The sequence below is a fragment of the Mesorhizobium sp. M0923 genome, assembly GCF_040319365.1.
Taxonomy (GTDB): domain Bacteria; phylum Pseudomonadota; class Alphaproteobacteria; order Rhizobiales; family Rhizobiaceae; genus Mesorhizobium.
Window position 1 is genome coordinate 564,008 of record NZ_JAMYNW010000001.1, and the last position, 54,759, is coordinate 618,766.

At 62.8% G+C, this 54,759-nt stretch carries 54 protein-coding genes, 1 tRNA gene and 3 pseudogenes (2 of these 58 only partly in view); 28 read left to right on the plus strand and 30 right to left on the minus strand.

Features of this window, described 5'->3' with window-relative positions:
• From NKH89_RS02680 to NKH89_RS02700, 5 genes are all read left to right on the plus strand, one after another.
• On the plus strand, positions 1 to 814 hold the 3' portion of the coding sequence (locus NKH89_RS02680) for an acyl-CoA dehydrogenase family protein (RefSeq protein ID WP_352790214.1). It extends 368 nt beyond the left edge of the window; the window shows 814 of its 1,182 coding nt (coding positions 369-1,182); its start codon lies off the left edge, out of view; its stop codon occupies positions 812 to 814.
• A complete protein-coding gene (locus NKH89_RS02685) occupies positions 811 to 2,166 on the plus strand; it encodes an LLM class flavin-dependent oxidoreductase (RefSeq protein ID WP_352790216.1) in 1,356 nt (451 codons plus the stop codon). The genes NKH89_RS02680 and NKH89_RS02685 overlap by 4 nt, the downstream gene beginning before the upstream one ends.
• Before the next feature lie 74 nt (positions 2,167 to 2,240).
• The gene (locus NKH89_RS02690) at positions 2,241 to 3,353 is read left to right on the plus strand and encodes an LLM class flavin-dependent oxidoreductase (RefSeq protein ID WP_023717668.1); all 1,113 of its coding nucleotides are present in this window, start codon (positions 2,241 to 2,243) and stop codon (positions 3,351 to 3,353) included.
• A gap of 23 nt (positions 3,354 to 3,376) precedes the next feature.
• Complete coding sequence (locus NKH89_RS02695) at positions 3,377 to 4,420, plus strand: aldo/keto reductase (protein ID WP_023717667.1); 1,044 nt, start codon at positions 3,377 to 3,379, stop codon at positions 4,418 to 4,420.
• A gap of 80 nt (positions 4,421 to 4,500) precedes the next feature.
• Complete coding sequence (locus NKH89_RS02700; RefSeq protein WP_023717666.1) at positions 4,501 to 5,361, plus strand: NADPH-dependent oxidoreductase; 861 nt, start codon at positions 4,501 to 4,503, stop codon at positions 5,359 to 5,361.
• 33 nt (positions 5,362 to 5,394) lie between these two features.
• Here the strand turns inward: NKH89_RS02700 and gcvA are convergent, their stop codons facing one another.
• Positions 5,395 to 6,405: a transcriptional regulator GcvA gene (gene gcvA, locus NKH89_RS02705; protein WP_352482616.1), complete on the minus strand. Its 1,011-nt coding sequence runs from the start codon at positions 6,403 to 6,405 to the stop codon at positions 5,395 to 5,397.
• A gap of 348 nt (positions 6,406 to 6,753) precedes the next feature.
• Between gcvA and NKH89_RS02710 the strand changes: the two genes are divergently transcribed.
• A complete protein-coding gene (locus tag NKH89_RS02710; RefSeq protein WP_352908378.1) occupies positions 6,754 to 8,349 on the plus strand; it encodes an ABC transporter substrate-binding protein in 1,596 nt (531 codons plus the stop codon).
• 95 nt (positions 8,350 to 8,444) lie between these two features.
• Positions 8,445 to 10,040: an ABC transporter substrate-binding protein gene (locus tag NKH89_RS02715; protein ID WP_352494628.1), complete on the plus strand. Its 1,596-nt coding sequence runs from the start codon at positions 8,445 to 8,447 to the stop codon at positions 10,038 to 10,040.
• A gap of 79 nt (positions 10,041 to 10,119) precedes the next feature.
• On the opposite strand, the gene NKH89_RS02720 is transcribed toward NKH89_RS02715, so the two are convergent.
• Positions 10,120 to 11,556 carry an FAD/NAD(P)-binding protein gene (locus tag NKH89_RS02720; RefSeq protein WP_352587211.1) on the minus strand — a complete coding sequence of 479 codons (1,437 nt, stop codon included), beginning with the start codon at positions 11,554 to 11,556 and terminating at the stop codon, positions 10,120 to 10,122.
• 198 nt (positions 11,557 to 11,754) lie between these two features.
• Between NKH89_RS02720 and NKH89_RS02725 the strand changes: the two are divergent.
• Positions 11,755 to 13,112 (plus strand): annotated as a pseudogene (locus NKH89_RS02725) (LLM class flavin-dependent oxidoreductase).
• A pseudogene (locus NKH89_RS02730) lies at positions 13,109 to 14,199 on the plus strand (rhodanese-like domain-containing protein). Before NKH89_RS02725 ends, NKH89_RS02730 begins: the two co-directional pseudogenes overlap by 4 nt.
• Positions 14,200 to 14,231: 32 nt before the next feature.
• Here NKH89_RS02730 and NKH89_RS02735 read toward each other — a convergent pair.
• The 5 genes from NKH89_RS02735 to NKH89_RS02755 form a co-directional block, all read right to left on the minus strand.
• On the minus strand, positions 14,232 to 15,494 hold the full coding sequence (locus NKH89_RS02735; protein ID WP_023717661.1) for an FAD-dependent oxidoreductase: 1,263 nt from the start codon (positions 15,492 to 15,494) through the stop codon (positions 14,232 to 14,234).
• Between the two features lie 8 nt (positions 15,495 to 15,502).
• Entirely contained in the window at positions 15,503 to 16,723 is a 1,221-nt protein-coding gene (locus tag NKH89_RS02740) for an acyl-CoA dehydrogenase family protein (protein ID WP_352587214.1), read from the minus strand.
• A 14-nt stretch (positions 16,724 to 16,737) separates the two neighbouring features.
• A complete protein-coding gene (locus NKH89_RS02745) occupies positions 16,738 to 17,775 on the minus strand; it encodes an ABC transporter substrate-binding protein (protein WP_352482609.1) in 1,038 nt (345 codons plus the stop codon).
• 9 nt (positions 17,776 to 17,784) lie between these two features.
• Positions 17,785 to 18,969, minus strand: coding sequence for an LLM class flavin-dependent oxidoreductase (locus tag NKH89_RS02750; protein WP_023717658.1), 1,185 nt, complete (start codon positions 18,967 to 18,969; stop codon positions 17,785 to 17,787).
• 65 nt (positions 18,970 to 19,034) lie between these two features.
• A complete protein-coding gene (locus NKH89_RS02755) occupies positions 19,035 to 20,645 on the minus strand; it encodes an ABC transporter substrate-binding protein (RefSeq protein WP_023717657.1) in 1,611 nt (536 codons plus the stop codon).
• Positions 20,646 to 20,959: 314 nt separating this feature from the next.
• On the opposite strand from NKH89_RS02755, the gene NKH89_RS02760 reads away from it, so the two are divergent.
• The 7 genes from NKH89_RS02760 (at position 20,960) to dusA (ending at position 27,974) form a co-directional block, all read left to right on the plus strand.
• A complete protein-coding gene (locus NKH89_RS02760; protein WP_023717656.1) occupies positions 20,960 to 21,946 on the plus strand; it encodes an ABC transporter permease in 987 nt (328 codons plus the stop codon).
• The gene (locus NKH89_RS02765) at positions 21,946 to 22,944 is read left to right on the plus strand and encodes an ABC transporter permease (protein ID WP_352482608.1); all 999 of its coding nucleotides are present in this window, start codon (positions 21,946 to 21,948) and stop codon (positions 22,942 to 22,944) included. The genes NKH89_RS02760 and NKH89_RS02765 overlap by 1 nt, the downstream gene beginning before the upstream one ends.
• Positions 22,945 to 22,946: 2 nt before the next feature.
• Positions 22,947 to 23,945, plus strand: coding sequence for an ABC transporter ATP-binding protein (locus tag NKH89_RS02770; protein ID WP_352908379.1), 999 nt, complete (start codon positions 22,947 to 22,949; stop codon positions 23,943 to 23,945).
• Positions 23,923 to 24,870, plus strand: a complete 948-nt coding sequence (locus tag NKH89_RS02775; protein ID WP_352482606.1) for an ABC transporter ATP-binding protein — start codon at positions 23,923 to 23,925, stop codon at positions 24,868 to 24,870. Before NKH89_RS02770 ends, NKH89_RS02775 begins: the two co-directional genes overlap by 23 nt.
• Positions 24,871 to 24,890: 20 nt before the next feature.
• A complete protein-coding gene (locus NKH89_RS02780; RefSeq protein WP_352908380.1) occupies positions 24,891 to 25,946 on the plus strand; it encodes an aldo/keto reductase in 1,056 nt (351 codons plus the stop codon).
• Between the two features lie 72 nt (positions 25,947 to 26,018).
• The gene (gene msuE, locus NKH89_RS02785) at positions 26,019 to 26,609 is read left to right on the plus strand and encodes an FMN reductase (RefSeq protein WP_031193577.1); all 591 of its coding nucleotides are present in this window, start codon (positions 26,019 to 26,021) and stop codon (positions 26,607 to 26,609) included.
• Positions 26,610 to 26,987: 378 nt separating this feature from the next.
• Positions 26,988 to 27,974 carry a tRNA dihydrouridine(20/20a) synthase DusA gene (dusA, locus tag NKH89_RS02790; RefSeq protein WP_352908381.1) on the plus strand — a complete coding sequence of 329 codons (987 nt, stop codon included), beginning with the start codon at positions 26,988 to 26,990 and terminating at the stop codon, positions 27,972 to 27,974.
• Between the two features lie 9 nt (positions 27,975 to 27,983).
• Here the strand turns inward: dusA and NKH89_RS02795 are convergent, their stop codons facing one another.
• Positions 27,984 to 28,688, minus strand: coding sequence for a TIGR02281 family clan AA aspartic protease (locus tag NKH89_RS02795; protein ID WP_352482604.1), 705 nt, complete (start codon positions 28,686 to 28,688; stop codon positions 27,984 to 27,986).
• Between the two features lie 13 nt (positions 28,689 to 28,701).
• Positions 28,702 to 28,935 (minus strand): DUF1289 domain-containing protein, encoded by a 234-nt coding sequence (locus NKH89_RS02800; protein ID WP_031193575.1) that lies wholly within the window; start codon positions 28,933 to 28,935, stop codon positions 28,702 to 28,704.
• 174 nt (positions 28,936 to 29,109) lie between these two features.
• Between NKH89_RS02800 and NKH89_RS02805 the strand changes: the two genes are divergently transcribed.
• Entirely contained in the window at positions 29,110 to 30,108 is a 999-nt protein-coding gene (locus NKH89_RS02805) for a nicotinate-nucleotide--dimethylbenzimidazole phosphoribosyltransferase (protein WP_352494671.1), read from the plus strand.
• A gap of 4 nt (positions 30,109 to 30,112) precedes the next feature.
• Here the strand turns inward: NKH89_RS02805 and NKH89_RS02810 are convergent, their stop codons facing one another.
• Positions 30,113 to 31,627, minus strand: coding sequence for a sensor histidine kinase (locus NKH89_RS02810; protein ID WP_023717647.1), 1,515 nt, complete (start codon positions 31,625 to 31,627; stop codon positions 30,113 to 30,115).
• A 75-nt stretch (positions 31,628 to 31,702) separates the two neighbouring features.
• Between NKH89_RS02810 and NKH89_RS02815 the strand changes: the two genes are divergently transcribed.
• The 4 genes and pseudogenes from NKH89_RS02815 to NKH89_RS02830 all read left to right on the plus strand — a co-directional run bounded on the left by NKH89_RS02815 (position 31,703) and on the right by NKH89_RS02830 (position 34,304).
• Positions 31,703 to 32,326: a thermonuclease family protein gene (locus NKH89_RS02815; protein WP_352847905.1), complete on the plus strand. Its 624-nt coding sequence runs from the start codon at positions 31,703 to 31,705 to the stop codon at positions 32,324 to 32,326.
• 40 nt (positions 32,327 to 32,366) lie between these two features.
• On the plus strand, positions 32,367 to 32,978 hold the full coding sequence (locus tag NKH89_RS02820) for a glutathione S-transferase (protein WP_023717645.1): 612 nt from the start codon (positions 32,367 to 32,369) through the stop codon (positions 32,976 to 32,978).
• Positions 32,918 to 33,609 (plus strand): annotated as a pseudogene (locus NKH89_RS02825) (uracil-DNA glycosylase family protein). Before NKH89_RS02820 ends, NKH89_RS02825 begins: the two are co-directional and overlap by 61 nt.
• 203 nt (positions 33,610 to 33,812) lie before the next feature.
• Positions 33,813 to 34,304: an Lrp/AsnC family transcriptional regulator gene (locus NKH89_RS02830; RefSeq protein ID WP_006333679.1), complete on the plus strand. Its 492-nt coding sequence runs from the start codon at positions 33,813 to 33,815 to the stop codon at positions 34,302 to 34,304.
• A gap of 11 nt (positions 34,305 to 34,315) precedes the next feature.
• Here NKH89_RS02830 and NKH89_RS02835 read toward each other — a convergent pair whose 3' ends face one another.
• From NKH89_RS02835 to NKH89_RS02885, 11 genes are all read right to left on the minus strand, one after another.
• The gene (locus NKH89_RS02835) at positions 34,316 to 34,888 is read right to left on the minus strand and encodes a DUF3299 domain-containing protein (protein ID WP_352908382.1); all 573 of its coding nucleotides are present in this window, start codon (positions 34,886 to 34,888) and stop codon (positions 34,316 to 34,318) included.
• A 61-nt stretch (positions 34,889 to 34,949) separates the two neighbouring features.
• Positions 34,950 to 35,531, minus strand: a complete 582-nt coding sequence (locus NKH89_RS02840) for a GNAT family N-acetyltransferase (RefSeq protein ID WP_352858483.1) — start codon at positions 35,529 to 35,531, stop codon at positions 34,950 to 34,952.
• On the minus strand, positions 35,491 to 36,195 hold the full coding sequence (locus tag NKH89_RS02845) for a DNA alkylation repair protein (protein WP_352858486.1): 705 nt from the start codon (positions 36,193 to 36,195) through the stop codon (positions 35,491 to 35,493). The genes NKH89_RS02840 and NKH89_RS02845 overlap by 41 nt, the downstream gene beginning before the upstream one ends.
• A 9-nt stretch (positions 36,196 to 36,204) precedes the next feature.
• Entirely contained in the window at positions 36,205 to 37,074 is an 870-nt protein-coding gene (locus NKH89_RS02850) for an NAD(P)-dependent oxidoreductase (RefSeq protein WP_023717640.1), read from the minus strand.
• A gap of 64 nt (positions 37,075 to 37,138) precedes the next feature.
• On the minus strand, positions 37,139 to 37,966 hold the full coding sequence (locus tag NKH89_RS02855; protein ID WP_023717639.1) for an ABC transporter permease: 828 nt from the start codon (positions 37,964 to 37,966) through the stop codon (positions 37,139 to 37,141).
• Positions 37,963 to 38,676 carry an ABC transporter permease gene (locus NKH89_RS02860; RefSeq protein WP_023675013.1) on the minus strand — a complete coding sequence of 238 codons (714 nt, stop codon included), beginning with the start codon at positions 38,674 to 38,676 and terminating at the stop codon, positions 37,963 to 37,965. Before NKH89_RS02860 ends, NKH89_RS02855 begins: the two co-directional genes overlap by 4 nt.
• Before the next feature lie 118 nt (positions 38,677 to 38,794).
• The gene (locus NKH89_RS02865) at positions 38,795 to 39,577 is read right to left on the minus strand and encodes an ABC transporter substrate-binding protein (protein WP_023717637.1); all 783 of its coding nucleotides are present in this window, start codon (positions 39,575 to 39,577) and stop codon (positions 38,795 to 38,797) included.
• A 212-nt stretch (positions 39,578 to 39,789) separates the two neighbouring features.
• A complete protein-coding gene (gene mobB / locus NKH89_RS02870) occupies positions 39,790 to 40,299 on the minus strand; it encodes a molybdopterin-guanine dinucleotide biosynthesis protein B (protein WP_023717636.1) in 510 nt (169 codons plus the stop codon).
• A complete protein-coding gene (mobA, locus tag NKH89_RS02875) occupies positions 40,296 to 40,925 on the minus strand; it encodes a molybdenum cofactor guanylyltransferase MobA (RefSeq protein WP_352482600.1) in 630 nt (209 codons plus the stop codon). The genes mobB and mobA overlap by 4 nt, the downstream gene beginning before the upstream one ends.
• A 65-nt stretch (positions 40,926 to 40,990) precedes the next feature.
• Positions 40,991 to 41,911 carry a DMT family transporter gene (locus NKH89_RS02880; RefSeq protein WP_023717634.1) on the minus strand — a complete coding sequence of 307 codons (921 nt, stop codon included), beginning with the start codon at positions 41,909 to 41,911 and terminating at the stop codon, positions 40,991 to 40,993.
• 121 nt (positions 41,912 to 42,032) lie between these two features.
• Positions 42,033 to 42,389, minus strand: coding sequence for a hypothetical protein (locus tag NKH89_RS02885; RefSeq protein WP_023717633.1), 357 nt, complete (start codon positions 42,387 to 42,389; stop codon positions 42,033 to 42,035).
• Between the two features lie 260 nt (positions 42,390 to 42,649).
• Between NKH89_RS02885 and NKH89_RS02890 the strand changes: the two genes are divergently transcribed.
• The gene (locus tag NKH89_RS02890) at positions 42,650 to 43,312 is read left to right on the plus strand and encodes a DUF1579 family protein (protein WP_031193573.1); all 663 of its coding nucleotides are present in this window, start codon (positions 42,650 to 42,652) and stop codon (positions 43,310 to 43,312) included.
• Positions 43,313 to 43,363: 51 nt separating this feature from the next.
• On the opposite strand, the gene NKH89_RS02895 is transcribed toward NKH89_RS02890, so the two are convergent.
• Together NKH89_RS02895 and moaA are read right to left on the minus strand one after the other, a co-directional pair.
• Positions 43,364 to 43,837, minus strand: coding sequence for a hypothetical protein (locus NKH89_RS02895; protein ID WP_023717630.1), 474 nt, complete (start codon positions 43,835 to 43,837; stop codon positions 43,364 to 43,366).
• A gap of 58 nt (positions 43,838 to 43,895) precedes the next feature.
• A complete protein-coding gene (gene moaA / locus NKH89_RS02900; protein ID WP_352494639.1) occupies positions 43,896 to 44,891 on the minus strand; it encodes a GTP 3',8-cyclase MoaA in 996 nt (331 codons plus the stop codon).
• 198 nt (positions 44,892 to 45,089) lie between these two features.
• Here moaA and NKH89_RS02905 point away from each other — a divergent pair, with 198 nt between their 5' ends.
• Positions 45,090 to 45,443, plus strand: coding sequence for a gamma-butyrobetaine hydroxylase family protein (locus tag NKH89_RS02905; protein WP_023717628.1), 354 nt, complete (start codon positions 45,090 to 45,092; stop codon positions 45,441 to 45,443).
• A gap of 22 nt (positions 45,444 to 45,465) precedes the next feature.
• Here NKH89_RS02905 and NKH89_RS02910 read toward each other — a convergent pair whose 3' ends face one another.
• Positions 45,466 to 45,894 (minus strand): nuclear transport factor 2 family protein, encoded by a 429-nt coding sequence (locus NKH89_RS02910; RefSeq protein WP_352494640.1) that lies wholly within the window; start codon positions 45,892 to 45,894, stop codon positions 45,466 to 45,468.
• A 149-nt stretch (positions 45,895 to 46,043) separates the two neighbouring features.
• Between NKH89_RS02910 and NKH89_RS02915 the strand changes: the two genes are divergently transcribed.
• Positions 46,044 to 46,655 carry a pyridoxamine 5'-phosphate oxidase family protein gene (locus tag NKH89_RS02915; protein WP_352858493.1) on the plus strand — a complete coding sequence of 204 codons (612 nt, stop codon included), beginning with the start codon at positions 46,044 to 46,046 and terminating at the stop codon, positions 46,653 to 46,655.
• Between the two features lie 44 nt (positions 46,656 to 46,699).
• Here NKH89_RS02915 and NKH89_RS02920 read toward each other — a convergent pair whose 3' ends face one another.
• Positions 46,700 to 47,152: a MarR family winged helix-turn-helix transcriptional regulator gene (locus NKH89_RS02920; protein ID WP_352494642.1), complete on the minus strand. Its 453-nt coding sequence runs from the start codon at positions 47,150 to 47,152 to the stop codon at positions 46,700 to 46,702.
• A 47-nt stretch (positions 47,153 to 47,199) separates the two neighbouring features.
• On the opposite strand from NKH89_RS02920, the gene NKH89_RS02925 reads away from it, so the two are divergent.
• The gene (locus NKH89_RS02925; protein ID WP_352482593.1) at positions 47,200 to 48,108 is read left to right on the plus strand and encodes an alpha/beta hydrolase; all 909 of its coding nucleotides are present in this window, start codon (positions 47,200 to 47,202) and stop codon (positions 48,106 to 48,108) included.
• Positions 48,109 to 48,143: 35 nt separating this feature from the next.
• On the opposite strand, the gene NKH89_RS02930 is transcribed toward NKH89_RS02925, so the two are convergent.
• Positions 48,144 to 48,758: a TetR/AcrR family transcriptional regulator gene (locus NKH89_RS02930; RefSeq protein ID WP_352494644.1), complete on the minus strand. Its 615-nt coding sequence runs from the start codon at positions 48,756 to 48,758 to the stop codon at positions 48,144 to 48,146.
• Positions 48,759 to 48,856: 98 nt separating this feature from the next.
• Between NKH89_RS02930 and NKH89_RS02935 the strand changes: the two genes are divergently transcribed.
• Both NKH89_RS02935 and NKH89_RS02940 read left to right on the plus strand, forming a co-directional pair.
• Complete coding sequence (locus NKH89_RS02935; protein WP_352908383.1) at positions 48,857 to 49,603, plus strand: 3-oxoacyl-ACP reductase family protein; 747 nt, start codon at positions 48,857 to 48,859, stop codon at positions 49,601 to 49,603.
• Positions 49,604 to 49,824: 221 nt separating this feature from the next.
• Positions 49,825 to 51,726, plus strand: a complete 1,902-nt coding sequence (locus tag NKH89_RS02940; protein WP_023717621.1) for a L,D-transpeptidase family protein — start codon at positions 49,825 to 49,827, stop codon at positions 51,724 to 51,726.
• A gap of 11 nt (positions 51,727 to 51,737) precedes the next feature.
• On the opposite strand, the gene NKH89_RS02945 is transcribed toward NKH89_RS02940, so the two are convergent.
• A complete protein-coding gene (locus NKH89_RS02945; RefSeq protein WP_352908384.1) occupies positions 51,738 to 52,214 on the minus strand; it encodes a hypothetical protein in 477 nt (158 codons plus the stop codon).
• A 128-nt stretch (positions 52,215 to 52,342) separates the two neighbouring features.
• Positions 52,343 to 52,594 (minus strand): PepSY domain-containing protein, encoded by a 252-nt coding sequence (locus NKH89_RS02950; RefSeq protein ID WP_352494647.1) that lies wholly within the window; start codon positions 52,592 to 52,594, stop codon positions 52,343 to 52,345.
• A 195-nt stretch (positions 52,595 to 52,789) separates the two neighbouring features.
• Here NKH89_RS02950 and NKH89_RS02955 point away from each other — a divergent pair, with 195 nt between their 5' ends.
• Positions 52,790 to 53,911 carry a hypothetical protein gene (locus tag NKH89_RS02955; RefSeq protein ID WP_352908385.1) on the plus strand — a complete coding sequence of 374 codons (1,122 nt, stop codon included), beginning with the start codon at positions 52,790 to 52,792 and terminating at the stop codon, positions 53,909 to 53,911.
• A 278-nt stretch (positions 53,912 to 54,189) separates the two neighbouring features.
• Here NKH89_RS02955 and NKH89_RS02960 read toward each other — a convergent pair.
• Together NKH89_RS02960 and NKH89_RS02965 are read right to left on the minus strand one after the other, a co-directional pair.
• Positions 54,190 to 54,264, minus strand: a tRNA-Val gene (locus NKH89_RS02960).
• A 102-nt stretch (positions 54,265 to 54,366) separates the two neighbouring features.
• A protein-coding gene (locus tag NKH89_RS02965; RefSeq protein WP_352482587.1) for a phosphoglycolate phosphatase crosses the window boundary here: on the minus strand, positions 54,367 to 54,759 show its 3' portion. The gene runs 291 nt beyond the window's last position; 393 of the gene's 684 nt are visible here — the last part of the coding sequence; its start codon lies off the right edge, out of view — the gene reads right to left on this strand; the stop codon is at positions 54,367 to 54,369.

The window sequence follows — 54,759 nt, forward strand, 5'->3', positions numbered from 1 at the left end:
CAGCTTTTCCAAAACGCTGTTCGGTCGCAAGGATGGCGAGTGGACGATCGTCAATGGTTTCAAACCCTTCGCCTCCGGCTCGCATGTGGCCGATTATCTTTCGACCTCGTGGGAAGACGAGATCAGCGGCGAGAGGAAATTCGCGGCAATCCCCGCGGATCGCGACGGCATCAGCATTCTCGACGACTGGGACGGCATCGGCCAGACGCAGACCGGCAGCGGCAAGGTCGCCTACAAGGATGTCAGGATCCACGACAGCGAACTGGTGCGCGGCTGGGTCGACGCCTCGCTGCCGATCCGCACCATCGGCCCGCTGCAGCAGCAAAGCGTGTTGCTCAATGTCTTCATCGGCACGGCCCAGGGCGCGCTGCTGGCGGCGCGGGACTACACGCTCAACAGTTCGCGGCCGTGGATGTATTCCGGCGTCGAGCGCCATATCGACGATCCGTGGATCAAGCGGCAATATGGCGAGCTCTGGGTCAAGACGCGAGCGGCAACGGTGCTGGCCGATCGCGCGGCGGCGGCGATCGATCATGCGATCGCCCGCGGCAAGGCGCTGACCGAGCAAGAACGCGGCGAGGCGGCGGTTGCCGTCGCCGCGGCCAATGTGCTGGCAGGCGATGTCGCGCTCGAAGTCACGACCGAGATATTCGAGGTGATGGGTGCCCGCTCCGCAGTGCGCAAATACGGCTTCGACCGCTTCTGGCGCAACGCACGCATTCACACCTTGCACAACCCTGCCGAATACAAGACCCGCACCGTCGGCACCTGGTATCTGACCGGCGCTTATCCCGAGCCCGGCGTCTTTCGATGAGCGGCCGGCAGCTCCATCTCAACGTCAACATCCTGCATGCCGGCTTCTCGCCGGCGGCCTGGCGGATGGACGGCGTCGCCCCCTATGCCGCCTTCACCGTCGACCACTATGTGCAGGTGGCGAAGATCGCAGAGCGCGCCAAGCTCGACGCCGTATTCCTTGCCGACCAGGCGGCGATATCGGACCGCATCGACTATCGTCCGATCACGTCGCTGGAGCCGACCATCGTGCTGGCGACGGTAGCCGCCGCAACCGAGCGCATCGGGCTGATCGCCACCGCTTCAACCAGCTTCAACGAGCCGTATAACATCGCCAGACGCTTCGCGACCCTCGACCATGTCAGCGGCGGGCGCATCGGCTGGAACATCGTCACCACGGCCGATCCCGCCTCGGCCCGCAATTTCGGCCTCAGCGGTGCCATCGATCATGGCCGGCGCTACGAGCGGGCGGCGGAATTCGCTGACATCGTCAAGGCATTGTGGGACAGCTGGGAGGACGATGCCTTCATCGGCGACGTCGCCAGCGGGCGCTTCGTCGATGCCGCCAAGGTTCACGCCATCGACCACAAGGGCGCGCATTTTTCGGTGCATGGGCCGCACAATGTGCCGCGTTCGCCGCAAGGACATCCGGTGGTCGTCCAGGCCGGCGGTTCCGATGACGGCAAGGACCTCGCCGCACGCCACGCCGAAGCCGTCTTCTCGGCCTCTCAATCCCTCGAAGAAGCGCTTTCCTATGCACAAGAGCTGAAGACACGCGCCCAGATTTACGGCCGCACCGGCGGCGTGCCGCTCAACCTTGCCGGCCTGGCCACCATCATCGGCAGCACCGAGGGGGAAGCGGAGCGGCGGCAAGAAGAGCTGTGGGATCGCATCCCGCTCGACTACAGCCTTGGGCGGCTGTCCGGCGTGCTCGGCATCGATCGCGAGCGGCTGAAGCTCGACGAGAAGCTGCCAGAAGGGATTCAACTGCCCCCCAATGGCGGCCACACCTTCTTCAAGGCCACACTCGCGCTCGCGCGCAGCAACGATTTCACGGTTCGCCAGCTGATCCGGGCGCTGAACGGCAGCACCGGCCACCGCACCATCGTCGGCACGCCGGAGCAGATCGCCGACGATATCGAAAGATGGTTTGTCGCCGGCGCCGTCGACGGCTTCAACCTGATGCCGGACGTGCTGCCGACCGGACTGGAGGTCTTTGTCGATACGGTGGTGCCGATCCTGCGCCGGCGAGGCCTGTTCCGCACGGACTATGAAGGGCGCACGCTGCGAGACCATCTCGGCCTTGTCCGGCCCGAAAGTCGTTTTGCGCCGCAGCCGCACAAGGCGCCAGGGTTGCTCGGGGCCACCCATTGAACGATCATCAAACGACAACGGAGCTGAAAGTCCTGTCATCGACCTCCATGCCCGACAAAAATACAGGCCTGACAATGAGCGCTGATCCCGAATTTCTCTGGTACATACCGAACCAGGTCGATCCCGGTCACCGTGGCGAGCCGGCCGCCGTGGACCACAACAGCCTGGACACACTGACCAGCCACGCGAAGGCGCTTGAGGACCACGGCTGGAAGGGCGCGCTGATCGGTACCGGCTGGGGTCGGCCCGACACGTTTACCGTCGCGGCCGCACTCGCCGCCCGAACCACCTCCTTCGAGCCGCTCATCGCGATCCGCCCGGGTTACTGGCGGCCGGCGCACTTCGCATCAGCCGTAGCCACGCTCGATCAGCTGACTGCCGGTCGCGTGCGTATCAACATAGTGTCGGGCAAGGACAACCTCGCTGCGTATGGCGACAGCGAAGGCGACCAGATACATCGCTATGCCCGCACCAGAGAGTTCATGCGGCTGGTTCGCAAACTTTGGTCCGGAGAGAACGTGACCTTTGCCGGCGAGCACTTCCAGGTCACAGGGTCTACCGTCATGCCCCGCATCCCTGTCCGTTGCGATCGTCGCCATCCCAAGCTCTACTTCGGCGGTGCGTCGGAGGCGGCCGAGCGGGTGTCGGCCAGGGAGGCGGATGTGCAGCTCTTCTGGGGAGAGCCGCTCGACGGCGTCCGGGAGCGGATCGAGCGGCTCAAAGCCTTGAGCAGGGAACTCGACCGAGACCTCCCGCCTCTGGAATTCGGGTTGCGGGTTACCACGCTGGTCCGCGACACCACTGAGCAGGCCTGGGCGGACGCCGAGGCGAAGGTTGACGAGATGGCCAAGGGCAAGGGCGCCGGCTGGAACGATCACGGTCGGGCGGTAGCGGTGGGCCAGCGGCGTCTGCTCGATCTGCACGCGCGCGGCGAGGTCCTGGACGACAACCTCTACACTGCGCCGGGCAAATACGGCGGCGGCGGCGCCGGCACCACCTGGCTGGTCGGCTCGGCCGCCGACGTCGCCCGCGCGCTCGGCAGGTACCGGGATCTGGGCATCACGCACTTCGTGCTCTCGGACACACCGTATCTTTCCGAGATCAAGCGGCAGGGCGATCAGTTGCTTCCGCTTTTGCGCAATGGGGCCCAAGCCGCGCTTCTTGAACCGGCAAGTGCCGGCGAGTGAAGCGTGTGCAGGGAACGGTTTGGATGAAGAGAACGATTTTGGGTCCGGAAGGCCCGCATGTGAGTTCGATCTGCCTGGGATCAATGACCTGGGGTCGTCAGAACACCGAGGCCGAGGCGCACGCACAGCTTGATCGTGCGGTCGAGCGTGGCGTGAATTTCATCGACACAGCAGAGGTCTATCCTGTCAATCCGGTTCGAGAAGACTCGGTCGGTCGAACCGAAAGCTACATTGGAAGCTGGCTCGCGCCGAAAAGCCGCCGTGACGATTTGGTAATTGCCACCAAAGTGTCGGGTCTCGGCCAGGACGTCGTGCGCGGCGGCGCGAAGATCAACGCCGAGACGCTGCGGACCGCGGTTGAAAATTCACTGCGCCGGTTGAGGACGGACTACATCGATCTGTACCAACTCCACGTACCCAACCGAAGTCACTACCATTTTCGCCGGGTCTGGAGCTTCGATCCGTCCGGACAGGTGAAGGCTGAGACTGTGGCCGGCATGGCCGAATGCCTGGAAACGCTCGCCGCGCTTCGCAATGAAGGCAAGATCAGGCATTTCGGGCTGTCGAACGAAACGACATGGGGCATCGCGCAGTGGCTGCGCTTGGCCGATGACGATGTCGGTCCTCGCCCGCTGACGATCCAGAACGAATATTCGCTGCTCTGCCGCTACTACGATACGGACCTCGCGGAGCTTGCCGTGAACGAGGGGGTAACGCTGCTTGCCTATTCGCCTGCGGGAGCGGGTCTGCTCAGCGGCAAATACCGGCCCGACTACTCGCCCGAAGGATCGCGTCGCGCGCTCAATGGCGATCTCGGCGGCCGTTGCACGCCGAGGGTGTGGCCGGCGGTCGACGCCTATATTTCGATCGCCCGGGAGGCCGGCATCCACCCTGTGACGATGGCAGTCGCTTTCGTCCGGTCTCGCCCATTTCCCGTTGTCCCCATCGTCGGGGCGACCAGCGTGGAACAACTGGACCATGCGCTCGATGCAGCCTCGGTCGCACTGTCGCCGGACATACTGGCACGGATCGGCGAGGCGTACAGGGCGCATCCAATGCCATTCTGATGTGACCGGTGCCGCTTCAATCAATCGGCATGCCACGTGCCGGGTAGCCGAATAAGCCAGATTGGCAAATAGGGAAGACGATGTCACAGCCGGCCGCCTTCAGCATCCGCCCTTCCGACGCTGACCTACGCGGTGAAGCGGCGCTACGGCGGCGTTATCGAGCGCCGCAAAGCGCGCATACCGGAAACTGGAACGAAGCCCTCGAGGCGATCCTTTCGCATCGCTCGGTCCGCAACTATCTGGCCAGGCCGCTGCCTGAAGGCACGCTGGAACTGATCGTCGCTGCCGCCCAGTCGGCGCCAACTTCTTCCAATCTCCAGGCGTGGAGTGTCGTCGCCGTCGAGGATCCGGCGCGCAAGGCGCGGCTTGCCGGACTGGCGGCGATCAATCGCCATATCGAGCAGGCGCCGCTGCTGCTGGTCTGGCTGGCCGATCTGTCGCGGCTGCGTACCATTGCCAAGGCAAATGGCCGGGCGGGCGAGGGGCTCGACTATCAGGAGAGTTTTCTGCTGGCCGTGATAGACGCCGCACTTGCAGCACAAAATGCCGTGGTGGCGATCGATGCGCTCGGGCTCGGCTCCTGCTACATCGGCGCCATGCGCAATCATCCGCAGGAGGTGGCGCGCGAACTCGGCCTGCCGCCGGAAACCGTCGCGATGTTCGGCTTGACCGTCGGCTGTCCCGATCTCCTGGCCGCGACTGACATCAAGCCCAGACTGCCACAGACAGTGGTTCTGCACCGTGAGCGCTACCAGTCAGCTCCGCATCCGGACGATCTCGCAGCCTACAACCAGACGCTTCGCACCTTCCAGCAGGAGCAGTCGATGCCTGAGGTCGACTGGACCGAGCTGATGTCGAACCGCATCGGCAGCACGGCGGCGCTGAAAGGCCGTGATCGCCTGGGCGAAGTGCTCAAAGCGCTGGGCTTCAAGCTAAAATAGGCGCGCGCGCCTGCTCGCGAGACCGAGGTGAGACTATTCCGCAGCGACGATGGCGATGCGGGCCGGCAGCGGCACTGGCGGCGTGAAGTCGAGAGCCCCAAGCCGCCGCGCCTCGGCCTTCAGCCAACCATGGAAGCGCTCGACCGTCGCCAGCTTCGCCTTGTGCGGCGTGGTCGCGAAATAATAGGAAAACTCGACCGGCTGCGGCGAGCCGAACGGACTGACCAGCCGCCCTGCGGCAAGGTCAGGCTCGGCCAGTCGGAATTTGCCGAGACCGATGCCCTTGCCGGCCACAGCGGCATCGAGCACCAGCGACGACTGGCTAAGCCGTATGCCACCTTCGACAAGCCGGCCAGACAGGCCATTGGATCGCAGCCAGCCCTTCCAGTCCGGGCAGCTAGGATCGCGTTCTGGTCCTTCCTCATGCAGGATCGGCGCGTTACGCAGCCCCTCCGGCCCGCGGTAGAGGCCGTGCGTACGGGCAAATTCCGGGCTGCAGACAGGCAGCACCGCTTCCGAAAACAGCCGTTCGGTGACGAGGCCGCTATAGGCGCCCGAGCCGTAGCGGATGACACAGTCGACGTCTTCGCTGGCAAAATCGGCAAGCCTGGTCGATGCATCGACCAGCACTTCGAGGCCGGGCACCGCATCGCGCAGCGCGTCGAGGCGCGGGATCAGCCATTTGCTGGCAAAAGAGGGCGCGACCGACACCTTGATCGGTGCATCTTCCTCGTCGCCGGAAATGCGTGCGACCGATTCGACAACGACGTCGAAAGCCTCGGTGAGACCAGGCATCAGCGCCTGGCCGGCCGAAGTCAGCAGAAGCTCGCCGCGGTTGCGCTGGAACAGTGGTTGCCCGAGGTGATCCTCGAGCAGGCGGATCTGCTGGCCGATAGCGGCGGGCGTGACGTGGAGCTCTTCCGCCGCCCGCGTAAAGCTCAAATGGCGGGCGGTTGCGACAAAAGCGCGAAGCGAGGTCAGCGGCGGAAGTCTCGCCAGCGTCGGTCGCAGCTTCCTTGTTTTCGCACGAATGAAATCAACCATGAGGCGCATTCAACACGTTCAGGCCCGGCGCGACGAGGGCGGGCTTTGCGCCAAAGCACGCAGGGGAAAATTTCGTTTGCCGCAGCGTCGCGCCAGCAGGAACGGAAATCTAAGAAATCGCAATGTCTACTATTCTTGTAGAATAAGGTCGGGATGCTGATTTGGGCGGCGACGAGCCTCGCCGGATCCAAAGCCGGGTCCTGGAATGAAACCGTCGTGCGAAGCGGCGCTTTCGGCAGACGATAGAAAATCATTCTTCCGGTTTTGCGGCGCCACGGGGATCATTGCGTCGAGGCGCCGAAATGCGTTCGGCCGCCGGATGCAATCCGTTTTCCGGAGCCCAAGACCATGTCTGTCAATCGTCGTCATTTCAACCAGCTGTTGCTGCTTGGCGGTGCGAGCTTCGCATTGCCCGGTCTTTCCTTTGCCGCCGAAGGCACGCCGGTCCAGGGCGGCACGCTCAACTGGGCCTACTATCCCGACCCCACGTCGCTGATTGCCATCAACACCTCTTCAGGCACCGGCCAGGCCATCGGTCCCAAGGTCAATGAAGGCCTGCTTGATTTCGCCTATGACCTCAGCCCGAAACCGCTGCTGGCGACCGAGTGGTCGATCAGCGATGACGGCCTGCGCTACACCTTCAAGCTGCGCCAGGGCGTCAGATGGCATGACGGCAAGGACTTCACCTCACAAGATGTTGCCTTCACCATCTTGCGGCTGAAGGAGGCGCATCCGCGCGGCCGCATCACCTACCAGAATGTCACGGCGGTTGAGACGCCCGATCCGCACACCGCCATCATCGTGCTGTCGAAACCGGCGCCCTATCTGATCACGGCGCTGAGCAGTTCGGAATCGCCGATCGTGCCGAAGCATGTCTACGAAACGTTCAAGCCGGCGGAACAGCCCAAGCTGGAGCAGACGATCGGCACCGGTCCCTTCGTGCTCAAGGAATGGGTGCCCGGCAGCCATCTGATCTTCGATCGCAACCCAGACTATTGGGACGCGCCGAGGCCCTATCTCGACCGTGTCGTCCTGCATGTCATCCTCGATCCGGCTGCGCGCTCGGCGGCTCTTGAAACCGGTGAGATCGACATCGGCGCCAATCCCGTGCCGCTGGCCGATATCGAGCGGCTGAAGGCAAACCCCGCTCTGGTCGTCGACACCAACACCTACGCCTATTCTGGCCCGCAGCAGCAATTGTTCTTCAACTATGAAAATGAAATCCTGACCAAGCGCGAGGTGCGCCTGGCCATTGCCCATGCGATCGACCTGCAGAAGCTGGTCGACATCGCGCTCTACGGCTACGCCCAGGTATCGCCAAGCCCAATCAGCACCGCACTGCCCAAATGGTACGACCCGAGCATCAAGGCGCGTGAGCCCGACCCCAAACTAGCGGAGAAACTGCTCGACGATGCCGGCTATAAGCGCGGCGCAGACGGCAAGCGCTTCAAGCTCCGGCTCGCCTACAACGCGTTCCTGCCGGCGTCCTATGCCGACTTCATCAAGCAGTCGCTGGCAGCGGTCGGTATCGATGCCGAGATACTGAAGCTCGATCTGTCGACGTTCCTGAAGACGGTTTACACCGACCGCGCCTGGGATTTGGTCATCGAATCGCTGTCGAACACCTTCGATCCGACGCTCGGCGTGCAGCGCGCCTACTGGTCGAAGAACTTCAAGATCGGCCTCGTTTTCTCCAACGCCAGCCACTATGCAAACCCCGAGGTCGACCAGATCCTTGAAGCCGCCGCGATCGAGCCTGACGAGACCAAGCGGCGCGAGCTCTGGTACAAATTCCAGCACATCATCCATGACGACGTGGTGTCGGTCGATCTCGTCGCCGCCGGCGCCCAGATCGTCGCCAACAAGAAGGTCCGGGATTTCGCGCCCGGCGCCCAGGGCATCAGCAACAGCTTCGCGCAGATCTGGCTCGCGCCAAACGCATAAGCATTTGGATCTCCTTTTTCTGGGATTGGCGCGTGAAGCCGCCGATCCGACTTTTCTCCATGAAAGACAAATCGCGCAAACGCGGAGTACCGACCATGACCATCAACCGACGCCTATTCAATCAGTTCCTGCTGCTGGCCGGCGCGAGTACCGCGCTTCCCGCCGGGGCCTTCGCGCAAGACGCAAAGCCGGTGGCCGGCGGCACGCTCAACTTCGTCTACTATCCCGAGCCCAACCAGATCGTTTCCATCAACACCAGCGCCGGCGGGCCGGCCACCATCGGCCCGAAGATTTTCGACGGCCTACTCGCTTACGACTACGACCTCAATCCAAGGCCGCAACTGGCCACCGAATGGTCGATCAGCGACGACGGGCTCGAATATGTCTTCAAGCTGCGCGAGGGGGTGAAATTCAGCGATGGCCACGACCTGACATCGCAGGACGTGGCCTTTTCGATCTCGCGGCTGCGCGAAGCCCATCCGCGCGGGCGCATCACCTTCCAGAATGTCACCGACATCGACACGTCGGACCCGCATGTCGTGAAGATCAAATTGTCGAAACCGTCCGCCGCGCTGATCTCTGGCCTGGCCGCGACGGAATCGCCTGTCGTGCCCAAGCACATCTACGAGAAGCTGAAGCCGGCCGACGATCCGTCTTTCGAGCAGATCATCGGCAGCGGACCGTTCGTGCTGAAGGAATGGGTGAAGGGCAGCCACATCATCGTCGAAAAGAATCCGACCTATTGGGATGCGCCCAAACCCTATCTCGACCGGATCATCTTCCGCTTCATCACCGATCCCGGCGCGCGTGCCGCAGCGCTGGAGACGGGCGAGGTCGACATCGGGCCGAACCCGGTGGCGTTCGCCGATCTGGAGCGTTTCAAGGCGCTGCCGCAATTCGTCGTCGACAGCACGGTCTTCGCCTATAGCGGCCCGCTGCACCAGCTGATCATCAACCTCGAAAACCCGATCCTGAAGGAGAAGAAAGTCCGTCAGGCAATCGCGCACGCGATCGACCTCGACGCGGTGAATGCCATCGTGTTCTACGGCTATGGGCAGGTGTCGCCGACGCCGATCAGTGTCGTCAACAAGAAGTATTTCGATCCCGATGTGAAGGCCGCGACCGTCGATACGGCGCTGTCGGAAAAACTGCTCGACGAGGCGGGCTTCAAGCGGGGAGCGGACGGCATCCGCTTCAAGCTCAGGCTCACCAACAACCCGTATAACCCGTGGGGCTATGCCGACTTCCTCAAACAGGCGTTGGCGAAGATCGGCATCGACGCCGAGATCCAGAAATTCGACTTCGGCACCTATGTCAAAACCATCTACACCGACCGGACCTGGGACCTGTCGACGGAATCCTGCGGCAACATCTTTGACCCGAGCGCCGGCGCACAGCGGCTCTACTGGTCGAAGAACATCAAGATCGGGCTGCCGTTCTCGAACGGCGCGCACTACGAGAACCCTGAGGTCGACCGACTGCTGGAAGCCGCTTCCGTCGAGCTCGACGAAGCCAAACGCAAGCAGCTGTTCTTCAGGTTCCAGGAGATCATCGCCGACGAGTTGCCGATCATCAATTTGATCGCACCGCCGACCATCATCATCGCCCGCAAAACCGTCAAGAACTACGCGCCGGGTGCGGAAGGCCTGTCGGCCAGTTTCGCCGACGCCTATATCGATCCGAACGCCTGAACCAGCGGATGACCGAAAAGAAAAGGGCCGCATGTCGATGCGGCCCTTTTTCGTTTCTGTCATTTGTGGGGCTGCAATCTCAGGCCAGAGCACGCAGCCTTGGGCTGGCGCCGACCAGAAGGCCAGCCAGGGCGATGGCCTGCGCCAGCTGTTCACTGATGGAACTCGATTCCCAGGCAACGCCGCGCAGCGGATGGCCGACGGCAAACAGATTGCCGTGGGTCTTGCCGTTACCGGCAATCACTTGGCCGCCATGCGTCGCGTCGATGCCGAAGCCGGTCGCATGCGGCCTGACGATGCCGTTATCGAGCAGGCTTTGGACGAATGGATCGGCGACCCGCCGCCAGTCATGCTCCTGATGGCCGCGGCAGTTGACGACACCATCGAAACGCAGCCGTTCGACCGCGCCGCTATCGCGCCAGCGGATCTCAGCGGCAATGCCGTCGGCCTGCGGATGGAGTGCCAGCACCCGTCCAGCTCCACCCACCCATCGGCCTTGGCTTCGCGCCAGCGCAACGCGCTCAAAGCTCGGCGGCGCCGCCCGGTGCGCGGTGACGTCCCAGAAGGCGCGCAGATGGCGTGTGAACTTTAGACGCTCCCTGTCGGTAGCGCCTTGCCACAGAGCCAGGATCCATGGCCGGATCGTCAGCGGCAGTCCTTGCCAGTCCAGGCCGGTGGCCTCGATTGCCCGGCGTTCGGCCTTGACCAGTGCGAGAAGCGCCCTGGTGGTTTTCGGCAACGGACGCTCGGCGAGAAAGTCGCGCCATGCCTCGGTGTTGCGCCGTGGCTCGACAATCTGTCCCCGCCGCGACACGACACGGTAGCTGCCCTCGAAGCCGCGCGCTTCCATGCTGGCGACGACGTCGACCATGCTCAGGCTGGACCCGATCAGCAGCAGTTCCTTGCTGCCGGCTAGCCGGTCGAGTGCCGCCGGATCCCAGGGATTGGCGACATAGCGGGGATCGCTGACGATGGCTGCTTCCGTGGCGGATGGCTCGCTCTGGAACACTCCGGTTGCCAGCACCGCCTCGTCGGCCGGCAATTGCTGGCCATCGCTGGTGCCGACGCAGACACCCGATGGACCGGTCAGCATGTCGATGGCGGACGCCTTGACGTGGCGCAGCGAGGAACGCCCGTCCGCTTCTCTGACGGCTCTCGTCAGTTCGGACTGGACATAGCTGCCGAATAGCCAACGCGGCGGGCTGGAGTCCGGGACATCTTCGGGCGGCGTCCAGCCATGCTCAGGCCCATTCGCCACGAGCCAGCGAACGAGGTGATCGGAATCGTCCGGATGCAGCGAGAAGATGCGCGCCGCGCCGTTGACCAGATGTTGTGGATCGACGGTGCTGTAGGCAACGCCGCGACCGAGCTCCGCCCGGCGCTCGATGATGGTGATCGCCAGTGGTTCGGTCGAACGGTCAAGCAGCTTGATCGCGGTAACCGCGCCGGCAAAGCCGCCGCCTACAATGATGATTGAACGAGGGATCGAACGCGGGGAGGAAGAAGTATGAAGCATCAAGGACCCTTACGACGCCGGCGGTCCGTGGCTCTAGCCCATCACCCCGGCAGCGACCATCGTGCTGTCCCATAACCCGATGTCAAAAAACAATAATTGCCAGCTGGCGAAAGGCATTCTTTCGCTCAGCGGGTCTGGCAGGCGTTAGAGATGAAAGGCCTTTGCGACCAGCCCGAGAAACGCCCCCGAAGAGCCCCAATGACTGAAGATCGAAAGATAAAGCTTGGAGCCTTCATCCGCGGCCCTGGACATCATGTCGCTGCCTGGCGCCATCCTGATGTCCCCGCCAATCCGGGCCTGAGCTTTCAGCACTACGCAGAGGCCGCGCGCACCGCCGAGCGCGGTCTCTTCGACATGGTCTTCCTTGCCGACAGCCTCAGTGCGCGCAATGGCGAGCAGCCGATCGAGACTTTCGAGCGCACCGGCCATGTCGTGCATTTCGAGCCGCTGACGCTGCTGTCGGCGCTCTCGACCATCACGCAACGGATCGGGCTGGTGGCCACCGCTTCGACCACCTATTGGGAACCTTTCCACCTGGCGCGGCTGTTTGCCTCGATCGACCACCTGAGCGGCGGCAGGACAGGCTGGAATGTCGTCACCTCGGCCGATGCGCCGGCGGCGGCGAATTTCAGCCGCGACCAGCATCCCGTTCATGCCGACCGCTATGACCGCGCCGAGGAGTTCGTCGCCGTGGCGCAGAAGCTGTGGGACAGCTGGGACGACGATGCTTTCGTCGCCGACAAGGCTTCGGGCATCGCCATCGACCGGCATGGCATCCATGCCCCTGACCATGCCGGCCGGCATTTCCGGGTCAAAGGGCCGCTCAACGTCGCCCGCCCGCCGCAAGGCCATCCCGTCATCGTCCAGGCCGGTTCTTCCGATGCCGGCCAGCATCTGGCGGCGCGGACGGCGGAAGTGGTCTTCACCGCCCATCCGACCATCCAATCGGCGCGCGGTTTTTATGCCGAGCTGAAAGGCCGGCTGGCGTCGTTTGGCCGCTCTGCCGATTCCCTGAAAATCATGCCCGGTGTCTTCCCGGTCGTCGCGCCGACGCGCGCGCAAGCCGAGGACAGGTTCGACGCCATCCAACGCCTGGTCGATCCCGTGGTCGGCGTCGCCCTGGTTTCCGGATTGCTCGGCGGCGTCGATCTTTCCGGCCATCCGCTCGACGGACCGTTGCCGGAACTGGGCAGTTCCGATGCGGTGAAGAGCCGCCTGAAAGTCGTCTCCGAATTGCCTCGAGCCGGAACCTGACCATCCGGCAATTGTATCTCGCCGTTGCCGGCGCGCGCGGCCATTTCCAGATCGTCGGCACGCCAAAAGACGTGGCCGACATGATGGAGGAATGGTTCGTCGGCGGCGCGGCGGACGGATTCAACGTCATGCCGCCGATCCTGCCGACGGGCCTCACCGATTTCGTCGATCTCGTCATTCCGGAACTGCAGCGGCGCGGCCTGTTCCGGACCGCTTACGAGGGCGGGACGTTGCGCGAGAATCTCGGCCTTGCGCGTCCGGTCCGCGGCGCCACCGAACACCAGGAAAGGAAAGCATCATGAGCGCGAGCACGATCGATTCGGAGACGTTTCGCCAATGGCTGGCCGATGGCGAGGAACTTGCGGTGCTGGATATCCGAGACAGCGCGATTGTCGGATATGCCTCGCCGCTGTTCGCCACCAATCTGCCCGCAGCACAGGTCGAGGCGGAGATCGACCGCTTCATCCCGCGCAAGGCGGTGCGCACCGTGCTGGCGGATGACGGCAGCGGCGTCGCCGAGCGGCTTGCTGAGCGATTTGCCGAGCGCGGCCGCAGCCAGGTGTTCGCACTGGCCGGCGGAATTCCGGAATGGACGAAGGACGATGTGGAAGGCTTGCCGACCTTCGACACGCCGGGCGTCGATTTTTCGCTGGCGATCCGCGACGAGAAGGGGACGCCGGTCATTACCGTTGCAAAGCTTGCGGCGCTCAAGGCCAAGAAAGCCGACGTGGTCGTGCTCGACAGCCGGACGGTGGCGGAATTCGACAAGGACCATGTACCGGGCGCCATCAGCGTTCCGGGTGCTGAGCTGGTGCTGCGCTTCGCCGACCTGGTGCCGTCGCCGGACACGCAGGTGATCGTCTCCTGCGCCGGCCTGCCGCGCGCCACATCGGCGCGCAGACGCTGATCGATGCCGGCGTGCCCAACAAAGTTGCTTATCTGCACGATGGCACCAAGGCGTGGCGCGAGGCCGGCCTTGCGCTCGAAACCGGCAGGACTGCTGCCTATGGTTCGGCGAGCGAGGACGCGAAGCGATTCGCCGAGGAGCGCATCGCAAAACTTGCCGAAGGCGACAGCTTCCCGCGCATCGATGCGGCGACGGCCGCAGCCTGGGCGAAGGACGAGAGGCGCACGACCTACCAGCTCGATGTGCGCACGCCGGAGGAATTCGCGGCAAGCCACATTCCGGGCTCGATCGCGTCGGAGGGCGGGCAGTTGCTCGGCGTCGCCTATCGAACCATTGCCGTGCGTGGCGCCCGTGTCGTGCTGATCGACGATCTGCTCGGTGTCCGCGCGGCGACGACGGCGCACTGGCTGCAGCGCCGTGGCTACGAGATCGCCATCCTCCAGCATGACTTCCAGTCGGCCAGCCTGGTGGAAGCGGCGTAGGGCAGGAGCTGTCGGGCGATTTTTGGAGGCAGCTATTCGGCGGCTTCCTTTTGACGGCGGCGGCCTGAAAGGACATTCTTCTGCATCGCCGTCAGCGAAGACCGCACCGCATTGGCGCCGTGCTTCAGCATCTTCGCCTCATAGTCTGACAGGGCTTCAAGCAGCGGCTTGTCGCCGCGTTTAGCGGCCACCAGTTCAGGCACCAGCAGCCCGGCGTCATAGATCGCGGTGTTGCCGCCGAGCGCGCGAAAATAGGTCATGGCATGGATGGCATCGCCGAGCAGTGTCACCTGTTTCGTCGGCCACGGATCGACAGGCTCTGAGCTGTGGACATGCAGCAGCGCCACCGTCGACGGGTCGGTGTAGCGAATGAGGTTGAGGATCTCCGGATGCCAGTGGCCGATCTTCGAGATCAAGAGGCCGAGCAACTCCGAGCCGGAGAACTTTGCCAGCGCTTCGTCCGTAGCGAGTTCGTCATTTTCATAGGCGGTGTTCCACCAGACATAGCTGGTGGTGTTGTTGAAATGGAAACCGGCAATGTCCTTGTGGGTGTCGTCGTCCAGCCCGATCAGCCCATGCTTCCGAAATGCCTCGACATTGACCCGATGGCTGGTGACCATCAGCCCGTGACCTTCCGTCGGCCTGACGCCGACATTGTAGTCGAGCAGCAGCGGCGAGATCTGGTGAAGGGCAGCCGCATGCAGCGTCATCTTGCCGGCCAGGCGCCTGACGCCGGTGTCGAAGCTTCGCGCATGCGGCACCAGCTGCTGGCGCACGCGCGAGCGGGCGCCGTCGGCACCGACCAACACATCGGCATGGATTGTCGAGCCGTCCTCGAAATGCGCGATCACCGAACCGTCCGGCTGCTCTTCGTAGCGGGAATAGACCTTGCCGTAGCGCACGACGCCGTCGAGGCCGGAAAGCAGCACCTGGCGCAACGTGATGCGGCTCACCGACTTTTCGATATGCGTGTCGTCGGCCTCGCCGAGTGCGTTGCCGCCACCCCAGGCGTCCTCGCCCAAGGTCTCGAAATTTTCGTCGAGCAGGATGTTGCGGTCCGGCGCTCGGCCGAGCGTGGCGACAAAGGCCTCGTAGAGTTCCGGCGGCAAGTTGGCGATCAGCGAATCGATGCCACGCTGGCGGATGCGCAGCCGAAAACCCTGGACGTAGTCATTGCGGGCGCGATCCTTCTCGAAGACCGCGACGCTGATGCCGTTCTTCTTCAGGCCTTGCGCCAATGTCAGGCCACCGGGGCCTCCGCCGATGATAGCGACTTCGACATGTTCGGAGATCATGGCGTCGCTCACCCGACCGCCTTGAGCCTGGGTTTGACAGCGGCAACAGCCGGCGGCTCGGCCACTTGGCTGGCAGCGTGGCGGCTGAGCGCCGCCTTGGCGGCGATCGTGCGGATCATATGGTTCTGCGGTGCGTGCGAGCGGGCAGTCAGCGTATCGCGGTGGTGACGCTCGAGCTGGAAGTCTCTGTTAAGACCGGGATTGCCGGCAAGCTCCAGCGCCAGCGAGGTAACTGCCACGGCATTGTCGATGACGACATGCCTGACGGTCATGCCGTCGGTGCCGACCGGTCGGCCGGCGTCGACGTCATCAGCGAGCGAGCGCAGCAGCCGCGTGCTGGTTGCGAGCCTGACCTCGATCTCGCCCAGCCCTGCCTGGATGTGCGGCACGGTCGACAGCGGCGCGCCGAGGCTCGCCGGCGCATGCGTGGTGACGAAGGAGACCAGCCGGTCACGGGCAGCGCGGGCGGCACCGTGGTAGACAGCGCCGATCAGCGAAAAGAAGAACGCCGTCGCACCTTCCTCCCGCCGCAGCGGCTCGGACGCCGGCTGCGCCTCGGTGATGTCCTCGGCAGGCACGGCGACATTATCCAGAATGACGTCGTCGCTGGCGGTGGCCCGCATGCCGGCGGCGTTCCATGTCTTTTCGACGCGCAATCCCGGCGCATTGGTCGGCACCAGGAACGAGGCGAGGCGCGGTTGCGGCTCGTCGGTCAATGCCAGCAAGTTCACCCATTTCAGGATGGGAATGCCGGTGACGTAGTTCTTGTGGCCGGATATCCGCCAGACATTGCCGTCGCGCCGGGCAATGGTTTCGGGCGGCTTGCCATGGGCGGGCGAGCCGATCCCCGGCTCGGCCTGGGCGGCATTGATCAAGGCAGGGCCAAGACGGCCGGCCTCGACAATCCGCTGCACCAGATGGCGCGGCCATTTTCCGGATTTCCGCAGCGCATACTGGCTGTTGTAATGCATGGCCAGCACAAGCGCCGTCGACGGCTCGCCGCGGCCGATCTCGGCGATCACCGCCTGGGCTTCCGTCAGCCCGCCGCCGAGGCCGCCATGCTCGCGCGCTGTGACCAGGCCAAGCAGACCGGCCTGGTGAAGCCGGCCGAAATTGGCAAACGGAAATTCTCCGGTCGCGTCGTGATGTGCGGCGGTCGGCGCGAAGTCGTCGGCCAGGCTCGCTACCGTGTCGAGGAGTTGTGGGAACTCGGGGATCGTCGAGGTCATATGCTGGCTTCCTCTCAGGCGGCGGCGCGGATGGTCACCTGATCGAGCGGCCGGCGATCGACCCAGGCCTCGACGTCGAAATCGCTGGCAAGGAAACCCCAGTCGCGCAGGAAATCCTTGTAGTGGGAAATCGCCGCGACGAGCTCAGGCTGCAGTCCGAGGCCGAGATGGTTGTGGACATCCGGACCGTTGGCGGCCAGCACCTGTTCTTCGGTGGCGCCGGATTCGCGGGCGACGAAGCGCCGCGTCTCTTCCGGATGCGCCTTAGCCCAGGCGCTGGCGCGCAGGATCGTCTCGATCAGGCGCGTGACCAGATCAGGGCGCTCTTCGGCCAGCAAATCGTCGACGGTCAGCACACGCGGCGAACCGGAGTTGATGCGGATGTTCGGGTCGGGATGAAAGCCGAATTCGGCGACCTGGATGGCGCCGATCAGATTGGCGACATTGATGCCGGCCGTGCCTTTGACATAGATGGCGTCGACCTCGCCACGGATCAGCGCGGCTGCCTCCTCGCCATAGGCCTGTTTGCGCTTGAGGCCGAACAGCGACGGCCCTTCCTGGCTGTCGAGCACGCTGTCGGTCAGCGCGATGTCGACGATCTCGACGTCGGCATGGCTGAGGCCTTCAAGCGAGAGCGCCGAGACCAGCCCTTTCAGCGCCGTCGCCCGCATGAAGTCGACGATGCCTTCCGGACGCCGGGCGATGCCGAAGCGGCGGCCTTTCAGGTCCTGGGTTGTTCTGATGCCGGTGCCGGGCAAGGTGATGATCGCCTGGAATTCGTCGGTCCAGGTGATGCCGACGAGACGCGTCTTGCGCCCTTCGGACCGCGCACGGATCGGCGGCACGTTGCCGCCGTGGCGGAACGACCAGTCGAGTGTGTGGTTGAAATGGCTCTGGCGGATGTCGCGGTTGGGTGAATCGATGATCGACTTCAATTCGATCCCCTCCTTGCGAAAGGTTTCGTCGAGAAGTCCGAGCTGCGCCGCAAGCCCGACAGGCGTCGGCACCGGGCAGCGTGTGTACCAGATTTCGGAGATCGCAGTCGTGGTCATGAGTGCTCCTCAGGCGTTGCGCAGGCCGGCCTGCTTCATCAGCGGCAGGATGTTCTCGCCGAAGAATTCGAGGTCCGGCTTGAAGTCGAAGAAGGACAATTGCAGGCCATCGATGCCGGCGTCCTTGAGCTTGACGAACTGGTCGACGATCTGCTCGGGCGTGCCGATGAGATAAATGTTGCCGCCGACCTTGGCGTAGGGATCGTCGCGGCCTTCGCGGCCCTTCCAGGCCTGGGCGTCGCTGTTGAAGGTCTGGAACCCTTTCGGCGTACGGCTGTCGGCACGGGCGACGATCTGGTCGGCGACGGCCCAGGCTTCCTTCTCAGTGGGACGGCTGATGACCAGCGGATTGAGCAGCGTGCGCACGGTGCGGCCGACACCGAGGGCGGCGTCCTTCACCTTCTTCGTATGCGCCGGCAGCGCCTCCAGCGCGCTGGCGATGTCGGAGCCGGCCGGGCTGGTGACGAAGACGATGTCGGAATAACGGCCGGCAAAGGAAATGCCGGCATCGGAGCCGGTGGCATTGACCAGGATCGGCCGACCGTAATTCGGCTTCGGCGTGACGAAGCCGCCATTAAGCTTCCAGCTCGATTCTCCAGAGAAGGAGAAATTCTCGTCGTCCTGCCACAGCCGCTGCAGCACTTCGACGAACTCGGCCGCGAGTTCGTAGCGACGGTCGTGCTCGATGCGGTTCCAGCCGAACATCTCGTGTTCGACGGCGCGATGACCGGTGACCACGTTGATGCCCCAGCGGCCGCCAGAAATGTGATCGAGCGTGGCGCCGAATTTGGCCAGATGCAGCGGATGCCACGGGCCGTAGAGAACATGCATGGTCGAGATCAGCATGATCTTCTTGGTGATCGCGGCCATGGCTGCAATGGAGACGAAACTGTCCAGCGCCTGGCCGTTGAAGACCCCGCCATAGCCGCCCTTGGGCAGCCACTGGCTGAGCGCAAAGACGAGGTCGAAGCCAAGCTCCTCGGCCTTGAGCGTCAGGTCGCGATTGTAATCGAAGCGCCAGTCGGTCGAGCGCGGCAGGGTCGAGTTGGTCCAGCCGCCGGCCTGGATCGGCAGGAACAGTCCGAGCAGCACCGGCTGCTGAAGCGCTTTCGATAGCGGGCTGTCCGGATAGTCGGTCGGCGCCTTGAAGAAGGGCGTGCCGACGATGGAACCAGGCTTGTGGGCGAGCGTCATGGGGGAATCTCTCGGGGAAGGAGAAAGAGATGCCATGCGCGAAAGACCGCGCATGGGGCGGCGGATCAGGCGACGATATGGGTTGATGCGAGGCTGCCGGCATTGCCCTCGGCGCCCACTGTGTGATCGGCGATGCGCTTGTTGTAGAGGGTGATTTCCGGCTGGCTGACGATGCCGATGTCGGGCAGGTCCTCGACAAGGATCTGCTGGATCGCGGCCCATTGCTCGAAGCGCTTTTCGTGATCGACCTCGACGGCGGCAGCTTCAAGAAGTTCATCGACCTTGGGATTGCTGTATTTCGACCCGTTGGAGAACGGCACGCCCGGTTTGAAATTCTTCGACCAGTAGAGCCGCTGCACGCCGACCGTCGGATCGAACAGATTGCTCATGCCGTTGAAGGTGAAGTCGAAATCGCGGTCGGTGTAGATGCGCTTGGTGTAGGTGGCGAAATCCTGGCTGCGCACGGTGACCTCGATCCCGACCGCGGCCAGTGCCTGCTTGATGTAGTCGGCGCCGCGCTTGTAGGTCTCGCCGCTCGGCACATAGTCGTGGACAAGCTTGAGGCGGGTGCCGTCGGCACCGCGTTGCAAGCCTGCTTCGTCGAGCAGTTTCTCGGCGGCGGCAGTGTCGACCGGATAGGTCTTCAGGTCGGCGACGAACCATTTTTTCAGATTGGGGTTGATCGGACCGGGCATGGTCTCGCCATAGCCATAGTTGATCGTCTCGCGGATGACGTTGCGGTCGATGACATGGGCGAAGGCGCGGCGGACCCGAACATCCTGGAAATAGGGTTTCTCCAGGTTGAACTCGACCCGGCTGACACCGTTGGAATACTGATAGCCCTGTTTCTCGAAGCCGATATGCGGCAGCGTCTCGAAGCGCTGCAAGTCGCTGTACGGGATCGGCGTTGCCGGCGCCAGGTCGATCTCGCCGGTTTCCAGCGCCAAGGCACGCGCCGAAGCGTCCGGGATGAAACGCACGATCAGCCGGTCGAGATAGGGGCGCGGCGCGTCCCAATAATCAGGGTTGCGTTCATAGACGATGTGGCTGCCGCGGACCCATTCCTTGAAGACGAACGGGCCGGTGCCGACCGGCGCGACGTTGACCGGATTTTCGGCTGCCTTGCCGCCGTCATAGAGATGCTTGGGCACGATCGGCGTTTCGGCCGCGGCCAGCGCCGTGATCAGGTAAGGCGCCGGCTTTGACAGCACCAGCGTGACGGTCAGCGGATCCGGTGTCTGGATGTCGATAAGATTGAGGAAGGTGTTGCGGCCACGAGGGTGAACATCCTTGATCGTGGCGATCGAATAGGCGACGTCGGCGGCGGTGAATGGCTGGCCATCATGCCACTTCACGCCTTCGCGCAGCTTGAAAGTGTATTGCAGGCCATCGTCGCTGAGCGACCATTGCCTGGCCAGTGACGGGCGCGGCGTGAGATCGAAATCGTAGGTCAGCAGGCCCTCGGTGGTCTTTGCCGAGACGTAGACGGAATTGAACGCCGTGTGGGCGATCGTCGTCAGCACCGGCGGCTCGGCCGAGAGCAGCAGCGTCGCCGTTCCACCTTGTTTCGGCTCGGCTGCGTAGGCGCCGCGCGATGCGGGCAATAGGGTGGCTCCGAGCGCTGTTGCCGAAAGGCCGAGAAACCTACGGCGGTTCGGGGTGAGGAAATGAGACATGGCGCCTTGGTCCTTTTTTGCTGCCGGCATCAATCGGCCGGTCGTCGGCAGCCGGGTGAAAAATCCATCGTTCCAAGAGCCGGCCCGTTTGTGAAAAGATTTGGCCGCTTCGCTCCCGCACTTAAGATTTCATACTTCAAACGGCTATTTTTGTAGCATGAAATAAAATTCTATTCTGAAACATTGCCATTTTCAGAACAAAATTTCTTAAATCAGGTTTGACAATGTCTATAAATCTTGTCAACTAAAAAGCACGGAACTTTCCGGGAAACAGCAAACCCGCATCGTCAGCCACAGCCGGGATAGCGAAAACGATGTCGACCCTGACGCGCATTGGCAGAACCTTTCGGCGCACGGCCATCCAGGCGGTGCCAACGGTTCTGGGCATCGTGATCCTGAACTTCTTCCTGCTCCAGCTTGCGCCGGGCGATGCCGCCGACGTCATGGCCGGCGAGGCCGGTTCGGCCACGGTGGAAACCATGGCGGCGTTGCGCCAGCGCTTCGGACTCGACAATCCACTGCTCGTCCAGCTGTTCAACTATCTCTACAATCTGGCGCATTTCAGTCTTGGCTTTTCGCCGCGCTACGGCATGCCGGTCGCCGACCTGATCGGCCAGCGGCTGCCGGGAACGCTGTTGCTGATGGCGGTGGCGCTGACCATCGCCATCGCACTCGGTCTCGTCCTCGGATCGTTGATGGCGGTGTTTTCGGGACGCCTGCCGGATCGTCTGCTTTCGGTCGTTTCGCTGCTGTTCTATTCGATCCCGGGCTTCTGGATCGGGTTGATGCTGATCGTCCTGTTCTCGGTCAAGCTCGGCTGGCTGCCGAGCGGCGGTTCGGGAACCATCGGCAGCAACCTGACCGGCCTTGCCGGCCTCTGGGACAAGGTGCGCTACATGATCTTGCCGGCGCTGTCGCTGGCACTGTTCTACGTGGCGATCTATGCGCGGCTGACCCGGGCGGCGATGCTGGAAGTCCAGTCGCAGGACTATGTGCGCACCGCCGCCGCCAAGGGCCTGTCGCCGACCGTCATCACCATCCGGCATGTCCTGCGCAACGCACTGATCCCCATCACCACCATGGCCGGCATGCATGTTGGCGGCATGCTCGGCGGCGCCGTGGTCGTCGAGACCGTCTATTCCTGGCCTGGCCTCGGGCGTCTCGCCTTCGAGGCGGTCATGGGCCGTGATTTCACGGTGCTGCTCGGCATCTTGCTGCTGTCGTCGCTGCTGGTCATTGTCGCCAATGCGACCGTCGATCTGCTGCACGCCTGGCTCGATCCCCGCATCGGAGTACGCTGATGGCTTCCACCGAATTCGCCGCCGGCGATGCCCGCTCCCGCCGCCTCTATGCCGATACCCGCGAGCCTGCGGTGCCGGCTGAACCCGAGGCGAAGAGCTGGAGCAATCTTCACGCGCCCGACGCGCGCTCCGCCTCTGCGGCGTCGGTACCGATTGCGGCCGGTGGCCGGGCGCTGAAGGTTTTCCTGCGCAATCCCAACGCAATGTTCGGCGTGGTGTTCCTGTCGCTTGTCGTGCTGGCAGCCTTGCTGGCGCCCGTCCTCTATCCGGCCGATCCTCTGTCGATGGTAGCACGGCCCTTCCTGTGGCCGGGGCAGAATCCGGCCTTCCCGCTGGGCACGGATTCGATGGGCCGCGACGTGCTTTCCGGCATTCTGCATGGCGCGCGGATTTCGCTGTTCGTCGGGCTGATGGCGACCGCGCTCGGTCTCAGCTTCGGCATCCTCGTCGGCGCTACCGCCGGCTATTTCGGCGGCTGGATCGACGACCTGCTGGTACGCCTGGTCGAAATCTTTCAGACCATACCGAGCTTCGTGCTTCTGGTGGTCATGGTGGCGATCGCGCAGCCGACGGCGCCTGTGGTGACGGTGGCGATCGCCGTCATCACCTGGCCAACGGTGGCGCGGTTGACGCGTGCCGAATTCCGGGCCATCCGCGAGAAGGATTTCGTCATGGCTGCCCGCAGCCTCGGCTACGGCCATGCCCGCATCATCTTCCGCGAGATATTGCCCAACGCGCTGCCACCTTTGATCGTGACCTCGTCGGTGATGGTGGCAACCGCGATCCTGATGGAATCGGCGCTGTCCTTCATGGGCCTCGGCGATCCCAATGTCGTCAGCTGGGGCTCGATGATCGGAGCCGGTCGAGAGCTGATCCGAACCGCCTGGTATCTGACGGCACTGCCGGGATTAGCGATCGTCTTTACCGTGCTGGCGCTGAACCTGATCGGCGACGGCCTCAACGACGCGCTCAATCCGCGCTTCTCGCAGGAGCGCTAGAGATGGCCACTCCCTTGCTCAGGGTCGACAATCTGACGGTTCGCTTCCCGACCACCGAGCCGGTCAGCCGGCTGAGTTTCGAGGTTGGCGAAGGCGAGACGCTGGCGATCGTCGGCGAATCGGGCTCCGGCAAATCGCTGACAGCACTTGCCCTGATGCAGCTTCTGCCGCGCTCGGCGAAGATCCCCAATGGCAGGATCGAGTTCGCCGGCAGGGATCTGCTCGGTCTCGACCAGAAGGCGATGCGGAACTTGCGCGGGCGCGAGATCGCGATGATCTTCCAGGAGCCGATGACCTCGCTCAACCCGGTGCTGACCATCGGCCGGCAGATCACCGAGGTGCTGACGCTGCACGAGGGCATACGCGGCAAGGCAGCGCGGGCGCGGGCGATCGAATTGCTCTCGCTTGTGCGCATTCCCGATCCGCAGCGGCGCATCGACGACTATCCGCACCAGCTTTCCGGCGGCATGCGCCAGCGCGTCATGATTGCCATCGCCGTTGCCTGCCGGCCGCGCCTGCTGATTGCCGACGAGCCGACGACGGCGCTGGATGTCACCATCCAGGCGCAGGTGCTCGACCTGCTCGATACGCTGCGCCGCGAACTGTCGATGGCGGTCGTGCTGATCACCCACGATCTCGGTGTCGTCGCGCAATGGGCCGACAAGGTCGTCGTCATGTATGCCGGCCGCAAGGTCGAGCAGGCGTTGCCGGGCGCGCTGTTCAGAACACCGCTTCATCCCTACACGCGCGGCCTGCTGGCTGCGTCGCCGCGGCTGAAGACCAATCTCCACTACCGCGACGCCAGACTGACGGAGATTCCCGGCAGCATCGTCTCGGCTGCCGGCGAGAGAGGGTGTCCGTTCCGGCCGCGTTGCGCGGTGGCGCGCGACAGCTGTGCCCATTGCGTACCCGACCTCGTCGAGGTGAGCGAGGATCGCCTCGTTGCCTGTCCCTACAGCTTCATTCCGGAGGTTGCGCATGGCGTTGCTCTCGGTCTCTGACCTCTCGACGCATTTCCACGCCCAGGGCGGTGCGCTGCGCGCTGTCGACGGCGTTTCCCTCGAGGTCGGGCGCGGCGAAACGGTTGGTCTCGTCGGCGAAAGCGGCTGCGGAAAATCGACACTCGGCAAGACGATCATGCGGCTGGTCGATCCGACCGGCGGCAAGATCGAGTTCAACGGCACCGACATCACCGTTCTCGACGCCAGCCGGCTGAAGGCGGCGCGCCGCAATATCCAGATGATTTTTCAGGATCCGTTCGCATCGCTCAACCCACGCCACACGATCGGCGACATCCTGACCGCGCCGCTGAAAGTCCATGGCATCGGCAACAAGGCCGAGCGGCGCGGCATCGTCGAGGACATTATCGAGCGTGTCGGTCTGCCGAAGGATTCGCTCGGTCGCTACCCGCATGAATTTTCCGGCGGTCAGCGTCAGCGCATAGGCATAGCACGGGCGCTGATCCTCAATCCGGAACTGGTCGTCTGCGACGAGCCGGTGTCGGCACTCGACCTCTCGATCCAGGCGCAGATCCTCAACCTGCTAGTCGACATGAAGCGGCAGCTCGGCCTGTCCTACCTCTTCATCTCGCACGATCTGTCGGTGGTCCGCTATTTTGCCGACCGGGTGCTGGTCATGTATCTCGGCCGCATCGTCGAAAGCGCCGACAATGCGACGCTGTGGACCTCGCCCAAGCACCCCTACACGCGCGCGCTGATGGACGCCGTGCCGGACCCGTCGCGCCGGCGTCAGGCCGCGCCGATCCATGGCGACCTGCCGAGCCCGCAGAACATCCCGAGCGGCTGCCGCTTTCACACGCGCTGCCCGCTGGCGACCGATCTTTGCCGTTCGCAGGAGCCGGCATTCCGGGCGATCGCGGCGGGACACCACGTCGCCTGCCACTACGCCGAACCAACCCTCAACTGAAAGTTCAACGGAGCAGAAAAATGTCCGATTACCGCTATCTTGGCCGCAGCGCCTTGAAGGTTTCGCCGCTCAGCCTCGGCACGATGATGTTTGGCGGGCCGACCGAGGAAAATGTCGCACACCGCATCATCGACAAGGCGCGCGAGCAAGGCATCAATTTCATCGATACCGCCGACGTCTACCACAACGGCAAGTCCGAAGAAATCGTTGGCCGCGGCATCAAGGCGACGCGCAATCATTGGGTTGTAGCGACCAAATTCGTCAACTCGCATGACAAGGGTCCCAATCTTGGCGGCCATTCGCGCAAATGGGTAATCCAGACCGTCGAGAACAGCCTGCGCCGCCTCGGGACGGATTACATCGACCTGTTCTACTTCCACCGTGCCGTCTTCGATGCGCCGCTGGAGGAGCCGGTACGGGCGATTGCAGACCTCATCCGCCAAGGCAAGCTGCGCTATTTCGGCGTGTCGAACTTCCGTGGCTGGCGCATTGCCGAAGTCGCGCATCTCGCCGATGAACTCGGCATCGACCGGCCGGTGGCCAGCCAGCCGCTCTACAACATCGTCAACCGCACCGCCGAAGCTGAGCAACTGCCGGCCGCCGCCTATTTTGGTCTTGGCGTCGTCTCCTACAGCCCGCTGGCGCGCGGCGTGCTGACCGGCAAATACGAGCCGAACCAGGCGCCAGCTGCCGACACGCGGGCCGGCCGTGGCGACAAGCGTATCGCCGAGACCGAGTGGCGCCCGGAATCGATTGAGATCGCCAGGCAGATCGCGGCGCACGCAAAATCACGCGGCGTCTCCGCCGCCGATTTTGCGCTGGCCTGGGTTCTGAACAACCGGCTGGTCACGGCGGCGATCGCCGGCCCGCGCACCGAGGAACAGTGGGACAGCTACGCTAAGGCGCTGGACTTCAGGCTGACCGCTGAAGACGAGGCCTTTGTCGACCGCCTCGTCACAGCCGGCCATGCCTCGACGCACCGATTCAACGATCCGAGCCATCCGGTCGAAGGCCGCGTGCCGCGTTCCGAGCCGGCCGCACCGATCCCGCTGACGCGGCCTCTGCGCGCCGCCTGACGGTCAGCTGTGGACTGGCGGGGCCGGCGGCCCGCCAGAGTCTCCAATCGTTTCGGACAGATGAGAGAGCCCATGAATTTCCATGTCGAACGGCTGCGCCAGAGCATCGTCGTTTTGTCAGGCAACACCCATAGGCCATCGAAATCACGGACGCTGGCGCATCATCTGGGTGAGGCACTGCGCGAAAGATTATCCGCCACGGTGAATTTCCTCGATCTTGTCGATGCCGGCCGTGGTCTGGGTGCTGCGTTCACGCGAAAGGAATTGACGCCGGAGGCGCTGAATGTGGTGGAGGCTGTCGAACAGGCCGACGCGCTGATCGTGACGACGCCGGTCTACAACGGCTCCTATGCCGGCCTCTTCAAGCATCTGTTCGACCTCATCGATCCGCTGGCGCTTGTCGACCGGCCGGTGCTGATCGGCGCGACAGGCGGCGGCCAGCGCCACGCTCTGGTGGTCGAGCATCAGCTTCGCCCGTTGTTCGGCTTTTACTCCGCACTGACCGTGCCGAGCGCCGTCTACGGCAGCGACAGCGACTTTGCCGATGGCAAGCTCGTGGATCCGCTAGTCCTGGCGCGGGCCGGACAGGCTGTGGACCAGTTCGCGGCCCTGCTTTCCGCGCGGCAGCCGAACAGCCAACCGGTCAGGCTGGCCTCGGGCTGACGCATAACATTGCTCAGACTAGCGGAGAGCAAATTCAGTTCGCCGATAAGCCGCAGGCAACGCCTTTGAAGTCGATACAGCCCGATGCTGTCACTAAAGTGGTTGAGGCAGTGTGCATGCCAGTTGCGTGTCAAGGCCTTGTTCAGCCAAGCGAAGCTATTGATGGTCATCTGATCGATGGTCGGGCCGGTGGGATGACGGAAGATTTCGTGTGCACCACGTGTGCAGTGAGCGGCGTGATGTGCTAAATGGCCTTCAGTTTGCGCCAGCATAGTCGTAAATTCGGTTACGTTTGGCTACGCGCTTCTTTCCAAATTGCTCAGTCGTTCCAACAGGGTATTGGACGGACTGACGCATAAAAAAGATAATAAAATTAGTATGTTAGGACACAAAGTTGCCGTTGCACCTATGATGGACTGGACGGACCGGCACTGCCGGTTCTTCCATCGCCAATTGACGCGCGAGGCGCTGCTCTACACCGAGATGGTGGTGGCAGATGCGGTCATCCACGGCGCACGCGAGCGGCTGCTCGGCTTCGACGACAGCGAACATCCGGTGGCGCTGCAGCTCGGCGGCGCCGATCCGGGAAAGCTGGCCGAGGCGGCGCGCATCGGCGAAGCCTTCGGCTATGATGAAATCAACCTCAATGTCGGCTGTCCGTCCGACCGCGTCCAGTCGGGCACGTTCGGCGCCTGCCTGATGAAGACGCCGGTGCTCGTCGCGGATTGCGTCGCTGCGATGAAGGCGGCGGTGAAAATACCGGTTACCGTCAAGTGCCGCATCGGCGTCGACGGGCAGGATCCGGAACCGGCACTCGATGCCTTGGCCGACGGTGTTTTCGCGGCCGGCGCCGACGCGCTGTGGGTGCACGCCCGCAAGGCCTGGCTGGAAGGTCTGAGCCCAAAAGAAAATCGCGACGTCCCACCGCTCGACTATGGCCGCGTCTGTCGGCTGAAAGCCAGAAAACAAAACAAATTCATCGGCATCAATGGCGGCATTCAATCTCTTGCAGAGGCGCTGAGGCATCTCGACCATGTCGATGGCGCTATGCTCGGCCGCGCCGCCTATCACACGCCCGGGATACTGACCGGCATCGATGCCGCGTTTTACGGCGGCACGGCTGAGCCGTTCGATTTTGCCGCGCTGATCGATGCCATGGCGGATTACGCGGCACGCCATATCGAGCAGGGTGGACGCCTCGGGCATGTCACCCGGCACATGGTCGGGCTGTTTCACGGCCTGCCCGGTGCACGCCGCTATCGGCAGATCCTTTCCACCGAGGCGACAAAGCCGGGTGCCGGACCGCAGGTGCTCAAGGCGGCTTTCGCAGAAGTCGATTTCGGCAGGACCGCAGAGGCGGCCTGAGGAAAGAAGTTAATCCCGCAAAATCATGCGATCGCCACGGACGTCGAAGCCCGATAGCGAGCCGATGAAATTCATGCCGAGCAGGCTCTGGCCGAGCGTGCCGGGTGCGGCGATCATGATGGGCATGTCCTTGCGCACGATGCCGCCGATCGACAGCTCATCGGTTTTTACGGCGGCGGCGCGTGTCATGCCGTTGGCGGTAGAGATCGGTATGGTGAAGCGGAGAGCCGCCGAATTGAACCCGACCGCCAGTGCGTCCTCGGCGGTCAGCACGGTGCTGGTCGCGCCGGTATCGACAACCGTCAGGATCGGCGTCCCGTTGATCGTGACACGCGCTTCGAAATGGCCGTTGCCGGCCTTGTCCAGGGTGACGGTGGCATGGCCTTCGTCCACGCCCAGTGCCAGCGGACTGCCGGGAACAAAGCCGGCGGTGACGCGGCTGGCGAAATCCTGCAACTCATAGCGGTACTGATAGCCGGCGATCAGCGCCAGCACGATGGCACCCCAGGCGCCGAGGCTGCGGGCCATGGTGCCTAACGGCCTGCCCGATCTGAGCAGGCCGGCGCCGACGAGCGCCGCTAAAGCGCCAAGCCAGATCAGCTGGCTGAAATCGTAATTCTCAATGCCGAACGTGCTGCCGGCGGAATCGTTGAGCATGAGCAGGAGCACACCCGCCCCGATCGCGACGATCAGAATCCACAACAGTCGGTTCATCTCTGCGGCCGGTTCACGAGAGGGCGTCGCGTTCGCGTGCCATGCGGCTGCGACGGGTTTCCCGGCGGGGGCGTCGCTCGACCGTTTCCAGCCTTGCCGGCAGCTCGGCCATGACGCTGCGGCGGGTTTGCGGGGTCATGTCGATCCAGGCGGCGATTTCCTCGCGCGTGCGCCCGCAACCGAAACAGAAACCGGTTTTCATGTCGATCGAGCAGACCAGGATGCACGGGGATTCAATGGCCGTCATGAGGATTTCCTTGGCTAGCCTCCACATGGTGCAACGACAAAGTCAATGCAAGCCCTCCGGGGTGCGCCGCCAACAAGTGCTTTCGCGTCAATACCGCCAAGTTACGCCGAGGTTGTGCCGGCTGGCCAAGGCGGCTATGCCGCTCACCAATTCACAGGGACGATCGCCATCGACATGACCAGCGCGCTGCCTTTCGACGATTTTCGCGACCTTCTGGTGAGCCTGCCGCCGGCAGATATGGCGGCCAACGCCCGCGTGCGCCAGTTGTTTGCCAAGGCAGACAAGCCCAAAGGCTCGCTCGGCCGCATCGAGGACGTCGCCGCCTGGCTCGCCGGCTGGAGCGGCCGCGCGCCACCGGCGGTGACGCGGCCATTGGTGGCGATCTTTGCCGGCAATCATGGCGTCACCCGCCACGGCATTTCGCCGCGCCCCGCCGCCGCCACGGCAAATGCGGTCGAGCTCTGCGCCGCCGGCGGTGCAGCGATCAACCAGATCTGCATCGCCAACGATCTCGGCTTGAAGGTGTTCGATCTGGCTCTGCACATTCCAACAGCCGACATCACCGAGGACGCGGCACTGGACGAGCGCGGTTGCGCCGCCACCATGGCCTTCGGCATGGAAGCGATTGCCGGCGGCACCGACCTGCTTTGCCTTGGCGACCTCGGCGTCGGCAATTCGACTGTCGCCGCGGCTCTTTGCGCGGCCCTGTTCGGCGGCACCGGCGCCGACTGGGTCGGCCCTGGATCGGGGGCCAACGCAGCGATGCAGAGGCGCAAGGCGGAGGTGGTCGATGCCGCGATGGCGTTTCACGGCGCGAGCCTCAAGGATCCGCTGGAAGCGCTTCGCCGGGTCGGTGGACGGGAATTCGCAGCGATCTGCGGCGCCATTCTGGCGGCGCGGATGCAGAAGATCCCGGTGCTGCTCGATGGGTTTGCGGTGACCGCGGCCGCTGCCGCCCTATATGCCGCCAACCCCGCCGCGCTCGATCATTGTCTCCTCGCAAGCCTATCGCCGGAGCCGGGCCATGCCAAGGCCGCCGAGCGCCTCGGCCTTCGCGCGCTGCTCGATCTGGGCGTCAGCCAGGGCGAGGGGGTAGGGGCGGCTCTTGCCGCTGGACTGGTCAAGGCGGCCGCGCTGACCAGCTCCGGCATGGCAGCCGCGGTCCGCGGTTAAGCATTCAGCGCCGGCGCGAAGCAACCGCCTTGGTCGGCAGCGCCGGCAGTTCCTCCATCACCCGGCTCAGCGGGAAGATGGCGATCGCCTCGGTGCCTTCGCGTAGCCTGGAATGGAGCTGGAATTCGCCGCCATGCATGGCCAGCAGGCCCTGCACGATCGGCAGGCCAAGCCCGGTGCCCTGTTCGGCGCTCTTGATGGCGATCGAGCCCTGGCCGAAGGCCGAGAGTACGATCGGGATCTCGTCTTCCGGTATGCCCGGCCCATTGTCCTTGACGGAGAGATATTGCCCGCCGCCCGCCGTCCAGCCGACGCGCACGCGGATTTCGCCGCCGGTGGCGGTGAACTTGATGGCATTGGACAAGAGGTTGAGCGCAATCTGCCGCACCGCGCGTTCGTCGGCGAACAGGCGCGGCAAGGCGTTTTCGAAATCCTGGACGATGCGGATGTCCTTGTTGCGCGCCTTCAGCTCCATCATGTGGCAGCAATCCTCGACGACGGAGAGCAGCATCATCGGCTCCTCATTGAGCTGGTAGCGACCCGCTTCGATGCGCGACAAGTCGAGGATTTCGTTGATCAGGTCGAGCAGATGCTGTCCGGAGTCATGCACGTCGCGGGCATAGTCGCGATAGGTCGGGTTGCTCATCGGGCCGAGCACCTCGTTGGCCATCACTTCGGAAAAGCCGAGAATGGCGTTGAGCGGCGTGCGCAGTTCGTGACTCATCGAGGCCAGGAAACGTGATTTCGCCAGATTTGCGTCTTCCGCCCGCCGCCGTGCCTCGTCCGACATCGATTTCGCCGTCTCCAGTTCGGCGATCAGCGCATCCTTTTCGGAGCGGAACGACAGCAGCATCAGCGAGGAACGGTTGAGCTGGCGCGCCACATAGGCGAAGAAAGGCAGCGAAGCGATCAGCAAACCTGCCATGATCACTTCGACGGGCAGCCATAGTTTCGCACTGGCATAGGCATAGATGGCGACCGGGAGGGCGAAGGTCGCCAACAGCGCACCGCGCAGGGACGATGCCAGGATCGCGGTTGCCGACATGGCGAGCAGCAGCACCACCGCCTTGGCGACCTGGAACTGATCGATTTGGCAAGTTTCGCAGCCGAGCCATGCGAACCAGGCCCAGCCAAGCCCGCAAAGAAAATGGCCGATCAGGAAATCCCTATGCGTTTCCAGCGGGTTGAGCTCGGACGCCTGAGTGACGCGTCTCGCCATGAATGCAACGATGGTGTAGCAGATGAATGTGAACAGCGCCCAGACGCCGATCTCCTTGCCGACGCCCGCGAGCAAGCCTGCGGCGGCAGTTGCCAGAACGAGCAGCGGGACGACGATCACGCCGCCGGTCATCGACAGCGCGTGGAGCTTCAACAGCTCGCGGTCGAAGTCGGGATTTCCGGCTTGCTGCGAAAGACGGTCGCGCGTCTTGCGGACCGCGCGCGCGACATCGCTGTTGCGATGGCGTTTCCTGCGGTCCACAATAAACTTGTCCGCCGTGGTCGAGCGTTGCAGGGGCATGAAGTCTTCAATTTACGCGGGCAGCAATTTCAAATCGTTAAGCTACGTTCGAATGATTAACCAACGGTTTGCCATATGAGCCGTTCGTGGTCGCGATGGCCGCGCCAGCGATACTATGCGCCGCGCCCGCGAAGCCGGTGGCGCAGGCTGATGGACTATGGGCTGACGCTCATCGTGCTTGGCCTGCTGATCCTCCTGGCGGCGCGCCTCGACCGGGTGGAGACGCGCAAGGCGGAGGGCGCCGCGCTCGTCAATGACGGCGATAGCATCACCCTCGGCAGCGAGCGTGTCCGCATGCGCGGCATCGACGCGCCGGAATATTCGCAGATCTGCCGCAAGGACGGTGCCGACTATCCCTGCGGCAAGCTCGCGCGGCAGTCCCTGGTGCGGTTGATTGCCGGCAAAGCGGTTTCCTGCAGCGGCTGGCAGCGCGACCGTTACGGCAGGCTGCTCGGCGATTGCAAGGTCGGCGGCAAGGATCTCAACCGCGCTCAGGTCGAGGCCGGCTGGGCGGTCGCCTTTGGCGACTTCGAGACCGAGGAAGCCGCTGCGCGCGCAGGCAAGGCCGGCATCTGGGCCGGAACTTTCGACGAGCCGAAGAACTGGCGCGAGAGCCACGGGCACGAGCTGGTCGAAAGAAAACACGGGACCTTGGCGTCGATCGGCGACGCCCTGCGGGAGATTTTTCGCTTCTGGTGAGCTGCGCCTATAATTCGTCGTACCGACGAGGAGGATAGAGATGAAGCTGTTCGACGGCGGGCGCGCGCCCAATCCACGTCGGGTTCGGATTTTCCTGGCTGAAAAGGGAGTTGAAGTTCCGCTGGTGCCGGTCGACATGGGTGCGCTGGAGCACAAAGAGCAGCCGGTCAGCTCGCGCAATCCGCTGAAGCGTCTGCCGGTGCTCGAACTCGACGATGGCACCATCATCACCGAGTCCGTCGCAATCTGCCGTTACTTCGAGGAACTGCACCCCGAGCCGGCTTTGTTCGGGCGTGGTGCGCTGGGCAAGGCAATCGTCGAGATGTGGCAAAGGCGCGTGGAGTTCAATCTGTTCGGCTGCGTCTCCGCGGCGTTCCGGCATATCCATCCCGCAATGAGGGAATGGGAGATCCCGCAAATCCCCGAATGGGGCGAGGCCAACAAGCCGAAGGCGATCGAATTCCTGAGATTTCTGGACACTGAGCTCGCCGGCAGGGAATTCGTCGCCGGCGATACCTATTCGATCGCCGACATCACCGGGCTGGTCGCCATCGACTTCATGAAGCCGGCTCGCATCAAGGTACCCGAAGAGTGCACCAACGTGCTGCGCTGGTATCGGGCAATCTCAAGCCGGCCGAGTGCCGCCGCCTGACAATGAGTTCCGAATGAGCGAAGAGTTGGAAGCCTTGGCAGCGAGGGTACGCGCCTGCCGCATCTGCGTCGATAAGCCGGCCGGCAGGCCATTGCCGCACCAGCCGCGTCCGGTGCTCAGGCCATCTTCGAGCGCCCGCATCCTGATCGCCAGCCAGGCGCCGGGTACCAAGGTCCACGTGTCAGGCATGCCGTTCACCGACGCCTCCGGCGACCGGCTGCGAAGCTGGCTCGGCGTCGGCAGCGAGGAATTCTATGACACGGACAAATTTGCCATTGTGCCGATGGGCTTTTGCTTTCCGGGTCAGGACGCCAAGGGCGCCGACCTGCCGCCGCGCCGCGAATGTGCGCCGGCCTGGCGCGTATCGCTGATGGCGCTGATGCCGCAAGTCGATCTGGTGCTGACGATCGGCATCTACGCGCAAAGCTGGCATATGGGCGCGGCGCGCCGTCCCTCGCTGACAGAAACAGTCTTGGACTGGCGCGCCATCTGGGCGGCACCGACTGACCCGAAAGTCCTGCCGCTGCCGCACCCGTCCTGGCGCAACACCGGCTGGCTGAAGCGCAATCCATGGTTTGACATGGATTTGCTGCCATTTCTAAGATCGGAAATCCGCTATCGCATCGGCTAGGCATTCAGCAAGAAATCACTCGCTTTCGCGCTATCCGACAGAATTTCTTTCTTGTAAAAGGCCATGACAAGAGGGAATATGGTAATCTATTCCTCGAAGCGCGCAGCGCATGAGGGGACGCGCTTTAAATTCTTGTTTTTATGCATATCGTTGTGCCAAAGCCGCTGCGCACTTTGGACGACTTGCATCAGGGGGAGCACCCAATGGACCGCCTCGATAGAAAAATCCTCCGCCTCCTGCAGGAGGATGCGACGCTTGCGGTCGCCGACGTCGCCAAGAAGGTCGGCCTGTCGACGACGCCGTGCTGGCGGCGCATCCAGAAGCTCGAGGAAGAGGGCGTCATCAAGCGGCGCGTCGCCATCCTCGACCATGAAAAGGTCAATGTGCGGGTCACGGTGTTTGTGTCGATCCGCACCAATTCGCACAGCCATGAATGGCTGCGGCGCTTTTCGGAGGTCATCCAGGAATTTCCCGAAGTGGTCGAATTCTACCGCATGAGCGGCGATGTCGACTATCTCTTGCGCGTCGTGGTGCCCGACATCGCCGCCTACGACGCCTTCTACAAGCGGCTGATCGCCAAGATCGAGATCCGCGACGTGTCGTCTTCCTTCGCCATGGAGCAGATCAAATACACCACCGAGATGCCGCTGGATTACATGGTGCTCGACAAGGAGTCCGGCGCCAACGCCGCTTGAGATTCTTCTGCTTAGTTCTTCTTTTTGTTGAGGAAAGTCCAGGGCGAGTTGACCGGCAGCGTGATCGTGTCCGGCACGGTGTCGACGTTGACCACCTCGGCCTTGCGCACAGTGTAGCCCGACTGGATGACACTGACGCCGTCAAGGATGAAAAGCTGGCTCTTCTCCATGCCTGGCTCTAGTGCGCCAGTTATCGAAACCGCCTGGTAGGCCTCGGACATCCGGTAGGGCTGCGCAGGCGTAACGAGGACGATCTGGTTGGGCGGCGGCGTCGGCATATGGCTGCAGGCCCCTGTCCAGGGCACCAGCAGGAATTGATAGACGAGATCACCGTCGCGATCGACCGGCAGTGCGTAGCCCGCGAGCTGCACGGTCTGGTCCTGCAAATCGTGAGAGAGCGTTTCGCCATGATCCGGCATTTTGGCCGCGATCATTGGCAGTCCGACGCTTTCGGCGGCTGCCTGGGTCGCTGGGCGCAGATCCTTCCAGAAAATGTGCATGGTCCCAGCGGAAGCGCTTGCCGCGATGGCGGACGCCAACAAGGCAGTCGCCAAGACCGCGCCTGATTTAAAACGGTTGCTCATCGCTGCTCCGCTGTTGAGCCTTGATCTGCGGACATCAAGTAAAGCTGCCGCTGTCCACTGGTCAACGCTCAAGCCGCATCACATGCCGGCGCGAGCCGGCTATGCCAATCTCGCGAAAGCCACGGGCGACGAACATGCCGCGAAACCCCATGAAGCTGTAGCTCGGCGAAGCATCGTCGACCGGATAGGCTTCGATCATCCTGGCGCCTTTGGCAACGGCGTGATCGATGGCCGCGTCGAGCAATGCGCTTGCCAGCCCGCCACCGCGCAGCGCTCTCGGTACATAGAAGCAGACGATCGACCAGATGCCCATCTCGCTATCGTCCTGCTGCCGCGACAGCCTGCGGTAGGTCTCGCGCGGCGCGACCGAGCACCAGCCGACGGTCCGGCCATCGATCTGGGCGACAATGCCGACCGGCGTGCCAGCCTCGATCAGCGCCATCATCGCGCGTTTCTTCTCGTCGTCCTCGACATGCTCGCGGCGGTCGAGGTTGCGCCAGGCCATGCACCAGCAATATTTCGGCCCGCCGGGTTGCTCGAACAGGTTTTCGAAATCAGCGCGCGTCGATTGCGTCACCTCCGTGAAGCGCACTTTGCTCAGGTCAAGCTTTTCTGGCGGCGAGCCGTTCGAGCGTCTTGGCATCGGAAAGTTCCTTCACGGCGTCCTTGCCGATCCAGCGCGCAGTCCTGTCTGTCGAGGCCGCTAGTTTTTGCGCCAGGGCAAGGGCAGGGCCGTGCAAATTCATCGATCGTTTGCCGATCGAACGAAGCGCCCAGTTCACCGCCTTCTTCACAAAATTGCGGCCGTCGATCGCATGCGCTTCGATGATCGACAGGAATTCGAGGAAGGTCGCCTCGGGTTCCTTCTTCCGGTGGACCACCGACCAAGCCATCATCGCAAACGCCGTGCGCCGAACGAATTCCCGTTCGTCGACCGCGAATTCGGCGATCAGTTCCCTCCAGCAATCCGTATCGACAAAGAGATCGGAGACCCCGTCGACGATATCCCACGAGTCGAAAGTCGCCGCCCATCGTCTTGCATCCGCGGCGGAGAACCGCTCTGGATCGGCGGTCACGGAGGCGATGAACTGCGCCTCCATGATGCCTGTCTGCCAAAGCTCGAAGGCACGGTCATGGTTGCGCTTGATCTTCTTGGCAATCTGCCGCTGCACGCCATGCGAGATACCGAGCGCACGTTCGATCTTGATGCCGTAGCGCAGCATGCCAAGGCGATTTTCCTCCGAGGCGATCGAGCGCAGATGAGCGACGATTTCGTCGGCGCTGGATTGAGGCGAAAGCTCGGCCACGGTGAAATCCTATTTCTCCAGCCGCGCCAGCAGCGAGGACGTGTCCCAGCGCTTGCCGCCCATCGCCTGCACGTCCTTGTAAAACTGGTCGACAAGTGCCGTCACCGGCAGTTTGGCGCCGTTGCGGTCGGCCTCGGCGAGGCAGATGCCAAGATCCTTGCGCATCCAGTCGACGGCGAAGCCGAAATCATATTTGCCGGCATTCATCGTCTTGTGGCGGTTCTCCATCTGCCAGGAACCGGCCGCGCCCTTGGAAATCACCTCGATCACCTTTTCGATGTCGAGCCCGGCCTGCTTGCCGAAATGGATACCTTCGGCCAGTCCCTGAACGAGGCCGGCGATGCAGATCTGGTTGATCATCTTGGTGAGCTGGCCAGCCCCTGCCGGTCCCATCAACCCGACCATGCGGGCATAAGCATCTATGACCGGCTTGGCCCTGTCGAAGGCGTCTGGCTCGCCGCCGACCATCACGGTCAGCACGCCGTTCTCAGCGCCTGCCTGACCGCCGGAGACCGGAGCGTCGAGGGACGAAAACCCGAGCGCTTGCGCCTGCTGCGCCAGTTCGCGCGCGACCTCGGCCGATGCCGTGGTGTTGTCGACGAAGATGGCGCCCTTCTTCACTGAATTGAAGGCGCCTCCGGCGCCGGTCGTCACCGAGCGCAGATCGTCGTCATTGCCGACGCAGGAAAAAACGAAGTCCTTGCCCTCGGCCGCCTCTGCCGGCGTCACGGCGAAGCTGCCGCCATGCTGGGCAACCCACTGCTCGGCCTTGGCCCTGGTGCGGTTGTAGACAGTGACGTCGTGACCGCCCTTGTTCTTGAGATGCCCGGCCATCGGATAACCCATGACGCCAAGACCGAGAAATGCCACCGAAGCCATGTTTTCGAATCCCTTAGAAACCTGCTTTGCGGCCTTCTTATCGGATCAGGCAAGGGGATGGGAGTCAGCGGTGCAGATGGATGGTGATACGCCGTTCGATCCACTCGACGCCGTGGCGCAATGTTTCGACGATGACCAGATAGATGATCGCCGCCCAGATATACGACTGAAAGTCGAAGGTGCGCGCATAAGTGAGCCGGGTGATGCCCATCAAATCGTAGACCGTGATGATGGCGACGATTGCCGAGCCCTTGATCATCAGGATGATCTCGTTGCCATAAGGGCGCAGCGCCACAATCAGCGCCTGCGGCAGGATGATTTTCCACATCGTCTGCAGTTTGTGCAGGCCGAGCGAGGCGGCACCTTCCCATTGGCCCCTTGGCACGCTCTCGATCGCGCCACGCAAAATCTCGGCCTGGTAGGCGGCCGTATTCAGCGAAAAGGCGAAGATCGCGCAGTTGAACGCTTCGCGGAAGAAGCCCCACAGGCCGACCATCTCGAGCTCCGGTCGGAAGGAGCCGACCCCGTAGTAGACCAGGAAGGTCTGCGCCAACAGCGGCGTGCCGCGAAAGAAATAGACATAGGCATAGGCGAACCCCGAAAGGATCGGATTGTTCGACATACGTGCATAGGCGATCGGCACCGACAGGATCGCACCAAGCACAATCGAGATGGCAACCAGCAGCAGGGTGATGCCAAGGCCGGATATGTAGCCGGGTGCATATTTCTGGAAGAACTCCGGGTTCCACGCAGTGACCAGGTAGACGACCACGCCAATGCCGAGAGCGATCCACAGGCCGACCAGGACATGGCCGAGGATGCGTTGGCGCGACCAGCCGCGTGCGGGCGGCGGCGGCCGGTCAACCTTCAGCGTGTCGGTGGCCAGGCTCATCTCTTGACCTCGCTGCCGCCAACCGCTCGTTCGATCGCATTGATGCCGAAGGAGGAGACGATCGCTAGCAGGAGATAGATCAGGCCGGCAAAACCGTAAAACAGGAAGGCGTGCTTGGTGACGCGAGCGGCAACCCCGCTCTGCCGGAGGATCTCGTTGAGGCCGACGGCCGAGACGAGCGCGGTGTCCTTGAGCAGGATCAGCCAAAGATTGGCAAGTCCGGGCAATGCGATGCGGATTAACTGCGGCAGTACGATCAGCCGCATCGTCTGGCCGCTGGACAGGCCAACCGAATAGCCTCCCTCATATTGCCCTTTTGGAATCGCGCGGAAGGCGGATAAAAACACCTCGCTGGAATAAGAGGAGAAGATGAAGCACAGCGCGATCATCCCGGCGACGAAGCTGTTGACGTCGGCCGATGTCCCGGGGCTCACCAGCCGGACAATGTATTGCAGGATTAATGGGATGCCGAAGAAGATCAGAAACAGCGTGAGCAGCTCGGGTATTCCGCGAAAGATCGTGGTGTAGATGTTCCCGGCCAGTCTCAGCGACGGCTCTTCCGACTGTTTGGCCAGCGCCACGAAAAAGCCGAGCGTCAGCCCGAAGGGCAGCGTGGCCAGCGCAAGACATACTGTGACAAACACACCCGCGGCGATGTCGTCGAGCCAGCCTTCGGGTCCCCAACTGAGAAGCGTCAGTGCGCTCTGCATCCGCCTGCCTGTTCTCCTTAAGGCTCGTTGAGACCCGTACCGCATCACCCCTCGTGCGCGGCATCCTTATAAGAACGGCGGGAATCTCCCGCCGTTCACGTTGTCCTATGTCGGTCGATCAGGACTCGCCGCCGTAAACGTCATATTTGAAGTATTTATCGTTGATTTCCTTGTACTTTCCGTTTGCGCGGATCGCGTCGATCGCCGCATTGAACTGGTTGACCAGGTCGGTCTCGCCTTTGCGCACGGCAATGCCGGCGCCCGGACCGTGGATTTCGATGACGGGCTTGATTGTGCCGACCAGCTTGCAGCAGGCGCCGTCCGGCGAATCCAGCCATTGCTGCAGCACGACGATGTCGTCATTGGCGGCATCGAGCCGGCCATTGGCCAGATCGAGCTGGTATTCCTGCGCGGTCGGATACGGCTTGACGGTGCTGTCGGTGTACGTCTTGGTCGAATAGTTGAAATGCGTGGTGGATGCCTGCACGCCGATCGTCTTGCCGGCCAAATCTTCCTTGGTGACACCCTTGATATCAGTGTCCTTAGGCGCGGCGATTGCCGGCGGCGTATTGTAATATTTGTGGGTGAAGTCGACCTTCTCGGCGCGTTCCGGGGTGATCGACATAGACGCGACAATGGCGTCGAACTTGCCTGCCTGAAGGGCTGGAATGATGCCGTCCCAGTCCTGCGCGACAAAAGTGCACTTCACCTTCATCTCGTCGCACAGTGCCTTGGCGATATCGATATCGAAGCCCACGAGCTGGCCGTCGGCGGTGAGGTTGTTGAATGGCGGATACGCTCCTTCGGTGCCGATCCTCAAGGTTTTTTCCTGGGCCTGGGCAACGCCAAGCGTCAGCAGCGCAGCCGATGCGGCGAGCGCGATACGCAGTGCAATACGCATAATGGTCCTCTCTGTTGGTCCCGGCCGTCGTTCCCGAACGGCTCTGTGGGCGGTGCTTTTGACCGCCCGCTGGCGCGATACTCCCATTCTTTCCCAAGAAAAAGCAACTGCAAAACCGCCGCTTGAGGGAAGGTCATGTTCAGAAAACGGTGACGCTGGGTCAAACGCCTAAATGGAGAGAAAGTGGCGGGAAGCTCCCCGCGGCCGCAGTCTCAGCGCGTCAGGCCGGTGGCGCGTTCGATGAAGTCGGCTATCGAATTCGTGTCGTCGAGATCGAAGACCGGCAAGTCTTCGCCGACAATGGGAAAGTCGGAGGCGACGGCGATAATGTGTGGATCGCCTGCCGAGAGCGGTGTCCGGTCCTTGGCCTCGAGCCGTCGCGTCTCGATTTTCTTGTGCGCCTCGCGCTTGTAGCCCTCGACCAGCACGATGTCGGAGGGTGCCAGCCGTGACAGGATCGCCTCCAGCGTCGGCTCGTCCTCGCCACGCAATTCGTGCATCAGCGCCCAGCGCCTGCCCGACACGATCGCCACCTCCATCGCTCCCGCCTGGCGGTGGCGAAAGCTATCCGCTCCAGGTTTGTCGATGTCGAAATCATGATGGGCGTGTTTTACAGTCGACACTTTCCAGCTGCGCCGGACGAGTTCGGCTACCAGCTTTTCGGTCAATGTCGTCTTGCCGGAGTTCTTCCAGCCAGTGATGCCGAAGATACGTCTGTTCATGGCTCGATGCTCTGCAACAGATGCGCGGCCCGGGCAAGGTCGTCGGGAGTGTTGATGTTGAAGAAGGGATCGATCTCGGCCCCTCTGGATTTCAGGATGGGAAAATCCACTTCGACAAAACCGTGCCGGTCGATGAACGCCGAAACGCGCCGGTTGTCTTCCTCGACGAGAAATTGGCGCAAGGCCTGGTCGAGCCCCAGCGGCCAGAGCGCAAACGTCGGATGCCGTTTGCCGCCGGAACAGGCAACGGCGATCGAGCCCGGGCGTGCATAGGCTGCCGCGAGCAGCCGCTCGACCATATCCTTGGGCAGGAAAGGCGTATCGCCTGCAGCCGTGACCAGCGCCTGGCAAGTGGTGTCGGAAGCCCATTCGAGGCCGGTCAGGATCCCGGCAAGCGGCCCGGCATAACCCTTGACGGTGTCGGCAAGCACGGGAAGCCCCGTCGCGGCAAACCGTGCCGGATCGCCATTGGCGTTGAGCGCCAGCGGGCCGACCTGCGGGCCAAGGCGCGAAACGACACGGTCGAGCAGGGTCCCATCGCCAAGCGCAAGCAGCGTCTTGTCGCCGCCGCCCATCCGGCTCGACCGGCCGCCGGCCAGAATGATCCCTGCGATATCTCGGCCCATCGTTTGCTGCTAGACCCTATGACCAAAATCAAGTTTTCAAATCAGACGGTCGTCAACGGTCGCGCCTATATGCCGTCCGGCGCCATGTCCGGTCCAGCGCTTTCGGCAGCTGTCTTTCGCCGGCCGACGATCCGTTCGCGGTAGAGCGCATAGAGGCCTGAGGCGATGATGATCGTGGCACCGACGATCATCGGCAGATCGGGGACATCGCCGAAGATCGTGAAGCCAAGCAGGATCGACCAGAGCAGGGCGGTGTAGCGGAACGGCGCGATGAAGGAGATATCGCCCACCCGCATCGCCATGATGATGAACTGGTAGCCAATGAGCACGAGCACCGCCGCCAGCGCCAGGAATGCCGTGCTTTTTCCCGTCATCGGCGTCCAACCGCCCATCGGCGAAAGCAATGCTGCGCCCAGAACGGTCATGGCAAGAGCGGTGGCGGTCGACACCAGCAATGTCGGAATTGCCTGCGGAATCCGCTTGGTGGCGAGGTCGCGCACCGCGCAGCATGCCACGCTAGCCAGTGCCAGCAGAGAAAACATGCTGAACCCTTCGAAGCCCGGCCGCACAATGATCAGCACGCCGGCAAAACCGACGGCAATGGCCAGCCAGCGCCGCCAGCCGACGCCCTCGTTGAACACAAGCGCGGCGCCCATCGTCACAGCCAGCGGCAGCGCCTGCAGCACGGCGGACACATTGGCGATCGGAAGATGTGCCAGAGCAACCAGGAACGACACCGTGGCGCCGGCCTCGCTGGCGACGCGCAGCGCAACTGTCGGCTGCAGCATCGAGCCAGGCCGGGCAAGCGCGCCGCGTTGCCACGCAAGCAGGGCAACGAAAAGCGAAGCGAAGGCGCCGCGGATCAGCATGACCTGCGCCATGTTCATCGACTCCGACGAGAATTTGGTGATTGCATCGTTGAGGGTGAAGCCAATCATGGCCACCATCATGAACAACGCGCCGCGCAGATTTGGCGAAAGAGGCAAGGCGATTACCGGGTGAGTCCTGCAGCAAGCGTCTAGCAGGCACCCGCAAAACAGCAACGTCAAAGGGCTGGGCCACAGCCTTTCTGTGGCCCGTGACATCTACCTCGCAAGAGCGGCAGGCTTATTTGCGCGTCAGCACCTCGGTGCCGTTGCCTTCCTTGCCGGCAATCGTCCACAGGCCATGCAGCGAGCCGTCTTCCTGCACCTTGTAGACGACAAGGCCAACCGCCTTGCCCATGACATAGCCGGCGGAGAAGGCATCGTCGTTGCGCATGCAGATGCCGTCCGAGGACGAGCCGCCTGTCTCCCAATGGATCGTGCAGGTAGTCTCGCTGGTCAGCGTGATCGTCGCGTCGCCACCATAGGACGATCCATCGAAGTTGGTGCCGGCCACGGCATAGGTGCCGCCGATCGACTGGGCCGCCGCGGGCAGGGCCGCGAAGCTGAGCAATGCAACAGAAAGAATGAGTTTGTGCATATCGTATTCCCCCACTGGGCGAAGAACCGCTCCAGAGCAGAGGCTAGGCCCGAACGGGCTTGCGGTAAATCCGGTAACCGTTTGCGGACAAGACCTTTTCTGGGTGTGATCCCGAAATGTGCCGTTCCAAAGGATGGGTTCGGAGGGCAAATCGATCACACTGCGGCTCGAGGAAAATTTTTCGACGAGATCAAATTTGCTCGGCAAGATTCACCAAATTGGTCATTGTAGGCTTCTGATCTTGTCTGGGGAGGTGGTCCATGATGAATGCACGAGGCAATGCGGACATGCTTGGCACAGGCAGCAGGCGGCACGTTTCGTCGGCTTCCCGGTTCTCTTCTGCACTGGCGGTTATCCTCATGGCGATGGCGCCTGCCTTCGCCGAGAACGGCGCTTCGGCGTCGGCAGTCGAACGGATGTCCACGCCGGGTCACGAAGCGGATGAACTCGCTCGCCGCGTCGGGAAATGGTCCGTCGTCAACACGATCTGGCCAACGCCCGGCGCCCAGCCGATTGTGATGACCGGGCTGGTGGCCGAGCGTACGATGATCGGCCCCTTCATGCAGGAGGTGATGCGACCGGCGCCCGGGTCGAAAATCCCAGACTTCCAGCGGATAGCCTATTTGAGCTATGACCGCGTGGAGGGCCGCTGGAAGTATGTCTCGATGGATACCCGTTTCCCGGCAGGGATCATGCCCGCCTGGAGTTTTGGTGGCGAGGAGGACGGCAAGATTTCGCTGCTTTTCGAGCCGCTTGGTTTCGTCGGCTTCGGGCCCGAGGTCGAAGGGCGGTTCACTGCCTCCGATTTCGTCATTTCCAGGGACGGCGACAATCACGAAGTGGCCGAGCAGCATTTCCTTCAGGCCAATGGCAGCGGCAAGAAATGGCTTGCCGTACGATACGACTACACGCGTCAACCGTGACTCGTTAGCAAAAACAACGGGTTGCGAATATGTTCCGAGGTCGCCGGATGCTCACGGTCCCCTGAGGCTGCCGGCGATCGCTCCGATAAGCGGGTCGTATTTCGATTTCAAGGCTGGCGGATAGTCGATCCAGACCGTACGGATGACACCGTCTTTTCCGAACAGGCGGCGTTCGTAGAAGATGTTCTCGCCTTTGATGCCCGACAGCACCGCCCAGTCCTTGCCGGTCTTGCTGTAGGTAATCTTGTAGCCAGGTTCCTTGCTGCCCCTCTGGGCGGAGACGAAGGCTGTCGGAGTTTCATCATCGATATTGAGGATGCCTGAACAGATCAGGCTGGCGCCATCAGCCGTGAGCCATTGTTGTCCATCGCCATTGTCCGGCTCAGGCTGGCGAAGAGTGAAGATCTCATCCGGAAAGGTGCAGACGGTACCGAAGCGCTCGTTCGTATAGGTGAGTGGCGCGGCAACTGCCATGGTCCCCGCCATCACTCCGAAAAACGTCGGGATTGCAAAAAGCCGCTGCATGAGCCTTGCCTCGAAGCCGATGCCAAGGCGATTATTCTTGCACGAAATCGGTGACAAATCAGCCGCCGGTGACGCTCATATGCCGCGACACCGATGGGCGGTTGGTGCGGCGATCAATGATGAAGTCGTGGCCTTTCGGCTTGCGGCCGATTGCTTCGTCGATGGCGTCGGCGACCAGCTCGTTGCCTTCGGACGCACGCAGTGGCACGCGCAGGTCGGCTGCATCTTCCTGGCCGAGGCACATGTAAAGCGTGCCGGTGCAGGTCAGCCGGACCCGGTTGCAGCTTTCGCAGAAATTATGCGTCATCGGCGTGATGAAGCCGAGCCGCCCGCCGGTCTCGGCGACGTGGACATAGCGGGCCGGGCCACCGGTCTTATAGGGAATATCGCTCAGCGAGAACTGGCGCTCGAGTGCTGCGCGCAGCAGCGACAGCGGCAAATACTGGTCGGTGCGGTCGGCGTCGATCTCGCCCATCGGCATTGTTTCGATGACCGTCAGATCCATGCCGCGGCCATGCGCCCAGCGCAGCATTTCCGGCAATTCGGCGTCATTGAAGTCCTTCAAGGCCACCGCATTGAGTTTTACCTTCAGCCCCGCCGCCTGCGCCGCGTCGATGCCGTCCATGACCTTATCCAGATTGCCCCAGCGGGTGATCTGGCGGAATTTGTCGGCATCGAGGGTGTCGAGCGAGACGTTGATGCGTTTGACGCCGCAGTCGGCGAGCTCGGCGGCAAAGCGTGAAAGCTGCGATCCGTTGGTGGTCAGCGTCAGCTCTTCCAGCGCACCGCTCTCGAGATGCCGCGAAAGCTGGCGCACCAGATGCATGATGTTCTTGCGCACCAGCGGCTCACCGCCGGTGAGGCGGAGCTTGCGCACGCCCTTTTCGATGAAGACCGTGCAAAGCCGGTCGAGCTCTTCCAGCGACAGCAGGTCCTTCTTGGGCAGGAACGTCATGTCCTCGGCCATGCAATAGGTGCAGCGGAAATCGCAGCGGTCGGTGACCGACACGCGCAGGTAGGTGATCGTGCGACCGAAAGGATCGATCATATCCATGCTTATGCGCTTCCCGTGGCCGTGAACGGCTTCGTTATATATGGCTATGTGATGCGAGCCAACTTGCCATTCAAGATAGAAGCTCGCGATCTGCGGTAACACCCCGACGCCGACAGATCATGTCGGAACTTTCCATGCGGCCTTTTCCCTCAACGCGAAGCGGCGTAGGGAAGGCTGTCTTCCGCAGGATCCACCAGCATGACAGCGCCAAAGGAACTCAGGGTCTCGAAGGACCGCAAGCTGCTTTCCGTCACCTTTCCGGGCCATCAGCCGTTCGAATTGCCAGCCGAGCTGCTGCGTGTTGCCTCGCCGTCGGCCGAGGTGCAGGGCCATTCGCCCGAACAGCGCGTCACCGTTCCCGGCAAGCGCAATGTAGCGATCCTTAAGATCGAGCCGGTCGGCAACTATGCCGTGCGCATCACCTTCGACGATTTCCACGACACCGGCATCTTCACCTGGAATTACCTGCATACGCTGGGTCATGAGAAGGATGCACGCTGGGCCGCCTATCTCGCCGAGCTGGAAGAGAAGGGGCTGAGCCGCGACCGCTGACTGATTTCGCGGGACGCTCCGGTCAACGCAGCATCGCCAGTATCTCGCTGGTGTCGTGATAAAACGGCGTGCCTTCGATCAGCCGGTCATCCTTGAAGCGCAAGACTTCGGCAAACGGCTGCTTGATGGTTGCACCATTGGCCCGCGATGTCAGCGAAAGCGTGCAGCTCATGAACACCATGTCATCGTTTTGGGCGACCTGGAGGTCCTCCACCGCCACGTCGCTCCAGATTTCCCGCATCTTGCGGAAAAGGGCGCCAACGCCGTCGAGGCCGTTCCAGTCACCGGCATAGGGTAGGGAGCGAGGCTCATGCACGACAATCTCGACATGAAATGCGCTTGCAAGCATATCGAGGCTCTCCGACCCTGATTGCAGGAAACGCATTTCAACATTGAACATGTTTTCAATAAGTTCCATGGCGGTGCGTCGCCGGCCGAGCGGTTTCTCCATTTTTGACCTCCGTTTCTGTCAGCACGAAAGCGGTTTGCGCTTGTTCGCGGTCCCTCGACACCCGTTTCCTGATGACCGACAAACGGGCATCGTGTCGTGAAAATGTCATGCGTCTGGAGTAGCGCCGGCAAAGGTTTGGAGACGAAAACATGTCCGTGATCACCAGCATCGAACAACTCGAAGCGCTCTATGGCCTGCCTCGCGAGGCGTCGGTGGTCAAGGAGCTCGACCAGCTGATTCCCGAATACGAAGCCTTCATCGAAGCTTCGCCGTTTGCTGCGCTCGCAACCTGCGGGCCTGAAGGGCTGGATTGCTCGCCGCGCGGCGATCTCGCCGGCTTCGTCCGCATCCACGATCCGAAAACGCTGATGATGCCGGACCGGCGCGGCAACAACCGTGCCGATTCGCTGAGGAACATCCTTCGCGATCCGCGCGTCGCGCTTCTGTTTCTGGTGCCGGGCTCCGGCACGACGCTGCGCGTCAATGGCCGCGCCCGCATCACCACCGATCCCGCGCTCTGCGCCTCGTTCGCAGTCGAGGGCAAGCCGGCGCGCTCGGTGACGGTCGTCGAGGTCGATGCGGTCTATTTCCAGTGCGCCCGCGCCATTCACCGATCGGAACTGTGGAATCCGGCAAGGCATGTCGACCCAAGATCGCTGCCGACCGCCGGCCAAATCCTGGAAATCACCAGCCGCAAGAACATCGACGGCGAGGTCTACGACAGGGAATGGCCGGAGCGCGCGAAAAAATCGATGTGGTGAAGAAATTTGGTGGTGAGGGAATTTGGTGGTGAAGCACTGGGCCGTCAGGCGGTCTTCAACACCTCGGCAATCTTGCGCATCTGTTCGCCGATCATGTCGCATTGTTCCGGCGTCGACTGGCTCATCGCCTTTTCGATCAGCGTCATGTGGACCTTCAGGGCCTGCATCAGCAGTGCTTCGCCTGCCTCAGTCAACGTCAGCCGCAGCACGCGCTTGTCCTTCTCGTCGCTCTCGCGGCGCAGTAGGCCGCGGGTCTCCAACTGCGGCAAAAGCATGGTGATGTTGGAGCGGCCGACCAGCAGGCGGCGAGCGAGGTCGTGCTGCGACATGCCGGGATGGCGGTAGAGGTTCATCAGCACGTCCAGCTGCGCCGGCTTCAGGTCGAGCGGCGCCAGCTTCACCGCCAAGGTGCGTTCCACCACGTGGCAGGCGCGCGCCACCGCAACCCAGTTGCGAAAACGCGGGTTGTCCCAGGGCAGGTCTTGCTTAATGTTCATGTTTGAACTATTATGTTCATGCTTGAACCAATGGATGGATCGCCACTATGGCATCATTTGGACTGAAGGTCATCCGCGGCACGTTCGGCGTGGCCGAGCATGTGGCGCCGCGACTCACCGGGCGCGCTGCATTCGAGCTGTTCTGCCGCACGCCGCACGAAAAGAGCTTGAGCCATGGTGAGCGCCGCGCAATCGATCGCGCCGCCGATTTCATGACCGAAGCGCGCCATCACCGGCTAAAGACCAGAACCGGCTGCGTCATGGTGCATGAATTCCGGCCCGAGCCGGGCAGGGCGGCTGCAGGCACCGTGCTCGTCATCCATGGCTGGCGTTCGCGTACCGAATACATGCGCACATTGATCGAAGCCTATCGCGATGCCGGCTACAAGGTGGTCTCGCTCGATTTGCCGGGCCACGGCCAGTCGCAGGGCCGCCGGCTGACCCTTGTCAGTGCGGTCGATGCAGCACGGGTTGCCGGCGAATGGTTCGGCCCATTTGCCGCCATCGCCGGCCATTCCTTTGGTGGTGCCGTCGCCGCCAATGCCGTCGCCGGTTCAATCAGAAATATCCCGCCGTTGACGGCCGGGCGGCTGGTGCTAATCGCTGCGCCGAGCTCGCTTCCTGCGATCTTTGCCGATTTCAGCCGCATGCTGAATGTCGGCTCGCGCTCGCAGGTCGCCATGGCCGACCGGGTCGAGCGCATCGCCGGCCGGCCGCTGCACGAATTCACCGGTGACCGCCAACTGGCAAGCGCGCCGCTGCCGACGCTGGTGATCCACGCGCCGGACGACCGCGAAGTGTCCGCCGATCATGCAAGGCTCTACGCGCGTGCCGGCGACCATGTGCGGCTGTACTGGGCCGACGGGCTCGGCCACCGCCGCATTCTTGCGGACAAGGGTGTGGTGGAGCGCGCCGTTGGCTTCGTTGCCGGCAGGCTGGAGCCGTCTCTGCAGTGACCTGAATGTCTGTTCTTGTCTGCCGGGTTCGACCGTCACGCCGCCCCGGTGCTGGCCATCGCTATCCAAGCCGCCATTGCCCCGGCCACCGTCTCCAGAAGAGCCGAGCGCGACGCGCCGTCGCGCGCCTGGATCGACATGCCGTGCTGTACGGTCGCATAGAAGGTCGCGGCCGTACCGCAGTCGAAATCGGCCGGCAACTCCCCCTCGGCCACGCCACGCTCGAGGCGTCTCAGCAAGGCTTCGCGGTTTTCGGCACGGCGACGGCGCAGATCATCGCAGATGGCGCCGCGGCTCGAGTCCTGGTGCAATGCGCCGAGCGCGATAAGGCAGCCTTGCGGACGGCCGGTCTGCGAATAGGCCCTGGCCGTCTGGCGCAGGAACCGCTCGACCGCCTGGCGCGCGGTCGGCGCCTTTTCCAGCGCAGACCAGATCTCGGTGCCTTCCACCTGCGTGTAAAGCTCGGTCGCCTCGAGGAACAGCGCTTCCTTGCTGCCAAAGGCTGCGTAGAGGCTGGGTGAGTTGATGCCCATTGCAGCGGTCAGGTCGCTTATCGACGCGCCCTCATAACCCTTGGCCCAAAACACTTCCATTGCCCGCCGCAAGGCGGCGGTTCGATCGAAGGTGCGGGGGCGGCCTCGTTCCGGCATGGTGTGCTTTCTGTGTTGATCGATACATAATTCAGTTGACGTGGTTCAGCAAGGCTGGCAGATATTTATGTATCAATCACTACAAAATGGAGAAGCAAATGTCATCCAGGAGCTTGAACGGCAAGGCCGCCCTCGTCACCGGCGGCAGCCGCGGCATTGGTGCGGCGATCGCACGAAGGCTCGCGGCCGACGGCGCGGGCGTGGCGATCACCTATGTGAATGGCGAGGAACGGGCGCGTTCGGTGGTCGGGGCAATCGAGGCGGCCGGCGGTCGGGCCTTCGCCATCAAGGCCGACAATCGCGATGCTGCCGCGATCGAGGCGGCAGTCAATGAGGCGGTAAAAGCCTTCGGACGGCTCGACATCCTCGTCAACAGTGCCGGCATCTGGCGCGCTGCGCCGATCCATGCCCTGTCGCTTGCCGACTTCGATGAGACGATGGAGGTAAACCTCAGAGCTCCGTTCGTCGCGGCCAAAGCGGCAGCAGCGCATATGGGCGAGGGTGGCCGGATCATCTCGATCGGCAGCAACCTGGCCGAACGTGCCACCGATGCCGGCCTGAGCGCCTATTCGGCCAGCAAGGCTGCCTTGGTTGGCCTGACCAAGGCCTTTGCACGCGATCTCGGTCCGCGCGGCATCACCGCCAATGTCGTCCATCCGGGGTCGACGGATACCGACATGAATCCAGCAGGCGGCCCGCACGCCGAGCATCAGCGCCAGAAGATGGCGACGCCTCGCTTCGGCACGGCCGACGAGATCGCCGGCATGGTCGCCTGGCTTGCCGGCCCCGAAGGGCGCTTCGTGACAGGCGCGGCATTGACCATCGACGGCGGCGCCAACGCTTGAGGCTTGGCTCGCGGGCACTACCATTGGTCGGGGGCGAAGGCGGATTGGCTTGACCCGTCACGATGTTGTGAAACCGTTCTGCAACAGACGTTCCGAAATTTATCGAAGCTTAACGAAATCAGTATGAATCAGTATAGTCACGCCTTACATCCGCCATGCGGTGGGCGAGACCGTGAAAGCGGTGCGGAACGGGATCCGGGTTCAACCGGAGCGGGTGATCCATGAAACTCCTTGGAAACAAAGCCACCGTGCTGCCGTTTGCGGTGGCCGTGGCAATGCTGGCCTTCGGCGCGCCGCAGGCTGAAGCACAAGGGTTCTTCGACATGCTTTTCGGCGGCGGCGTCAAGCACGCACCGCCGAAAGGTAACTTTCCCCCGCCACCGTCAAAATACAAGCCGAGGCCCAAGGCGCCGGCCGCTTCCGGTGGTGGCGGTGGTGGTGCGCAAATCAGCAGCCCGTCCTATTACACCTACAAGAGCGATCCGCTGGTGCGCGTCGATTTTTCGGCACTGTCGGCAGCGCCTGAACCGGCAACGCCGCAGGATGCTGCGTTCGAGCCGGCGGCCACCGGGGCTGCATTCCGCGAAGCCATTGCCGGGCTCGACGGCTATGACCTCTATGCCGAGAAGGACATCGCCAAGGCGCTGATCGCCTACTACTCAGCCAATCCGGATTTCATCTGGGTGACGGGAACCAGTCCCAGCAGCCGTGCGCAGGATGCGGTGCGGGTGCTGGGCGAAGCCGCGAGCTACGGCCTGACGCCCGCCGACTACACCGTCGAAATTCCGGCAGCAGGCACATCGGCGGGCGATGCCGATGAACGCCTGAAAGAGCTGGTCCGCTTCGAGATGGCGCTGTCGGCACGCGTCCTGCGCTACGCCCGTGACGCACAAAGCGGCCGCGTCGATCCCAACCGCATGACCGGCTACTACGATTTTCCGCCGAAGCCGCTCGACATGGAAGGGGTGCTGAAGACGCTGGCCCATACCCAGCAAGCTCGCACCTACCTCGAATCGCGGCATCCACAGAACGCCGAGTATCAGGCGCTGCGCGTCGAACTGGAAGCGCTCCAGGCCAGCGCCGAAGACGAAATCACCATCGATCCCAATCTGCTGCTGAAGCCGGGGCAGACCAGCCCCGAGCTGCCGAAGCTTTTGACAAAGATCGCGCGCAATCTCGATGACGAGATGGGCGGCGCCTATGGCGAGGTCCTGGCGAGGCTCGCCACCAGCGAGGTCTACGATCCGGAGCTGGTGCCGGTGATCAAGGCGGTGCAGAAACGGGCCGGCATGAAAGGCGACGGCGTCATTGGCCCACGTACCGTTGCATCGTTGGCCGGAACGTCCAAGGCCGATAAGGTTCAGAAGGTTCGGGTTGCGCTCGAAGAGTTGCGCTGGCTGCCTTCCGACCTCGGCAGCCCGCGCGTCTTCATCAACCAGCCGGCTTTCACCGCGAGTTATATCGACGATGGCGAGGAGAAGCTGAAGACCCGCGCAGTCGTCGGCAGGCCCACCAACCAGACTGCTTTCTTCTATGACCAGATCGAGCAGGTCGACTTCCACCCCTATTGGGGCGTGCCGCAGTCGATCCTGGTCAATGAGATGCTGCCGCGGCTGCGCCGGGATCCGGGCTATCTCGACCGCGCCGGCTATGAGGTGGTCAATGCGCGCGGCAAGCGCATTCCCTCCTCCTCGGTCAATTGGGGCGCCTATGGCGCGAAGATACCCTACGGCGTGCGCCAGCTGCCGAGCGAGGCCAATGCGCTGGGCGAGTTGAAGATATTGTTCCCCAACAAGCACGCCATCTACATGCATGACACGCCGCAGAAGTCGTTTTTCCAGCGCGACATGCGCGCGCTCAGCCATGGCTGCGTGCGCTTGCAGGATCCGCGCGGTATGGCGGCTGCCGTGCTCGGCACCTCGGTCGACTACATCGAGGACAGACTGAAGCTCGGACATTCGACCGAAGACGTGACACGCAAGATCCCGGTCTATGTCGCCTATTTCACCGCATGGCCGGACCTGTCCGGCAATGTCGAATATTTCAACGACGTCTACGGCCGCGACACAAGGCTGCAGCAGGCGCTCGACAGCACGGAAGCGGTGCGTTCGCCGGCAAGTTGAGGAATGCGGGTCTAGCGCTGAAAGAGCGGACGCCGGAAGCCGGCGTCGCGCCCGGCGATCAGCCAATACACCAGGCCAGCGACAACGCCTGCTGCGGCAATGATACCGATATCGGCCCAGCGCTCCGGGTTCGTGTCGTCTGGTACACTGGGCCAGATCAGGGCGAAGCCGCCAACCGCAGCCGCGGCGCCGAAGATCATATGCAGCCAAAAACTGCGCAGCGAGAAAAACTCGGCAATCAGTGCGAAGATCAGCGTCTGCAAGGCAGTCAGCACGATCGTCAGAAAATAGATGAACATGCCGAGCGGCGGCAACAGCGGCACCGCAACGGGGGTGACACCCATGACGTCGAAATAATTCGGCGCATTTGGCAGCGAGCTCAGCCCGCCATAGATCGCCGCCACCGCGATCAGCCCAACCAGTACCGCTATGAAATAACCCGCGAGCATCATCAGAAAGCGTTTCAATACGTGCTTTACCGTCGCCATGCCCACCCCCGCGCGCAATGATAGCACTCAGTCAGCCATCAAAGTCATATCTGCGCAAGGGTGTGTCGAAGGCCGGGGGCCTTCGAGGCGCGCCATTTTTTAGAATCTGGACCGTTTGCGGGACAGCTTCATTTCGGCGCGGCTGTCACCGGATCATAGGTGATTTCGACTTTGGCCTTGTCGTTCGTGTAATAAATGACGGTGTAGGCGCCGCTGTCCCAATCGATTTCCTTGATGTAGCGGAAGTCGTCGCGCTGCTCGACTTTGGCAATGATTTCCGACAGCTTCTTGGCATTCTGCGCCGGCACCGGATTGTCGTCCGCGGCAAAGGCCGATCCGCCGACAAGCAGCACGGCGGCCGCCAAAACAAGTCTGGACATGGCTTTCCCTCACATCTCGATCAGCAGAAACTCGTTTCCATGCAGGTTTGTTCCGGGATCGCGGAGCGTTGCGCTACAAGGAGGCACCGTCCGTACCTGATTTATGGCCGCCGAAAAAAGGCGACTGCTTAAAATCATGATGCGTCGCCTCAACATCGCGGCCATAACAGTGCCGACGGCCACTCGGGGGTCTACATGCAAATGCGTCATGCCATCATATTTGTACTTTCCATACTTTCCATACTTTCCATCCCGTCCGTTTCGATGCCTGTGCAGAAAGCCGAGGCGCTGGAACCTGAACGCTATACGGTCTATTGCGCCGACGACCGCATCGAGGTTTCGTTCTGGGATATCGAGCAGATGAAGGTGCGGGCCGGCTCCAACGTTTGCCAGTTCCAAAGCTATACGAGCTACAGCAGCGCCTTGAATTTCGCCCAAAAGAATTTTGGGGGCGAGGGGCGACCTGCAGCTGCTAGTGGTAAAAATCTGACGCTTGGTGCCCAATGCGGATTATCTGTTCCGACCCTTTCCGGTCGTACAGACGTGGCAATGTTACGGCGTCAGTTGACCCGTTCCGTTCATTGGCCATCTTGCAACCCTTTGAAATCTGGCGCTAGATGGGACATGGGACCATTACTGCGCGAGGTCTCTATGGCAAACACAGAAGAAGGAACGCGCGTAGCAGGAGTTTGGCTTGCGATCGCCTCTATCCTGCTGGCAGGCGCGCTGGTCGGCCATGGGCCGATCGATCCCGATATGGGTCGCCAGATGGGAGTCATCACCGACGACCCTGTCCGATGGGCGATCATCCATTGGGTTTCCGCGGTAGCGCTATCACTGTTCGTCCTGACAGGTCTGATCGTGCTGGCGGCCAGATCGCGCCTCACCGAGGCGTGGTGGACGTTGTCTGCCTGGGGTGTGCTGACTGTCAGCGCCCTCTGGACCATGACGACCGCGGTGGCCGAGGCCACCGTGGTCTCCGCCGCTGCTGCCGCCGGGAACACGGCAACTTTCGAGGCCTGGTGGGCATTTTCCGAAGGAAAGGCCAACGGCTTCATGTTTTTGGCGTTGGCCGTTGCCGTGATCGCTGGCAACGAGGCGCAGACCACTCACCGAGCCACGCCGGTCTGGGCATCGTCCATCGCAGTCGTGGCCGGAATTGGAGCCTTTCTCGGTTGGCCCCTGGGCATGTGGCTCGGAGTCACCCTGGGCAGCTTCGTCTGGGTCGTGGCATCACTGGTGATGTCCCTGTGGACACTTTGGTTCGGGTTGGGTTTAGCGCGGACCGTGATCGGGCTGCGGCCTCACAATGGGTGACATCGAGTCCGTAGCGGGAGCGTAGCGAGCGACCCGCTTGATGACCGCGACGGGCGCTCCAGCCGCTCCCAGGCCGCGGGGATTGCTTCGCGCCGCTGAAAAAGGCCTCGACGCGCGAGTTTGCCGAATGGGCGATATGCTTGCAGTGGGCGCGATAAAGCCGCTTCAGCAGCCGGAGCGAAAGGCAGGTTTACCCAGAGCGGGCCTACTGCTTCGGGACCAAGCGTCAGATTTTGACAACTAGCCGCTCTGACTTGGAATTGATTCAGGAAAGCAGATGGTGGGCGATGCAGGGATTGAACCTGCGACCCCACCCGTGTGAAGGGTGTGCTCTCCCGCTGAGCTAATCGCCCGCTCGTTGCCCGAAGGCCAAGCGCGCCGCGATATAAGGGAGGCCGGCCCGCGAAGTCAACCACTTGTCGGTCGGCATCTGGCGGTCCGGACTATGGCCGGCTTCAGCCCTCTGCCGCGGCCATCAGCCCTTGTACCATATCGAGCGTCAGCGAATCGAAATGCGAGATCACCGCCGACGGTTCAAACTCCCGCACATGACGGTCGGTGTAGCCGAAATCGACTGCCACCACCGGAATGCCGGCCGCCTTTGCCGTGTCGATGTCGGTCTGCGAATCACCGACCATCAGTGCACGGTGCGGGTCGCCGCCGGCACGCGCGATGGTCTGCGTGAGATGGCGCGGGTCTGGCTTGCGGAACGGAAAACTGTCCTGGCCGCAGATCGCCGCGAAATGCCGGGTCATGCCGAGCGCCTCGATCAGTGCCACCGAATTGGCCTCGTATTTGTTGGTGCAGATGGCCAGCAGGTACCCGGCCGCCTCGAACCGCGCGATCGC

What these genes read in the sequence shown, in the direction of transcription:
- NKH89_RS02840 (WP_352858483.1), bottom strand. Translation starts at nt 35,531, where the DNA reads ATGCCAAGACGCTCGAACGGCTCGCCGCCAGAAAAGCTTGACCTGAGC.
- NKH89_RS02835 (WP_352908382.1), bottom strand. Translation starts at nt 34,888, where the DNA reads ATGAGCAACCGTTTTAAATCAGGCGCGGTCTTGGCGACTGCCTTGTTG.
- NKH89_RS02765 (WP_352482608.1), top strand. Translation starts at nt 21,946, where the DNA reads ATGGCTTCCACCGAATTCGCCGCCGGCGATGCCCGCTCCCGCCGCCTC.
- NKH89_RS02905 (WP_023717628.1), top strand. Translation starts at nt 45,090, where the DNA reads ATGACAGCGCCAAAGGAACTCAGGGTCTCGAAGGACCGCAAGCTGCTT.
- NKH89_RS02885 (WP_023717633.1), bottom strand. Translation starts at nt 42,389, where the DNA reads ATGCACAAACTCATTCTTTCTGTTGCATTGCTCAGCTTCGCGGCCCTG.
- NKH89_RS02940 (WP_023717621.1), top strand. Translation starts at nt 49,825, where the DNA reads ATGAAACTCCTTGGAAACAAAGCCACCGTGCTGCCGTTTGCGGTGGCC.
- moaA (WP_352494639.1), bottom strand. Translation starts at nt 44,891, where the DNA reads ATGGATATGATCGATCCTTTCGGTCGCACGATCACCTACCTGCGCGTG.
- NKH89_RS02910 (WP_352494640.1), bottom strand. Translation starts at nt 45,894, where the DNA reads ATGGAGAAACCGCTCGGCCGGCGACGCACCGCCATGGAACTTATTGAA.
- NKH89_RS02855 (WP_023717639.1), bottom strand. Translation starts at nt 37,966, where the DNA reads ATGAGCCTGGCCACCGACACGCTGAAGGTTGACCGGCCGCCGCCGCCC.
- NKH89_RS02830 (WP_006333679.1), top strand. Translation starts at nt 33,813, where the DNA reads ATGGACCGCCTCGATAGAAAAATCCTCCGCCTCCTGCAGGAGGATGCG.
- NKH89_RS02710 (WP_352908378.1), top strand. Translation starts at nt 6,754, where the DNA reads ATGTCTGTCAATCGTCGTCATTTCAACCAGCTGTTGCTGCTTGGCGGT.
- NKH89_RS02925 (WP_352482593.1), top strand. Translation starts at nt 47,200, where the DNA reads ATGGCATCATTTGGACTGAAGGTCATCCGCGGCACGTTCGGCGTGGCC.
- NKH89_RS02860 (WP_023675013.1), bottom strand. Translation starts at nt 38,676, where the DNA reads ATGCAGAGCGCACTGACGCTTCTCAGTTGGGGACCCGAAGGCTGGCTC.
- NKH89_RS02690 (WP_023717668.1), top strand. Translation starts at nt 2,241, where the DNA reads ATGAGCGCTGATCCCGAATTTCTCTGGTACATACCGAACCAGGTCGAT.
- NKH89_RS02750 (WP_023717658.1), bottom strand. Translation starts at nt 18,969, where the DNA reads ATGACGCTCGCCCACAAGCCTGGTTCCATCGTCGGCACGCCCTTCTTC.
- dusA (WP_352908381.1), top strand. Translation starts at nt 26,988, where the DNA reads ATGTTAGGACACAAAGTTGCCGTTGCACCTATGATGGACTGGACGGAC.
- NKH89_RS02810 (WP_023717647.1), bottom strand. Translation starts at nt 31,627, where the DNA reads ATGCCCCTGCAACGCTCGACCACGGCGGACAAGTTTATTGTGGACCGC.
- NKH89_RS02720 (WP_352587211.1), bottom strand. Translation starts at nt 11,556, where the DNA reads ATGCTTCATACTTCTTCCTCCCCGCGTTCGATCCCTCGTTCAATCATC.
- NKH89_RS02805 (WP_352494671.1), top strand. Translation starts at nt 29,110, where the DNA reads ATGACCAGCGCGCTGCCTTTCGACGATTTTCGCGACCTTCTGGTGAGC.
- NKH89_RS02950 (WP_352494647.1), bottom strand. Translation starts at nt 52,594, where the DNA reads ATGTCCAGACTTGTTTTGGCGGCCGCCGTGCTGCTTGTCGGCGGATCG.
- NKH89_RS02760 (WP_023717656.1), top strand. Translation starts at nt 20,960, where the DNA reads ATGTCGACCCTGACGCGCATTGGCAGAACCTTTCGGCGCACGGCCATC.
- NKH89_RS02755 (WP_023717657.1), bottom strand. Translation starts at nt 20,645, where the DNA reads ATGTCTCATTTCCTCACCCCGAACCGCCGTAGGTTTCTCGGCCTTTCG.
- NKH89_RS02890 (WP_031193573.1), top strand. Translation starts at nt 42,650, where the DNA reads ATGATGAATGCACGAGGCAATGCGGACATGCTTGGCACAGGCAGCAGG.
- NKH89_RS02695 (WP_023717667.1), top strand. Translation starts at nt 3,377, where the DNA reads ATGAAGAGAACGATTTTGGGTCCGGAAGGCCCGCATGTGAGTTCGATC.
- NKH89_RS02715 (WP_352494628.1), top strand. Translation starts at nt 8,445, where the DNA reads ATGACCATCAACCGACGCCTATTCAATCAGTTCCTGCTGCTGGCCGGC.
- NKH89_RS02795 (WP_352482604.1), bottom strand. Translation starts at nt 28,688, where the DNA reads ATGAACCGACTGTTGTGGATTCTGATCGTCGCGATCGGGGCGGGTGTG.
- NKH89_RS02770 (WP_352908379.1), top strand. Translation starts at nt 22,947, where the DNA reads ATGGCCACTCCCTTGCTCAGGGTCGACAATCTGACGGTTCGCTTCCCG.
- NKH89_RS02745 (WP_352482609.1), bottom strand. Translation starts at nt 17,775, where the DNA reads ATGACCACGACTGCGATCTCCGAAATCTGGTACACACGCTGCCCGGTG.
- NKH89_RS02955 (WP_352908385.1), top strand. Translation starts at nt 52,790, where the DNA reads ATGCAAATGCGTCATGCCATCATATTTGTACTTTCCATACTTTCCATA.
- mobA (WP_352482600.1), bottom strand. Translation starts at nt 40,925, where the DNA reads ATGGGCCGAGATATCGCAGGGATCATTCTGGCCGGCGGCCGGTCGAGC.
- NKH89_RS02815 (WP_352847905.1), top strand. Translation starts at nt 31,703, where the DNA reads ATGAGCCGTTCGTGGTCGCGATGGCCGCGCCAGCGATACTATGCGCCG.
- NKH89_RS02735 (WP_023717661.1), bottom strand. Translation starts at nt 15,494, where the DNA reads ATGATCTCCGAACATGTCGAAGTCGCTATCATCGGCGGAGGCCCCGGT.
- NKH89_RS02775 (WP_352482606.1), top strand. Translation starts at nt 23,923, where the DNA reads ATGGCGTTGCTCTCGGTCTCTGACCTCTCGACGCATTTCCACGCCCAG.
- gcvA (WP_352482616.1), bottom strand. Translation starts at nt 6,405, where the DNA reads ATGGTTGATTTCATTCGTGCGAAAACAAGGAAGCTGCGACCGACGCTG.
- msuE (WP_031193577.1), top strand. Translation starts at nt 26,019, where the DNA reads ATGAATTTCCATGTCGAACGGCTGCGCCAGAGCATCGTCGTTTTGTCA.
- NKH89_RS02895 (WP_023717630.1), bottom strand. Translation starts at nt 43,837, where the DNA reads ATGCAGCGGCTTTTTGCAATCCCGACGTTTTTCGGAGTGATGGCGGGG.
- NKH89_RS02935 (WP_352908383.1), top strand. Translation starts at nt 48,857, where the DNA reads ATGTCATCCAGGAGCTTGAACGGCAAGGCCGCCCTCGTCACCGGCGGC.
- NKH89_RS02930 (WP_352494644.1), bottom strand. Translation starts at nt 48,758, where the DNA reads ATGCCGGAACGAGGCCGCCCCCGCACCTTCGATCGAACCGCCGCCTTG.
- NKH89_RS02945 (WP_352908384.1), bottom strand. Translation starts at nt 52,214, where the DNA reads ATGGCGACGGTAAAGCACGTATTGAAACGCTTTCTGATGATGCTCGCG.
- NKH89_RS02740 (WP_352587214.1), bottom strand. Translation starts at nt 16,723, where the DNA reads ATGACCTCGACGATCCCCGAGTTCCCACAACTCCTCGACACGGTAGCG.
- NKH89_RS02920 (WP_352494642.1), bottom strand. Translation starts at nt 47,152, where the DNA reads ATGAACATTAAGCAAGACCTGCCCTGGGACAACCCGCGTTTTCGCAAC.
- NKH89_RS02685 (WP_352790216.1), top strand. Translation starts at nt 811, where the DNA reads ATGAGCGGCCGGCAGCTCCATCTCAACGTCAACATCCTGCATGCCGGC.
- NKH89_RS02780 (WP_352908380.1), top strand. Translation starts at nt 24,891, where the DNA reads ATGTCCGATTACCGCTATCTTGGCCGCAGCGCCTTGAAGGTTTCGCCG.
- NKH89_RS02800 (WP_031193575.1), bottom strand. Translation starts at nt 28,935, where the DNA reads ATGACGGCCATTGAATCCCCGTGCATCCTGGTCTGCTCGATCGACATG.
- NKH89_RS02820 (WP_023717645.1), top strand. Translation starts at nt 32,367, where the DNA reads ATGAAGCTGTTCGACGGCGGGCGCGCGCCCAATCCACGTCGGGTTCGG.
- NKH89_RS02865 (WP_023717637.1), bottom strand. Translation starts at nt 39,577, where the DNA reads ATGCGTATTGCACTGCGTATCGCGCTCGCCGCATCGGCTGCGCTGCTG.
- NKH89_RS02700 (WP_023717666.1), top strand. Translation starts at nt 4,501, where the DNA reads ATGTCACAGCCGGCCGCCTTCAGCATCCGCCCTTCCGACGCTGACCTA.
- mobB (WP_023717636.1), bottom strand. Translation starts at nt 40,299, where the DNA reads ATGAACAGACGTATCTTCGGCATCACTGGCTGGAAGAACTCCGGCAAG.
- NKH89_RS02850 (WP_023717640.1), bottom strand. Translation starts at nt 37,074, where the DNA reads ATGGCTTCGGTGGCATTTCTCGGTCTTGGCGTCATGGGTTATCCGATG.
- NKH89_RS02915 (WP_352858493.1), top strand. Translation starts at nt 46,044, where the DNA reads ATGTCCGTGATCACCAGCATCGAACAACTCGAAGCGCTCTATGGCCTG.